The following is a 57,218-nucleotide window of genomic DNA, read 5'->3' on the forward strand; positions in this document are numbered from 1 at the left end:
CACGATGTGTTCTTCTCACCGCTCTTACACCCTGTAACAACCCATGAAGTGATTGGCGTAACCCGGTAGCCATCTGCACCCCTAAACTTACGGATGCATTACCGGTATCGTGCCGCTTCGCAGGTGCTACTGAATATGGAGTAGGTGAAACGATACGTTGATGCGGGGGTACTTTGTCTTTGATTAACTGATTGAGCTTATCTGAAGTGTTCTGTCCAGTACGGCCAAGGTCATTCGATGTGGTTCCTTCGAAAGGGTCTTTACCGCCCTGGGACATGTTAACGACAGAAGCTTCACCCGAAGCATTTGAGCCCGGTTGGGAAGCTCCGGCTTTGTTGTCACCAGAGTCGGAAGCAGGAGTATTACGATTAGCTGACGTTGACGATGAGTTATCGTTTTCATCATCGCTATCGTTTTGCCCATGTTCTTTATCTGGTGCGCCACCGGTATTACCATCAGGATCTGAAGAAGGCCCATTCTGACCGGCTGACGATGACGGCGAGCCGCCATTACCGCCTGAACTTACAGTCTGGCCATCCCCATTTTTGTCAGAACTGTCGGATGACTGGCCCGGCTCTGACGAACTGTCATCGCCTTTGCTGTCACCATAATCAGCGCCCTGATTATCATCCTGCGGAGGTTCTTCTTGCTCATTAGTTTCGTTAAATGCATCTACTGCGAGGTCATATAACCGACATGCAACTTCAAACACCTTTTTAATCGAGGTTGCTTGTACTGCTTCAGCCATAACCGTCATAGCTTTGTCGTACAGCTCCAGCCCGAAGATGCGTTCAAAGTCTTCACGCACTTGCTTTGTTGGGATAGTTAAACCGTTGAAGCGGTTCAAACCACAAGTAAGCAGGGTATCCAGAAATACCGATGAAGCTTTATCACAGGATTCCGCTTCTTCACTGAACAAAAAATGATTCAGTGAATTGAGATACTTCAATGTACCTGGATAGCGACAACTCATCGCACGTTCAATGCGCAAATCTTCGCAAAGATTGACCAGGTGTCTAAGTACCTCAACGTTGTATTTATCCGACTCCATATGCTCTTGAATGAATATCTTAAGATCACCAAAATCAGTGAAACGGATATGTGCTGCTTCATGTACGGCATACCCTAATAACGGATTTGCCAACATTTCAGCGTCCTTGAAGAATGGAAGGTTAATAAGAAAACCAGCACCAGTCTCCGTAGCATATGCTTCATTGCCGCCAACAGAAACATTAAGACCAATCTGAGAGCTTAATGCACGTGCGACAATAGGAAGGGAATTATAAATACCCATATATACCTCACAATAAATTTAAATAGATTAATTAGAAAAAAGGCCCGGAGTGGGCCTTTTATTTTTAAAACACCATTATTGTTTCGTCATCATCGAGTGAAGACGAAATTACAATTTCAGGCTCTTTTCCATCAATGACTTTTTCAGAATCCAAACCCGAAATAAGAGCTGAGTCTGGCAGAGAGCGGGGTACAATCGAATCACCGCCCAAAAATGAATCATCATCGACCATAACCGCACTAAACGCCGGTATTACAGCGTCATTAACAATTCCATGCTCCTGGGTATCGGACAAGTCGTTAACGTCAGTATCAGCCGACGTATTAACCGGTTCGATTGCCAAAGACGTATCAGCTGAACCATTGATTTCTACCAGAACAGATGGGGCTTCAGCGAGTGAATCAACGCTTTGCAATCCGATCGGATCTTCTACTACCACAGCAGATGCAAACGCATCTGTATGCGGAGGAGGAAGCGTTTCTACCTGAACCTGAGTTGCCGAAATGGCCGCTAAAGTCATGGCATCATCATCTCCAATAAGGTTCATTGAAAGTGATGGGTCAATCGCATCGTTACCATCTGTAGTACTGGCTGATGACAGCAGTTCTACAAACTGTTTTGCATGAATTGGGTCGCGTAGGTTATTGAGGAGAGAGAGAATGTCGTTATAAGGTTTGCCCGTCACTTTGCCGGTTAGCGGAATGTCTTTCATTACCTGATTAACATAGTCGCTAAGAGACTGGACGCTTGGTGCGATGAAAGCTAGGGAAGCGAGTTTATCGTCGCAGCGGCGTAAAGGATTTAGTGTGTGCTGAGAAAACGCATCGGGGTTCCTGTTTTTAAGGAAACCTTCAACAACATCAGCCACATCCTCATAAACTTCATCCGCTAAACTTTTAACTTGCCCAGTTAAACCATCCTGAATGACACTGTTACCATAAGGTGTGATATGAATCGCAGTAAAGCCAAATTGTATCTGGCTATCCATATAAGACAAATCGATCGCAGCATCACGCAAAAGTATAGAGCGATACTTTTCTTCAAAAGAATTAATCCAGCTATTAAAATCAGCTTTCATAAATTCCTTTTTGTAATCGTAAAACTCGCCCTTAAGTACATTCAGTTTACCAATTAAATCATTAACCTTGTCGGCTGGAATTGCATAGCCTCCCATAAATTTAATACCCGCTTCAAGACATAAAGCGTGAGCTGAATTCTTCTTGCGGGTAAATGGATTGATGAGTTGTGGGTCAATGATTTTCTTGCTACCTAATGAAACAAGTACATCAGGTGGCAAATCAGCACTGTTACCAAGATCTTCTCTTTTCAGCTTACGACGACCACTAATACTGGTGATATCAGAAAGAGAAACGAGAATAAGTTGTTCCAGAACCTGAGTGGCATTGGATTTGATAGTCATGACATACCTCATTAATTTAAAATTGATTTAAAAAGAATTAAAAAACCCCAAGCGGGGTTTTATTTAAGTGCTTCAGAACCGAATACAGCTTCAACGATGAGATGCAAAGATTTTTTATCATCTGCTGATGCACGATTACCAATCTGATAATCGAAAGCTGTTAATAATGCACGTGGCATCTTTGCAGCTTTCATCATTGAGTAGCGGTCAAGCCAGGCCACCAGCGAACGAGTTGAACACGTTACTGATAAACGAGTGTCGGGAAGAACACCGTCCGGGAGTTTTGCACTGTTAGTATTGACACTAGTGTCAATTTCACCGGTGATATTCTTGCCTACAAAAAGACCGCGAATCATATTCGCAACGTCAACAAATTTCTCCGCGACTTTGGTGTCGGGGATATATTTGGTAATCAATTTAGTCTCGGTTTCTTTTGGCATATAGTCAGCAGTGATAAACATATAGCGGTCAAGGTTGGCCACATTTAATGTTTTCACACCGCCATAAACGCCAGTAAAATCGCCCTGACCAATTGAGTTAGCCGTTGCAACAAATCTGAAGTTCGGGTGCTGTTTAATTACCTCGTTGGTTTCAGGAATAACTAAATTCCCTCCTTCGAGGATGGCGTTAAAGGCATTGGCACAGGATGGGTCTAATTGATCGTACTCATCGAGTAGGAAAATCAGTCCATACTTGTACGCCAGCGTCAGTGGGCCATGAACAAAAACAGTCTTGGTATCACCGGTCAGTTCATTACACTGAAGCCGGAGACCGCCAATGAGATTGTTAATATCCAGGTCTTGTGAAGCTGTAGTTTTCATGACAGGCCAGTTAAGTCTTGCTGCTACTTGTTCGACAACACTGGTTTTGCCACAACCTGTTGGGCCAGAGATCCACAGAGACTGATTTTGTGGATAGTTAATCCACATCAGTACAGATGAACGCAAATACGCTTCAAAAACATAGTCGTCATTCTGTTTAGGCACGAATGCACTAAATGGATTGGCTGAGTCAAATCCCTGGAACGGTTTAACTTTATCCATCTGATGATCTGGAACAACAATACCAAATACAGAAGGGTGGACAGGTGTAGAGCGCGCCATGATTTCAACAGACAGGTTTGCGAAATTAGTAGTCATGATATACCTCATTAAATTAGATAGATTTAAAAATTAAAAATTAATTAAGAAGAATGATGTTATGCAGCAATATCAGCACGTACTAAATCGACATGCTTATAATTGCGGCTAACACTGCCACTGTTATCAACACTGGTAACCTTTGGTGCATACGTTACATAAGAAACGATGCCTCTGGCTCTCAATGCAGAGACCAGAACAGGCATAAAATAGGTTTTGGCATAAACAAGTACACCATCAGCCTTATATTTATTACAGAGTGATGTAGCGATTTCAGCAAATTCTTTAGCTTTATCGGTCATAACATCTTCTGAAGGACAGGTATTAAAGGTCAACAGTTCACGTAATGCGTGTGATACTTGCTGATCGACATCAATAACGCCCATTTCCCGTTGTTCTGGGGATGCAAGATATGCAGTCATATTTACAAGAAACATGATCAGACTCCTCATTTAAAAAGATTAGTGAATTAGATGAATTAGGCCTTGCATGAAGGCTGAAGTTAGGTACTAGTTTCAGTTTGGGAGTGACTGAGGCACTTGTTGTTGTCTACGTGACAACAAAACACCTTTTTCGACGGACAAAAAAGCCTGCCGCTTATGAGAGCCGCAGGCTATCGAATTTGTTTAGGCGAAAGAAATCCTTGTGAATACCAGGAGGTATTCAGGAGTGGCTTGAGCGCCGAATTTAGAAGGTGTTTAAAGGCAGTTGCCTGAAGTTAAGCGGACTAAGCCGCTATTTAAAGATAATAAAGGATGTGTAATTGGTCAAGCAAAAAAAAAGCCCAGTTTTAAACTGGGCTCAATAATTAAAAAACAACGTATTGTTGGGCTGAGTCTGTCTCTTCTGCACCAGGAGATACCAGTACGGAAGTGTCATCCAAAGGAATGTAGACAGTATCAGTCAGAGTTGATTTATATTCATAGGTACTTAACGAATTTCGTACCGATGACTGACCGTAACATTCTGGATGATGTTTGGGGTCAATAGATAATTTATCGCAGATTCGTTTGTAGCTCGGTTTTTCCGGTACGCGAGACTGAAGAAAACGAAAGCCAAAGCCATCGATTCTAACCAGCTCGTTATAGGAAAAGCCAATAGAAGCACCTAGACCCTGGATCAATAAATTGACCGCGTTCTGGTATTCTTCGAACTGCTTTTTCTTTAAAGCCAACTCTTTCTCCATCTGCTGCAATGTTCCAACTTGTCTGGCTATGTCTACCACACGAGCTTCGAGGTCGTCTGGAAGCTTAAAGCCTTGTGTCTGAGACATGATTTCAGGGTCAGAGATAAGCAAAATATCTTTTTCCTTATCAAACGGTAGAGCTGTTTTTGTCTGAACCTTATTCCAGAAGTATTCGCAGGCAACCTGGACTCGATAAAACGCTTTCTTCGAAGGCATAATTTTAAAGACCTTGGTCTGGTCAGTGGCCGACCAAAACACAAGATACGCCTGGGGTGCGCCTGTTGTCAGCAGCTGGTGCTGAACTTGCCAGTAGTAATAACGGAATTCTGGCGATTTGGTTTCAAGCTGAAGAATAGAAAGATGTTTGCTCTCGCAAAGATTCTTTATCTCAAGGATTGAACCATCGTCGAACTGCCCATCCAGCGAAGCAATCATGTAAGGATACTTTTTGTTCCTTACACAGAAAGGCAGGGCGATTTGTCCAATCTCTTTTTCGCAGTAACTTCTGGCAAGTGCTTCAAGCTTTTTACCAGCATCAACCTGTTTAATGACAGAAAGGTCTTCTGCCTTAATCAGGCCAGCGTATTGCAAATAGAGTTCGTAGGGCGTTTTAGTTGCACCAGCCTCCTCTAACAGAATAGGGGAGCATGTTGCTGTCACACCAGTTTTACGCCATTCGAGCCATTCCTTTGAGCCCTGCACAACATCAACGACTTCATAAATGTCAGACATAATGATCACCTTAAGATAAATTTAGAAAGTTAAACCGGCAGTTTCCTGCCGGATAAGTTAAGCGGCCAGAAGATCTTCAATAAGACCTTCTACCATTTCTTTTAGAGGGGGAAATGTCACATTGTTGAGAGCGGCATTGAGCCTCACAAAATCAGATGTATTAACAGCCTCAAGATATAACTTGTGTATTTCCATTGATTCGGCTTGGACTTCACCGACCCATTTGGCCGCGTCGGTTTTAAACTCACCCTTACCCATTTTTTCGATGAAGTTAAGTACTTGAGTAAAATCGAAGCTACCTACTGCGTTAGTTAAATGATTTTTGAGAAGTGACCGACGGGATTTTTCTAAAGATAAGCGAGCGAATGCCAGCTCACTTTCATTCAGATCGAAACTGCTTTTTGCATCGTTTAAAATAGTTTCGTATCCAAGCGTCTTTTCTGCCCGGCTTACTAACTTTTTAATTCTGCGTTCAGCCCATTTTCTGACCCCGGGATGCTCAGACATTTCTTCATTGGACTGCCCATTGGTTTCTCCGGGTGGAGGGAGAATATCATCAGCCGAACCATTTACGTCAGCTGGAGGTGTATTTCCCTCAGCCGTATCGTAAACATCGGTTGGTGTATTGCTCTTGATGTCCTGCTGCTCGGTTGAATCAGGTTCTTCAGGGAGCTTATTAAACTCACCTTCAATAACTTTATCATCAGACTTTGCAGTTCGGATTGTAGTATCCGTATTACCAGCCGTCCTGGCTTCTTGTCTAACCTCCATTTCAGCTTCAGCAGCTGCGACGGGTATTGTTGCTGTACGGAAACCTTCACCACCAGCAGTGTTCAGATATTCAATCATTGAACTCAGGCGAGTACGGTTACCAGGAATTAAGTGTATGGTCTGCTTAATAGCTGACTTGAGCACCATCTTCCAAGGGAACTGAGTCCACGGTGAATACTGCCGTTTCTCCACTTTTGCCCAAGATTCGGATTTCGCCCGAGATTGAGCTAAATCCTGAAGGTCAATGAAAAATACCAGATGACGTCCATCCTTCATTAAATAGTCGACATAAGCCCCCCTGAACATGCCTCGATCTCCTAAAGCACCCTGATCGGTGTTTGTGAGAACGAGTCCCCCTTTATAAGCAAAGGGGTCAAATTCGTGGTCTGGGCTGGAACGACGACCATTGGTTTTAAATGAGTCCTTTTCAAAAACTAATTCAGCCACAATGTCTTCGCATAAACCTTCATCGGTGGCCATCCTGCTGAGCCCAATATAGGACACGTCAAGAATGACACGACCATCGCGTGGAACCAGGTAAGCCTGCTTCTGCGCCGGGTCAAGAGTAAGGCCGCTACTTGCAAGCTGAAGGAATGCTGTTTCGAAGGACTTTGGATTATTAACTGCTATGTCAGCCAAGTAGTTATTATTGTTGACAATATGTTTTGCAAAAACGCATTCACGTTCGAATGAGATGTGAGGTGAACTGGAACCTGCGGATGCAAACATCTTTTCGAGCGACAACATATGTCGAGCAATGCTGTCTATCTTAACGACAATATCGGTGTTCCCTTTATTGTTGTTTGAGAATGAACCAGAACTACGTGATTTATTTGAGTACATATATACCTCATTAAATTAAATAAATTATAAGATTAAAAAAGAAGAAGGTTGCTGAGGAATCAGCAACCAGTCATATCAACCGCGAACTGATGAATATGCGTTAGTTAAAGTTACTTGCCCGGAGGAGCTTAATTTTTCATTAAGTTTCATACGAGCTACAATAACGGCTGCTGTCGAATTATCGGCTGGCAGATTTGTCCAGGCTTGCATGTTGACAGGGTGCTTAGAGGTTGCGGCTTGCGGACGTGATGTCTGCACGGCTCTATTCTTAGCATCCAGCTTCGGCGAAGCTTCTGGTATCTTCTCTACTGAATTTTTATTGTTGTCTGGTGATACAGACTCTTTTCCAGGGTGCAGCTGCTTTTGCTCGGCATATACTGTTCTCCATTTTTCAGAAGCAGTTCTTACCTCTTCATCAGACATTTTCTGCCACTTCATATCGTCCTTAAGTTTTTGCGCTACTTGAGGGGATAGCGAAGTGACGGTTGATGTAGATGGTGGCTTTACAGTTTCATTTGCACGGGTATCTATTGATTGACCAGTCTGAATGATTCGAGCCATGAAAACATGAAACTCAGTCCTCATTTGGTCAATACCATGTTTTGTATAACGGAATGATCGAGCTAATGCTTCGATATACAGTTCGGTATTCATTTGAATATTATCGCGTAGAAAATCCGCGACTTTACCAAATGCTTTTATCGAATAGAACTCGGTCTGAGACTTGCCGCTAATGGACATGTCACAGCGCAAACGGAAATAAATATATGAATCTGCATTGTTAGATGCAGGCACATATTTAGGTTCTATCGCAACAATACCCTTTGCTCTGGATTGCATAGTTTATACCTCATAAATTTTTAAATTAAAAAAGTTAAAATGATTTAGTGCTATAGGCACAAAAATTAGAAAGATTTGTGAAGCATCCAGTTAGAGTGCTGGACTCACTGTATCCTCAACAAGAGGAAAAACACCTTTTTCGACGGCGCAGAAAACACGATGCATGATGCACCGTGTGTCGAATTCTATGGGCGTAGGGAAGCCGTGCGAATGAACTTATTCATTCAGGGATGGCGCGTTGCCGAAATAAAGAGTGTTAAAAGAAGTTAAGCGGGATGCCCGCGATATAAGATTATGATACGACGTTTGGTTGGTCAATCCAGAAAAGAAAAAAACCCAGCTTTCGCTGGGTTTTTATAGGGAGGTTTAGCATAACAAGCGTTCCAGACGCTTCCATGTTTGGATTGCCATGTCGGTTGAAGCATCTGATATCTCTTTATAGAGATCAGTATTTCGCCGTTCATAGTAACCTGGAAAGGTGAGCCTATGCAGGCAATCATCTAACTTTGAAAGATCTCCAAAGTCGTGAGCGCCTACATTGATTTTTGCTCTGATTGCCAGTATATCTCCCTCTATTTTCATGAGCTCAATGAGCTCATGCATTTCGAAGAAAATATTAGACTGATAACGACCAGCATGTTCTTCGCATTCGATGCTATCGCATACGTCACATACTTCAGCGTTACAGGAATGATAACCGCAGTGATTACACGTATAAGAGAATCTCTGGTTTATTGCCCCTGCAACACAGTCTTCATAAATCCGATGTCGGCAGTCTTTCCCACAATTTTCACACTCTGCAATCATTGTGTAATCATCCAGTTCCATACCACCCGGCTCAATGCTACTACCATAGACAATTGTCATAATATACCTCATATATTTAAAAGATTAAAAAGTTAAGGCTTATAGCCTGAATTAAGAATATTTTAGCTTTCGGCGAGTACTTGCATAACCCAAATGCCGCGACGTTTTTCGTTAAGGAGAGTACGATACCCTGTAACCTTACCGCTTTCGTCAAACACTTGTGCTTTGTCGGTTCTTACTTCAGACTCTTTCCAGACTGAAACAATATCACCAACTTGTGCTCCACAAGTCTCAACAGCATTTTTGAGCCCAACAGCCCAAATTTCATGGTCTTTCCCACCACTACGTATTGTGACTAAATACGATTTATCGTTATTAGGATCGTGTTTCCAGTTTTCGAGACCGTGGTAAACAAGCTTTCCTTCAAAACGATGGTTTGCATATTTGGCTTTGTCATTATTTGACCCAGCCCGAGAAACACCTTCAACCATGTTTCCATTAGTTGCTTCATTAGATTTTTTCCCAGACTTGGTAAAGAATGAATTATAAATAACGAGTAAAGCAACAACTACACATACAGTCGCGGTAACAAAACCGAGACCAGTGAACAGTAAACCGCGTTCCGTTATAAAAATTGCCAGCCAGATTGGGCCAAGGAATCTGATATATTCGGCACGGTAATACACAGCACCAAAAAATACGATACCTGCCATTAATGAGATTGGGTCAGACATAGATCACCTATAAATTTAGAATGCGAAAATTTAGCTACCTAAAAGGTAAACTAAACGGATGTACACAAAACTGCACATCTGTTGATTCGCTGGAGTTAAAAGGATTAACAATTTTTTTTGTTTGGGATTGAGAACCAAAATACCCGTTTGGGTAAGCAAAGAGACATGTCAGGTTTAACCTAAACACATCAGAGATGCTCGGGCCTGTAGAAGGCGTAGTTAACCCGGGAGGAGGTCATCCGGTGGGCGCTGGTTGAGCGCGAAATTAACTAGGAAGTTGTGCTGATGTCCGTCAGCTCGGTTCTTATTCATTTAAGCATATTGGTTTAATTTTTCAAGTCGGTTTTTCATGGTCATATTGCAGCCATTTTTCAATGACAACTATCCTGAGTTTTGGCCTAATCAATTGGCATACAAATTAACTCCGAGGTTCTGTTATGGCTAAAGCACCGGTACAAACCGTAAAACAAGCTAAAAAGAGTGGGGCTCAGGATAACCGAACCCCTAACTCTCGTGTCGAATATTCCAATCCTGAAGCTGTCGTGAAATTTACTCTTCACACCCAGGAAGGTATTCGGGTACAGTCCCGTAATTTTAACATTATCTCCCAGGCTCTCTTCAATCTGACCAATAACAGCCGAGCCCTTGAACGGCTTGGCACTAAATACAGTGGTGCGATTGAACGTACACTGAAGGCGGTTAACGAAGTAATCGACATGCCTGAGAAAGAACTGGAAAATAACATTGCTATTCTGAACCGTGCGGTAAAAGAAGAAGAAGAACGCAGCAGCCTCAATGAAGTCGGGTATACCCATCCAAAAGAACATGAGGTTCGCATCAGAACGCCGCAAGCGCTGCGGGTTATCCGCATTATTCAGAACTTTGATAAATTGCACCAGATCATCGATACCCTCTGGTTAAATAACTGTTTTAATCAGGATGAGGTCGAGGAGTTTAAGTCTCGTCTTCATAATCTCATTCGTGATCTGGCAGCATCACTCAAACGTCACGCGCAGGCATCTGCTGATGAGCTTAATCAGGCCAATGGCCGGGCCGCTGAAAAAGAATTGGCTGGAAGCACTGAGACAGAACCTACCCAGGTAGACCAGGAAACAAAGGTGTTGCAGGATGCCAGTAATGAAGCGAATGATGATCAGAATGAGGCCATTAAACGGCAGGCTTAATTCAACGAAAAACAGAAATTAAAAACCCTGCATTGCAGGGTTTTTTTATTACATTGTGCGGCAACAATCTACCCACTGGAAAATCATGTAGGTGCTGTCCTGGCCTTTACCGGTTGGATAACGGAAAGGCCCACCTTGCCATTGGTATGGGGACTCACCGACCTCATGACTGTTTTTTGTCTCCGGGGTAGGGTAGAACATATTCAATTTGTACTGTTGCTTTGGCAACGTTGGGTAAATCTTGGAGCGACAAACAGTATCGTTTCCCATCGAACGGTAGGCCAGTCCACGACGATGTTCTGCGGCCAGCATACGGATCCCGACCAGGCTGGTTGTTCTGGGGGCATCCATACTCCGTACCGATCCAGTTAAAGGATACTGCCCACCCCAGGAACCGGCACACCACCAAAGTGAGTCTATTGGCTGTTTACCTGCAAATTGTGCCGCTGCTTCACCGGCGCAAGCCTGCATTGCTATCACGTTAGCCACAGCTGCTGATTCCGGGTTCTGGAAGAATGCCAGCATCGTATTATTCCAGGTCGGGTCAATCTCCGTGAAATTAATGATATCAAAATCGCTGTATGGGTCGGCATTACATTGACCGGGTAGATACATATCCAACATTCTTAATAACGGCATAGCATACATATGTGCGTTGTAGAAACTTATTGAGAAACGCTCCCGCTGTTCCTCGGCTGCTCCATCGGTCTGCGGGCCAAACTGCAAATCATTACCAAGGTCGAGTGTTACCCCTCCTAGGGATGACATGCACCCGGGTGTTCTCGTTAACTCGATGAGCTTTCTCGGTTCCCACATCGCGGTCAATACACCCGGGTGATAGACGTTCAATCCATCCTTACAGGCACATACTGTCCCTGATGCTGCATTGTCAGGTGCAGTACCTGTCATCGACAGATTAATACCGGCAAGCTTTATCGGGAAAATACAGTTCCAGCAAACATCCGTAATGAGTTTCGCTGATAAGACTTGGTTATCATGACAGACCTTGTTCTGTACGGGTGATGAAACGTCAGCCGCAAAAACCGGCATAGTAAAAGCCAGACATGCGAGCACCAGGGTCTTGGGTGATTTCAGAACTGAGAGAATTTTTTTCATTTCAGCTCCTCAAAATCTTTGCGTGAATATTCATCATTAATGAATCGCTTACTGTCGGCTGTCACAACGCTGGGCACGTTTATCAAACCATAATGTTCGGCCATGCCTGGCTGAATCATGTATAGCCTTGCGAAGTCACCGTATTCTTTCTTGGTGTCACGGAAGGTCTGCCAGCCATCACCATACACGTTTGTCGTGACCAGTATTGGCGTGAGGGAGGCTGGTGTATGTTCAAACTGATACCTGGCGAACTGGCGTTGCCATTCTTCACGTGCATCGAAAAAGATTAGCTTGATGGTAAATGGCATCACAGTTAGCGGGTTAAATCGCCCCCGTTTTGCAACGATATCGCCGTTAGGTGAAGTAATGTTTTGAGGGATAATGACCGTCGGATCGATGGTTCTGGTAGCTCGCTTTGTCGCTTCCGGGAATTCCTGGAAAACCTGGCGGGGCCAGTAGTTATCAATGGCCTTTTTCTTCATGCCATCAAAATCGAGTTTAGCGACACTCTCCTGTAGTTCATCAATAAGGTTCTTCTCTACGACCCCAACAGCGGGCCCGGCCACACCAAGGTCGCCGGTCTTGTCTTTCAGGTACGCGATGTCATAGATGCCTGTCACCCTGGCCACCAGCTCACCATCTTTTTCATGGATAATGGTCGGTACAGAACTAACGTTGTAGTTTTTGAATACAGTTGGATCGAGGTTTACGGCCAGAGAAGACTTGGAGTCGAAGGAAAGTTTCTGCCAGTGGGTAAGTTCATCAAGCAGGTTCTTTTTATCTTTTGCCCCCTGGACAACCAGAGCGATATCCGTGCGTCCATCGTATAACTTGAGAATGTCGGTGATTTCAGCATCGCTGAGAGACGCGGAGACGAGAATATAAATAAAATCACCGGCTGGCTTATTTTGTTTCTCGTTAGTCATATCAGACTTTGCTAACGCTCCTCTTACCGCATCATCGACTAGTTCATCTGTATTTTTATACTCGGGCATTTCACCCATCATTTTTCGATTATCTTTAACCGTGTCAGTAGCGCGGTCGGCAGTGGCATTTTGATTATCACGAGCCGCTTTTATGAGACTGTCAATATCTTTCATTTCAGTTGCAGATAATTGACGCTTAGCTTTTTGAATGTCAGTGACTGAGTAGTTATTAGCCGGTCTTGTCGGAATATTATCTAAGTTGGATACCGGTCTTGACGGCAGATCACTTAAATAGATACCAGTGTTTTCGGCCCAGACTGGAGTGAAAACAACAGCGGTTACAAATGCCAATATCGAAAGTCGAAAAGGTGTTTTTTTTACCATAATGGATACGCTCGGCCTATAATTTGTGACTCGTCTAATGATCCCCAGTACCTGGAATCAAAACTGTATCTGGTGCGCCCCATCATCCACAGGCGACCATTCGGTACGACACCACTACGCGTTAGCTCCTGTTCGGTATGGCCAGATTCTGCTGCTAATGCCAGTCCCTCACCGACCATAGAGCCGTTAATTGCAGTCTCTTCGGGATCAACGGAGACTGTGTCTCCCGCAATGCCATCAACAATTTTCAGCCCTTTGCCATATGGTTGCATTAGCTCAGAATGAAAGGCGTAAATTTTCCCTTTGACGATTGATTTGTCCATTTTATCGACGAGATATATTCGGTACGGAGGAAGACATTGGTTATTTTGTGGATCGATACCAATCTCATACCGGTTAAGCACGTATAGCGTCAGCGGTGCGGTTAAGAAAATAACAACGATGCTGAAAACAATATGTTGCCTCCAGCTTCGCTTTTTACGAAATATTAAGCTCCATACTGATTTGGGTGTATTCATTCGCCCACCGCTATTGCTGAGTGTTGATGGTCTGGGGGATCTTGAGCCCCGTAGGGTAGCTATAAAGGGCTGAGGCATTGAGCACAAGATACCCCGCCTCTGACAGTTTCTCAGCGCGGGCTAATACCAGCCTTGACTGGGCTTCACCTAACGGTTGACCTTTATCGTCCATAAAGTTGATGACTGCAACATAGTCATAGGGCGAGGCTGGTGGGAATAACCGCCCAAAAAGGGCGGCTCCGATGAAACCAAAAAGCAGCGCAATTGCAGCGGTTTTAATCATGCGGCTAACCCCCGCTCAACCAGAATTTCGTTGATAGCCTCTTCGGTATTGATCCCCCGGGACTTTCTGTCTTTGATCGCGGCAACGTCTTTCGGGTCAGTCGAATAGAGAAGTAAGCTGAATGGGTCAACCACAAGTCTGCAAATACCCTGGCCCGCTTTAGAAATGACAAAGATTTCTGAGTAGACACCTTTCGTGGAACGAACGGTTTTAAGGAACCGGTAACCAGCCTCGTCCAGCGCCAGACGTTTATTTGCTTCAGCTTCGTTCACTGCGGATTCACTTTGCCCCAGCAAGAGCATAAAGGCTGAGTTATCTGCGATCGATTTCCCGATACTATCTTTGTAAATATCGTTGATAGACTGGGTGATGGTAATTGCAGCTCCGTTATATTTACGGAACCGGCGATAACCTTTCTCGATGAACGCCCCGATATTTCCTGATAACAATGCCCAGGCCTCATCGATAATGACCAGCTTCATCTGGCTACGGTCGCCCATGAACATGTCCTGCTGGATTTGATAAATCAGCTGAAGGAGGACAACCTGTTTAAGGTGTTCTGAACTTTCCAGTCGGGAAAGTTCAAGTACAGTGAACGGATTTTTGAAGTCGATATTGTTCTTACCAACAAAGTACTTCCCGTACTGGCCCGCACTCGTGAACGGATAGAGCTGATGGCCAATACGTTTAATGTCTTTATCTTCATCTTTCAGCAGTGAATCAGCAACCATATCAACGGTGGTCAGCTTCTTGTGTACACGGACAAGATCAGCTACATGTTGTTTAAGTCGAGACTCTTCGAATGAATTCAGACCTTCTTTAGGAGCTGCCATCACCGATAACAATCCGATGATCAGATCTTCTTCACCGCCACTGGAGTCATCATCTTCAGACTCACCGAAATAGTCTTCGATCAGTTCGAAGAAGTTAAGACATGGCCTGGTTTTGGGATTGAAGTCGAGATAATCGCCCTGGTAGGTCTCACAGATATTTTTGTACGAGTCACCTACATCAATACACCAGACTTTAGCCCCGAGGCTTCTGTAGGCGGTGATAATGTAGTTTGTCAGGAATGACTTACCCGACCCCGACTCAGCTGCGATACAGGCGTTATAGTTAGTATCAGAATCAAACAAGTCCAGTGATTGGATCTGGCCAGAGCGCGATGTCAGCATTAAGGCGGGTTTGTCTGTACCTTGCCAATCTGCATAGAGAGGTGAAAGTACCATCGCTTCACTGAGTGCCATTGTTCGATATCGGCCAATGGACTTTTCTGCTGATGCTTCGTTAAACATTGGCAGAGCTGACAGGAAAATTGGCGCAACATAGTAGGTATCTGGGATCATCTTAAACTGATAGGTGTTCAGATAACTTGCAGCTTCCTGAGCAGCGCGTAACACGCCATCTTTTGAGTTAGAGAAGATTGATACCGTAAATTTGGCTTTGCAAATTGGGTCGTTGTTATCAACTTTTTCGCTAAGAAGATCGAAGCCCTCACGCAAGTTTATGAGTGATGGAACCCACTTAATTAATGGGCCACTGGTTTGCTGAACAACCCAGTTACGTTTCGAGGTGAATTTAGTTTTTTCACTTTGCTGATCAAAGAAAATCAGGCTCATTGAGATGATGCAGGATGATTTAATTCCAGTAACACCACTCATCATATCGCCGAGAAAGTATTGCGCTTGCCCGGGAAAGAATCTTTTCGGGAATTTTCGCGCACTCAATGTTTTCACAAACGTTGTCGGTGTAGGTGCTTCTCCACGAAGCTCGGAATCTGTCGGATCACCAAAACCGCAATAGTCTTTCTTAATGAAAAACATGCGATCGTGGTCGACTAACTGTTCTGAAATGTACTTGTCTTCTTGTGGCTGTACCGGCGTCCGGTCTCTCCAGGAGGCGCTTTCACCCTGGTTGCAAATGGAGCTCAGAACATCGATGTAACTTTCACGCGTCAATGCACCGGGACACAAACCAGTGATGCTCAGCGTCGTTTCGAACACATTCCGCAGCTCGTTAACGTGATTGAATTCTTCTTCACGCATTTCATAGTTATATTTGATCGGAATTTTTACTGTAATGAGAAGCACACAATTTCGGACGCGAGTCCCGGTTCGCTTCATCGGCGTTTCGGTGCTTTTCAAAAGGAATTTAGAGCGGTTATAAATTGCGTTACGCAGGATTGCGTCCCGGCAATCCATACGCAATACGTCCATCCGGTTAATTTTCTGTACGATGTTTGGGCTTGCAACCAGGTCAAACTGAACGATAGTTTTGGCGGGGAAGTTGGAAGACAGCAACGTTTGAAGGTTAGTCATCTCCTTGCCGGTTGTCCCGCTTAAGGGACGACAAACAAATCCGAAACCAACATATTTGTTGTCGCACATAAACAAATGATTGGATTCGTCATATGCACGTACAGGACACAAGTCAGAAAAACGCTTCAGGTTTTTGAGTCGCTGAAAAATTAAAGATTCACTCATAATGCCTCCAGGATTCCCAAGAAAGTGTTACTTGTTCTCGATAAAGTTTTTGAGGCCTTGTTTTGGTGAGCCGAGTACGTAGGAGCCGTCATCACGCACAATGAAAGGGATCATGCTGACACCTAGTATCTGAGCCGTAACTTCACGTCGAGCCAGAGCCTGCATATCGCAGTTCTTTACCTGGTCGAATTTCTGAGTGGAATTTCCGCTGATAATTGCGCGGTCTGCGCGGTAGCGGTCGGATGCACAATACAATTCAATATTTCGCTGCTGGCTTGCCGGGCCCAGAGCTCCGAGCGACAGAACGCTAACGGTGAATTCTTTCGGGTCGAGGTCAGCAAGTGCTGAAAGTGGGGCTGCACAGGCTTCACAACCAGGTGCGGTAAATATCATGACCTTTTTAGGCCCATCGCCCCATACGGCTGGGCGCAAGTCCGCGATATTTAGGTTCAGCTCTTTCATCGGAATGATGCTGGCGTTCTTGGTTATTTCGCTCATGGTGGTCAGAGGCTTTTTAGCCCATGTGTCATAGAGCGTTCCCTGTATAACGAAGCGGCCATTAGAAGACAGCAAATTAACTTTCCCATCAATCTCTAGTGCGATGATGCCGTTAGTAGGGACGACAAAACGTTTTACTTCCTGCGAATTCTGAGGAATGTTCTTGAACGCTTTTTCATTGAAAATCGTATCGATATTCCCGGTGTTTGTTTTTACTGTATCGGCGAATACAGAAGCTGATGCAGAAAGTGCCACCAAAAGTGCCGCAGTCGCGACATGTTTGATAAAGTTCATAGTAACCGCTCCAAATGAGAGAGGTTTCATTTTCACATATTGATTTATTTTGCCGCAGGGAAAAGGGCTGCAAACTGTCCCCAAAAAAAGGAAGTGATGAAATGTTAATATCGGTTTTAATTACTCAATTAGTCCAAATAAAAAGCCACAAAAAAGTGGCTTTTTATTTATGCTTTATTATTACTGGAAGCCAACCGCAAATCCTGCACCAGCTCCAACACCACCGGCTGTATCAGCCGACATGCTAAAGCGGACGTTTACTTTTTCATTGATAGCGTAATTCGCTCCTCCCGAAATTGCCCCCTGGTCTCGGTACGCGCCCATCGCCATGCCAAAACCCGACACGTTATTGAGGAAGGGAATTGAAGCGATAGCAATTGCGCTTGCTGAGCCTGCTTTTGCTCTTTTATCATTACGGTCAACCGTCTTTTTAAGGTCAGAGAACTTCTGGTTTGTGTAGCTATTAGCTGAAGCCAAGGTCTGTCGGTCACCATCAATCCGTGACTGGCGCTCAGTATCGACAAGGAAATCAGTCCTTGAGTTGATGACAGATTCACGGGCATCCGTATGACTGTTTGCACTTACAAGAGTTTGAGCATCGCCAGCAACTCGGGATGCGCTTTCAGTTGCAATTAGACTGTCGGTACGAGCGTTGATCGACACTTCACGCTCGTCGGTATAAGTATTAGTATCCGTGGCAGTCTGGCTATTGTCGTTACTGCTACCAGACCCTGTACCACTTCCTGTCCCGCTGCCGTCCGTACCGTTATTGTTATTTCCGCCTGTAGTAGGTGGCGTTGTGTTAGAGCCAGAGCCAATGGATGAAAGGTACGAACTGATGGCACTATCAGTGTACGCCTGAAGTGAACTAACGGAATTCATGAGCTGACCATAGTTCACCGCATCATACCGGCTGGAACCATCAGCAACATTAGTCAGTGTTCTTTGTACCGTAGCTGAACCAAACGATACGGTATCAGCACTATTGGAGAATGAACCGTTCCCAATGGAAATACCTCCATTTGAAGCAGAAGCATAATTACCAATAACAATTGCGTTATCATCGGATACAGTATTGTAGTTGCCAAGCACGATCGATTCGTCGGAATCAATGGTATTAATTGTGCCGATTGTGATGTTGCCAAATTTAAAAACAGCAGAGGGGTCATTAATCGGTGCAGCTGTAATATTGTTTAAGGAACCGATAGTCAAAGCGTAGGAACCACCACTCACCGTATTGAATGTACCCATTATAGAACCAGCGTAATTAGTAGCAGTGTTTCTGGAACCAAGAATTGCTCCCATACCTACCATATCCAGTTCGTTATAAGAGCCTATTACTTGCAATGCACTTCCTGAAACGTTATTGCTATAACCCATAACGGCAAGGTTTTGTCCTAGAACTTTATTGTCACTCCCAACCAGATTCAAATCAAAAAGACCAGTGCCAGTATTATTATTCCCGTAAACATTGAAACTATTGGCGTAGTCATTCCAGAATTGGCTTGGGTCGTAACTAAATGATAAGTCATTATTGCTTCCGGTAATAATATAGTTTGTTAACGAAGTAATTGTGTTGTTATTCCCTGAAACACTTGAGTTGCCGAGTGGTGATTTACAGTTTGATGGGGTTGCACAGGGTGTTAGCCCTGAAATGTTATTGCCATCACCATTTACAGTAACTTCGTCAATTTGGGTGCTATCGATTGAGTTATCTGCCACGGCTACAGCACAATGAAGTGCCAGAACAATAGCAATATATAATGACTTTTGTTTCATGTGCTTACCTTTTCAGTGATGGGTATTAAAAAGACGACCAAGGAATACAGCACATGAAAAAAGTAGTACCGGTATACCGGTACTACTGGACAATTATTTAATGTAACTCCCTTTCTGAGGAGGTTGTGATGTCTCACCCTGGGATTGTGCTGGAGCAGCGGCAACCGGTGCAGACATTGGTCTGATAACAGCAGTTGATGTGGCACTATTTCTTGCACCGACTTCCCAACGACGCGGCTCAATCTCGGTATAGACGTAGCCAGGGACGTTAAGGTCTCCATCTGCGGTCTCATAGGGGTCAACCAGCACCCGCATGACGATAGATTGCGTTCGGATGGGTTGAGGATCAGCAGCAGTAGCAGGCACAGGGACGTATCGACCACCATCGGCAGTATTCCGTCCACCGTTCCCGGCTGTAGTGCGCAGCCGCTTAACCTCCACAGGCTTTCCCGAAAGTTGGTTTTCAGATGCGGTGTCAATCTGCTCCTGGTAATCATCTCCATCGGTCAGGGCATACACATCTCGGACATTCATACATGTGACCGAATTGGGCATTCCCTTGCATCCATATTCATCGTTCTGGCCCAGTAGTGAGCAACCCGACATCGCAAAACCGGCACTAACTAAAAACAATGCCGATACAATTTTCTTCGTCATCATTTCTTGCCCCCAACGGTTTGAGTTTTTGAAGTAACACGTGTGAATTTCAGCATGACCCCTTTTTGCACAATAAAATCAACACTACGGCCTGGATCAATTTCAATTACAGGGAAAAGGTCACCGGCCATTTGCATATAGAAATCGGCAAGACGATTCAATGCGCCACCTACGCCAGAAACTGCTGCGCCCTGGAGTGCGTCAGAGCTCATAACCTGCTGGTAAGGAGTAGCGTCACTACTATCTCCATCGCGTTTAATACTGATTGTCGGAATACTCTGTACGTTAAAGAGCTGAGATGCAGCCTGTAGGAAGCCAGCGGTCAGGGCTCGTGCCAGGTATTGCCCTTGTTTGGTAACCAGTCGACCACGAACACCTGATTTACCATCTTCACCAACAGCGTAGGCTACGAGTGGGGCTTCAAAAACTGCACCGTCATCCCGAATGCACGTTATGACTTCCGATCTGAAATAAGCTCTTTCGGAGGACAAATCACCGAACCCAGCTGCAAGCATTCCGCATTCACGTATATCTGCACGGAAACGGTTTGGGAGAATTGCATCCTTTTTCACCCTGGCCAGCGCCGGATAAGGGTCTTTTCGTGCATCACGAGATGTTGGTGCATCCATCCCCGCAATCAAAACAGTACTTATGATCGACGTTGCAGGAAGGTAGGTCTGGTTCTCGGGGTTATCATCTTCGTCAGCAACGGGTGCGGCTTCAATATCTTCCTGTACAGTGATGATTTCAGGAGTTGCCTGGCTTGGTACTGCTTTGCCATCCTTCCCTTTCTGCTGACGCTGGTTTGCTGCGGGTTCCGGTACGACAGGGGGGGCCGCATCTTCGTATACGCGCTGTAATGTTTTCCCGTTATTGAAACTTCCTGAGTTTCTTGGCGCAACTGAAGGGGCAGATATCTCTTCAGGTTTATACAGAGTAGGGACGTTACGTTGGCCGTTTCCAGCCAGTGGTGTCGCTCCGCGAGACTGTTGTGAGTAAGGCACAGGGTTAGAGACGGTATCAACGCGTTTCTTAATAGCTGCAACCTCAGCGCCTGATTTTTTCTGGTTGTTCTCCAGATTGCTAAGACGCTGAGCTGTCTGATCAGCACCATATTTCTCGGTTAACGTTTTAATCAGTTGACCTTGCTCTTTAATGGTCTTGTCGAGTGCGCGAATTCGCGCCGCAATAGCATTCTGGCTAACTCCATTGGTATCACCATCGGTAAGGACGCTGGCAATCACTTTTTCTTGTGGCGCTCGATTTCGGGGGCCAGCTGAGTCGGGTATAACCAAGAGCAAAAAAAGAACGGCGAAAGTAAATACGCCAGCCCATAAAACCCATTTTTTATGCTTTGCTGAAATTGAGGCCCATTTCTCTTTTAAGGGGATAAGCATGATTTTACTCCGCGAGTTTAGGGCGCATGGAATCGTTAGCTTGTTCGTTTGGCTGGATGTTGCGGATAACGAAGTAAGCTTCAGTTCGCTGGCCAGGCTGGAGAGTGTTGCGACTCCATAGTGCTCTTGCTGCAAGCTGAGGATGGGTGCAGAGTGATTCATCAACCATTACTGTTGATGAACCAGTGTTTTGTGCAACGCCGATGATGACACTGAATTGACTACCCTGAAGATACTGGCCATTTGCAAAGGAGTAGCGAATCTGATCCTGGTCAGTACCCGTGCGGAAATTACAGTTCGGGATACCAACTCCTGAAGAGAGATTTCCCAGAGAGTATCCGGGTGGAATGTCCCCAAGCGCGATGGTTCGCATTATGTTGCGAATCGTCTCGATGTAATTATCTTTCTGTTCCCATCGCCTGGCTTTGACTTCGCTTCCACCATAGTTGTTATATGCCGCAGGCATAACACCAGAAGTACTCGTGTTGTTCAGCTTTCGTGAAAGCATGAGAGTGGCTTGCACCGGTGCAATTTTCTGAGGTACTAACGACACGGAGATCGCTACACTTTCGTCACCTTTCTCACTGATATAGAGACTTGCCGGGTTACTGTCTGAGGTGGAAACGTAGAGAGCGTTATCTTTTACATTTACAGTTACACCCTCCTGTTTAACTTTCTGCACTACAGGGTGTTCAAACGGTGTAACAAGCCGGTTGATCTGGTTAATCGAAATCGGTACGAGGGTGTTCACGCCAGGCGCAACGATATATTCCAGCCGAGAAGGAATGACTTCTTTTGTGAGTGGAACGGGACTGGCAATTGCAGCAGGTACTGGTTGAATATTACGGCCATCAATAGCTGGTTCACTCCCGCCATTGATAGAGTTACTTGCTGGTGGTGTATAGTTGTCAGGATATGGGCGTGTTTCTGTGCTGAGCATTGCCTGAGTTGAGGATGCTGGTCGAGAGGCGAGTTTTGCAGTGACTTTGGGTTGCGACTGCGCATCAGGCTGCTCAAATACCATGCCTTGATCAACAGACATTTCGCCCGCCGTTACGCTATGGGTCGCTAATGTGGACGACGCGGTAAGCAACAGGATAATTATGCGTTTACTATTCAACATTTAGCCCCCCGATAAGTGGCAACACTACGTTCATTTTTAAATTGGCTATTACCAATCAGAAAATTCATTTCGGCACATCCGTTTTGTTTACTGATTGCTGATTTATTAATCTCTCGCTTAAAGATTTATATCTCGGTTAAATCAACTAACGAAATTCTGTCAGGAAGTTCGAGCTGCCGAAGATTTCTGCCTTTGACCTTTGTGTTTATCTTCTTCACTTGGCAGCAACGGTTTGCCACTCTTTATCTCAATGAACGTAATAATGGGCCGGTAGCCTTTTACGTTAACAGTAATCTCGTAATAGACTGGCGTGGTCGATGGTTTGCCGGTGATACCTTCGAGAGTTTGGTTACCGGTGACATAAAAAGTACCAACTGCTAACGGGTCGGTGATAACCCCGACCGGATTAAAAGAAAGCGAGATTCGGTCGCGCTTAATTTGGTCAATCTGGTCGTCCATTGCTTTCATAACTTTTGTGTAAATTGAAGCGTCAAGAAACGGGCCGATAGAATTCTTGAGTAGATCTAAAGTGGCTGGGTTAGCATTTCCAAAACTGTCGGCTATATATAACGCCCATGCCTTCATATAAGAGCTGCTGGCGGCTTTTTCATCCAGCCAGGCTGTTTCTGTAAGGTTTGGCGGAATAATAGTGATGGGTTGTGTTTTGGCTAACAGAGCATAACCAAGTACAAGGTTTGCCAGAATCATTGAGGCAGAGATTAACTTGAAACTTTTGTTTTCTAACTGAAGTCCAACTAACCCTTTTTTGAAATTATGGATATTCATACAATAAACTCCCGGTCGAAGGATTCAGGTACAAAAGTGCCACCACCGAATGTGACTCCGAATTTCCAGTAACAGAGGTGCATAAAATATTTCTCAGAAGCTCGCGCCAGAAAACCGCCATAAACACGTGAAACTACAACACCCAGAATTATCATCGGTAATAATCGTCCAGTGATAATCCCAACCGCGAGAGCAACGAAAAATGGCATGGCTTCATCAATCGACCAAAAAAATAACTTTGGTGGTTCGTCAATCGAGTGAGAAATATAAACAGGTTCCATGATGACCTCTCATATGAATTTTTTCAGATTTATTGACGACAAAATGCGCCTATTTCTGACCAGAGCCTGCAAGCTGAGCCATCATTTGCATAAGGCCTGCTCCATCTACTGCGCCCTGAACAATGGCTGACTTATCACCGTAGACAACAATGTTTGTAGGGGTCTTTTGGATACCAAGCTGACCTGCTTCACGAACGTCGTCGGCTATCTTGCTGGACGGCCTGGCCGCATTGATACATTCAAGTAAGCGGTTCGGGTCTAAACCAGTTTCGCGGGCGATTTGGTCTAGCGGTGCGCTAAGACCGTGCCCGTCAGATTGGCTGTAGCGGAATAACGCTTTAGATAACTGGAAGAAAGATGGATTTCCTCCCTGCTCAACAGCACACTCCGCTGCTAAAGCTTCAGTACGGGAAGCCTGCCCGTGAACAGGAACATGTTTGAAAACCATCGCAATATTCCCTTGTGATGAATCCACGAGATCCATAACGATTGGGAAATGTTGTTTGCAGTACTGACATTCAAAATCGGAATACTCAATGATATAGAACTGAGCATCCGGGTTCCCATAAATACGTTCGTTGTCCGTAGAAGGCGCATAGGCGGTATCGGGTTTGTTTCCAGTCCGGTAACCGACATTGGATTGTTTCTGCGATTCAGGTTTTAGGCCCGCTGCATTAATGTATTTTGCAAATGCGTCCAGTAGTTCGCTTTTGTTGTTTACTACGGGCTTGTGAGTCTCAGCAACGATCGCTAGGTCATTAAGAAGTTGGGACTGTCTATCGATTTGGTAAGTAAAAAATGCAGCCGTGCTTACCATAACCATGAGCGGAATTCCAAATATAAGAGAGTTCAAAATGTTCTTTTTCATTTGTAGCCTCTTGATTGCTGCAATTGTTCCGGCGTATAGATTTCGTTTGGCTTTTGGACTTTGACCTGAGACGCCTCAGCAGCTTTTTGCTTTTTAAGATAGGGCAGTATGATTTCAGCCATGTCTTTGTTCAGGACATCCCGTGACTGAGGGTAAGTTGATGCCGTGATCTTCTGATTGAGGATACGGATTTTTTCTGGGACATCAGAAATTAGCAAATAGCTAATCATCCCTACGGTAAACGTCAGGCAGAGCAGGGCAGAAAGAATAAATGGTTTCGAATTAGTCATGCATCACCTCGCACAGCTAATTTAACAAACATGAAATATTGAGGAAAAAGAAAAGCACCGCAAATTGAGGTGCTTTTCTTAAGGTTAAATACGTTTTGGTAGGTTTGAAATAAGTAGAGATGAACCAATAGGAATCATTACTATCATTATGAGTGCCCCGATCATTGGAGGCACAGGTAACGGTATAAAAAGCGACAGGAGAACGCTATATACACCCCAGCCAATCAATACCATGCTACGACGGTTAAGAAACGGACTGGCATATCCAAAGTTATATCTTTTTGCCATCCACCGCATTACCCCTGCAAACAGAGACGGGATGATGACCACGGCCATGTACGGTAACCAATACATATCAAGTGTTAAACGATACATAATCATGTAGAGCCAATAATTCAGGTTCTCGGCAATGTTCTGGAAAAGCCCAACAAAGTATTTCAGTGGCCCGCCGTGGTTGGCCATGTCGCTGGGAGGAAGCTGGTAAAAATCCTTTAACGCCTTATCAATCCCCGTATTTACAAATGCTTCAGTATAATTGTCGCGAGCCTTTTGCAATACCATGACGAAATCTTTTTCGCCTATCATTTTATGACCCCATGCGATTTCTTTCAGAGCATTAGACTTAAAATACTCAACCGGAAAGAAGACAGAGATAAAAAGGAGAATCGTCGAACTCCAGATGATCAGTGTCTTTATCGTCTTAGGCCACTTTTCCTCATTCAACTTATCAGACATTCGATATCCCCAATCTTCGCCTTCCTCCCAGCCTGGATAATCAGTTCGTTGGTTAGCTTTCTCGGGAGATTTATCCGTGAAGTAATTTCACAGAAATTCAACGTGTGTTGAAGTTCCCGGCAAACGAACAAGCCAAGCTCAATGATATAGATCGCAAGCCGCTCCCAGTCATTCAGCTCCTGCTCGTTGTCCTGATGATAAGCTTTGATAGCGGAGCTCACTGCTGCACCAACGCGTTCATCAGGAGTAAGGGTTTTCAGTAGAGCTAACATTTGCCCAGTGATGCCATCAACACATGGCCAGATCATGGTCAAACCGTCATATGAGGCTTGATCATCTTTACGCTTTAATAGAGTTTTGGTTTTAATCATATTTACCCCTCGGCGCTGATACGTGATTTTTCACCACGAACCTTTTGTTGACGTTCGTAGATTGAAAGGTACTTTTTAGCGATAGTTCGGACATCGCTTAACTCGGACTCATTCCTCGGCATTAATATGACGGGGACTTTACCTTTTACTATTTTATTAGCCTGATTTATGGCCATGCATTCGAGGTTGGGTAACCAACCTAGCAGTTGAGATTGAAATAACTCGCCTTCTTCCTCCATCAATCGTTCCCCGACACTGCCGGTGATTTGTTCAGGATCTGCACCTGCGCTGGAGCCATGACCACGCATAATATATTTGAACTTTGTCGGTGGTACTCGTTTCATGACTGCTTCCTGGGCATCAGGATCTGGTGTGCGTAGCGCCGTAAAGTGGTTCGTATTGGTTATAACCTGCTTCATTTTGGCTTCTGAACCGAGACGGGCTTCGAAGTCGGAAGTCGATTGCGACGAAATAAATAAGCGGAACCCAGCACCACGGGTTTTATTCAACATTTTAATAACTTGGTCATTAATAACTTCAGCTGCTTCATCGATTAACACCATTACAGAAGCCAAGTCCTGACCACCAGGTTTTAAAAAATTGTACACAGTCGAGCTAACAGATGTTATATCAGACAGGAAAATAGAACCGACCGCAGATCCAGTCTCAGCATCTGCAAGGGAATTTAACCCCAAATACAACATTCCCCCGGTAGTGATGATATCCTGAATATTCGAAATTGGACGAGTATCATTCAGTTCATCTTCATCAGCACTGTCAGGGGATAACAACTCTGACATAAACCCTTGAGTTAGTTGACTAAGAATTGGCATCACGTTCAGAATCATTTTCTGGAAGTGTTCGCGCTGATGACCGAACATATCAATACCGGCTTCAATTGAAGTATCGCCTTTCCCTTTATTACCTTTAATGTCATTTCGGTAAATGTCTGCACATATTTCTGCTATTTCTTTTGGGCCTTTAATTTTAGACGAGTAACGGTCAATTTTCGCCTGTAAAATAATGTCGAAATCGGACTCTCCTAAAGTCTTGTGGCCGAATTTAGTGATGGCCATAATCAATAGAGATGCTAATGAAGAGATGTCAGCACTCAGTTGTGATTTAATATTGCGTAAAGTCGGTTTGATTTCACAGATTTTCATCAGCTCAACAACCGTAGTTAATGACATAATACCAAATGAAACAAACGGATCGCTCGTACTATCAGCACGTTGAATAACCGATGTAATTCTGTTAGCTACCTCGCCAGCCTGAGTGTAGTTAGTAATTGGAGATATTCGAGCTGATTTTTCAGGATGCGCCAATGAAACGTAATTATATTTCGTTGAGCGATCCACCAATTCCAGACAGAACTTCATCCATTCAGCCAGTTCTTCATCATTTTTGGGGTCAATGAGGATTAGTGGTTGTTTTTTTAGTGCGGCTTGAAGAATAAGTAGTTTAAAATATGTTGTTTTGCCTGAGCCGGTTGTGCCAGTTATAAGCGTATGCAACGATAAAAGTTCTTCAGAAATTCCGATCCATTCGTTTTTTTTACCTAGCGCATGAATCCAGCCGAGGCCCATAAAATTTTTGGATGGTTTGGCTACAAATTTCTTTATGTCACGCTTTATCAACTCAGATGCCAGTTGACCCTCATTCTGGCCCCACTCAAAGCCTCTGCAAATAAGATAGCTGTCAGGCTCACGAATCATCTGTTCGATAAATGATTTCATGTCCATTACGAGTGGTTTTGGTTTTCGCTTCAGGCGGCGTTTGTGCGTATAAATATCCCATGCTGCCGGGAGACTACGAATACCATAAGCAGCCTGGACTGCAACTGAGAGGTAACAGGGTAGAGATGGCATGTTAAACAGTGTATTAACCCCGATAGTTGCGGCTATACCTGCTGTCCAACCAAGAGTCTCAAGGCCTTCAAAATTTGTGCGCCAACGTAAGTTATATTTCCACTCACTCATCTTTATCCACCATTTGATTATGCATTCGTTCACTATTAGGAAGAATGTAGTCAACACCGGTCTTTGAATAGAAATCAAAGTGCATCAGCATAATCTTCTGCAATTGAGTAATATCAATGCCGAGTTCATCCGCAATACGTCGCTTTAAGGCAACGCTTACGGCAATGACAGGCTCTCCAGAATAGGTTCGCTTCAGCATACCTTTTGAAATCATTTCATTGCATAAATCTGTAATGTTGTAATCTTTATCAGAAACATCAGTTAAAGCAGAGTAAAGCAGATCGTTAAACTTCCCATCCATCAGCAAGTCGATATCATTATTAAGTTCTTTTCTGAGATATAAGCACTTCTGAGTACGATGGAAATAATACTGGGCTGGGGCTTCCATAAACCTTTGCCATAACCAGTTGGAGTCCTGAAGCAGAGCATAATTACGCTCATCAAAATCTTTATCAATAGCAATGATTAAGTGGCCTGATTCAATGAAAAGATCGTCTGAGTGGTCGGTAACATATTTAACGAGAAATTCTTTGGCCGCTTCAAGACCAGATACGTATAGCTGACTAAATTTATCGTAAAATTTTACGTTAGCCGGTATGTTGGCCGAAGTATCCGCATGAGCCGAGTAACCAAAATCGTTATCAGCTTTCACGTCATCCTGCCACATGGAATCATAATCTTCGTAAATTGAATAATCATCAATTACCTCACCAGACTGAATGCCGGTATCGACAGCATCCTGGTGCAGCTGAATTTCCTTTAATGCCTGACGGGTAGGTGAGGGCTGGGTCTGATCCAATGCATCGCTTGAAGTTGGTTCGTTGCTATTATACGAGTTGATGATTGAATGAAACTCAAGGGTTTCGTTCAGAGTTTTATGGTTTGGTTCTTTTATAAGTGAACTGGGTACAGAGAACTCAATCTCTGTTTGTGCCGATGCCAGGGTTTCTTTGAGGGAAAGACGGCGCTTGGGTTCATTATTCTCCGACACTGGCTTTGGTTGATTATCTTTGAGCCCTTTTGATTCCCCGCTGCCCGCCAGCTCAGTTGTTGGTGAATTAGTGTCATCCAGACAATCTTTTTGATTTTTGGTACTGGTATTTCTTTCCTTTACACGATTGTAGTCCTCATCAGAAAGCAGATTGAGCTTATGCAGCAGTTCGTGGGCGTTTTCCGGCGTAACCTGTCGGTTTCCAAAAATACTCTCCAGTGGAGATTCCTGTTCATCAGCAATGATTGTTCCGCCCTGTAAAACTGAGCGGTCGACCTCATTCGGTATTCCGGTTGACGGAACCGGCTTCTGACCAATGTAGGGTTCGCTTTCGACGAGTTTTGGCTGGTTTGGCCTCCCGGTCAGGTATTCCACCCATTTACCTTCAATACGGATGCGGCTGCTGCATGGTAGAGGGTCAACAGTATCGACAAATAGTACTTCTGGAGATATCAGAAGGATGCAGCTCAACGCAACTTTAGGGTCTTTGCTTTCTCTTGAACTTTTATCATTCAAGATATGAGGGGCAATACGCCAGTATGCAGTGTCATCGTCCTGGTGAACGTTTGGTCGACAGAGATGATAACTTAGCATCAGGTCAGCCAGACTATTCTGGGTTTGTGGAATAACAGCGCCGGAGTTCCTAACGGTCTCAATAATATCCTTGACCGCAACACCCCAGACGATGAATACGCCATAGGTAGTCACCCATACAGGGCTTCCTGGCTTGTTGGGAATCCAATCTCCTTTTTTCAATCTATGGCGCATGGCATCAACTACACGCTGAACCGCAGGTACACCTGACTGGCTTGCACGAATCGCATCACCGGCGTATTGCCGCATATCATAGTTAACGGATGCTGAGTCGGCGGCCTTAATGGTAGTGAGGATCTTGTTTTTAACGTCCTGACCACTGATTTTTTCTGCATTGAGCTGCGCACTGGCATTCAGTGCCCGGGTCAATTCATTGAAAATATCATTCCCGCCGTTAAGAAGGTAAACATGCATTTCTTTTGGCATGATCATCAACAACATATTGCTCGTGCTGGAGGTATGCTGGCGGTGACGGCCTGGTTTCCATACAAGATAGTATCTTTTTACATTGTTCTCTTTTGCCCAGACATGGATTGGTTCATGGCCTGGAGGCCAGTGAATTTTCCCGTCTTCGTTCCATACTTCAAAATCGGTAAATGGTTTCCCGAGGTCATGAAGTAGCCCACCAGCTGCGACTGCAAGTCGCCATGCTAATGCACGATTTGATTTATGTACGGGAACCGCCATTGAATCAAACTCGATGTTTTTAGAACGCCGGATACACTGGAAACACACTTCCAATGAATGACGCAACAATCCGGTTGCAGCACGGTGATGATGGTTTTCGGATGCCGGGAAGAGGTGAACAAAGTTAGCGAAATTTATCAGCATAGGAAGAATAAGCTGATTAAACTCAGAGTCCCTAATATCCAGTTCTCGTTTAATCGCCATCACAAGTGGTTTCTGGTAATGACGTAATACGTACTCACCCGGTACTTGAGCCGGGAATCCGATTTCGCTTGCCGGATAGCGCATATTATCTCGTGATGAAATGAGTTTCCCGATTTCTTCATCTACTGACATATCGATTTCGTCACCGAATAGATCAGTGGTAGCCTTTTTGTTATCAGGCAAAAAAGTATTCAGAATATTTTTAATGTGTCTCAGCATTAAAAGATTTCTCCGGTTAAGTACCTTGTAAGTTAACCGATTGAGAAAAAAATCGTGCTGGAAAATGACGACGTTTTGTCTTCATAAAACATAACGTCAAGGGTGAGAAATTAAGATAATGACGTTGCTATCCAATTGGAGACTAAGCAATGAAATTGGCGAATAAAATTGTTTTGCCCCTGCTGGTGGTTATTACCGGCGTAATCACCAGCGGTTGCAGTGGGACAGGTAAGCCACAACGTACTTACCTCGACGAAACGCGCAATCTCCCCGCCAGGGCCGAGTACCCCTACCAGTATCAGTACTCCGAATCCTGGCGTGGTACAGAACGCGGTGGCGCGGCTATACGTTACCCTGGGTATGAGCATACGCTCGTGAGTCCGTATGCCATCAATGATCCATCCGGGAAGCGATATGTGGCACATGACAATTACACCCAGGTCTTGCTCACTTCAGTGGCAAACACAAAGTATGCCAATGGGCCGCGTGGCACGTTCACACAGACCCCAGCATTTTGCGGGGAAAATACCTTTCTCCTTCCTAATAACACACAGAACGCCAGTAGGGCTGAATACCTCCGTATCAAAGATAAATACTGCTCAACACCTGGCTATCGGTTAAGTGCCCACGAATTAAATGTGCTTTCCAGTGGTGAACCGGAAGAGCTGCGGAAATATCGAATTCAGATGCAGATCGATAACCAACAACCTAAGTCCTAATCCATCAAAATGCGAGGGTACAATGGATAAGCAAAGAAATGAAAAGTGCAGTTCTGGAAATAAAACAATTTTTGCCTGGGCCGGGGGAATCGTTGTTGTAATCGGAATGGTTTGGTTGATGGTAATTAGTTTTATCTCGTACAAAACCCAGGTGATGACCAATCAACTGCTGGATAAAATTAGTACATCGCTGGCCAAGAACCCCGCAGTTCAACAGGGAGTGAACGGAAATATTCAGGACGAAGTAAAGGGTGCTCTTAAGTCTATCGCCGACCAAAAGCTCGCGGAAGAACGAAAGGCACTCTATAAAGGCTGGGACAAAGCAAATAAAAATACTGATGGCCGTTATATCTATGGCGAGCCTGGCGCTCGGTTTTCGTTGATCAACTATGAAGATCTGGAGTGTCCATTCTGCAAACGCTTCAAAGAAACGCCGAAGTATATCGTTGATACCGCGACAGCCGGGGCTGTTAACTGGGAATGGCGTCATTACCCTATGTCATTCCATGAGCCGGTCGCATCGAAGGGCGCAGCTGTTGCTGAGTGTATTGCGGAGCAGAAAGGGCCGAGTGCTTTCTGGGCCGTTACTGATTATTGGTTTAACCATACTGAAACAAACGGTAAAGGTTTTAAGGATGCGGACAGCATCCCAGCACTGTTTGAGGTAGACCAGGCGAAATTTGATACCTGTATGGGCAGTACTGAAGTGATTAAGCGCATTAAGCAGGATATGGAGGCCGGTTCAGCTGCCGGTGTTGATGGTACACCAACCACGATTGTGCGTGATAATGTCACCGGTAAAGAAGTCTCTGTTGTAGGCGCACAGCCCTTCTCAAAATTCGTTGAAGTGATCCAGTCTATGGTTGTCGATTCTCAGAGAGACACATCAGGCGAAGCCTCACCAGCTCAACAAGATAAATAGAAATAAAAAAGAGCCCTGAATTAACCAGGGCTTTTTTTGTCAGATTATCACTACTGAAACATTTCGCTCAATACGACTTCGGTATTCTTCTAATAGCTCCATTAACGAAGTATTGATGTTTACAGATTTCTTGGTTCTGGTAATAGTTACGTACAGCAGATTAAGTTCGTCAATAATTACTTCCCGTGGCTTCTTCATCACAACGGCTTCTATAATGGATGGGAAGTCGTCATTGATGATGACATGGTCAAATTCCTTTCCCTTCGAGGTATGGGCTGTGGTAACAATTAAATCAGCTTCCTTTTCTGTTCTGGCTTCATTCATCCTCATGGTCTCAACCATCCCGGGGATATCAGCATAGACTTCCATTAACTTAATCGCCCGCACCATGTCCACGTCCTTGGTGGTTTCTGCGATCTCTAAAAAATTTGCCCAGTTCCCGTATTCCGTAGTGATACGGTTATTTTTAATAGCAGCAATGTTACCTGTTTTTAGCGCATGTAAATCAAGGAGCTCGTCGAGACGGTATTTTGAAATACCTCCATTCCACATCACCCGTTTGCCCCACATAATCGACTCGTAGGCAGATTGTATGACTCCCATGTAGGTGCGGCTGATGATGGCGTAAAAGTTTTGATCCTGTATCGCCGATGGCTCAACGATAGCATCAAGACTACCCAGGCCTACCAAGGGGAACGTTTCACCCTTCATTGACAGCACAACGTTGGCCAGTGCTGCAACAAGAGGCCCAAACCGGAATGACTTAGTCAGGCGCATAACCTGAGCCCCGTGGTCTTCAACAATCTCAAGGGCGTTTTCCGCACCGCGCCAGCGGTTTATCACTTGGTGCTGGTCGCCGACAAAAACTTTGCAGCAGTTGTTTCTAAGAACGATATCGATCGTTACCGGATTTGCGTCCTGCGATTCGTCGAAGAGAATGACATTGTAGAACTGGTCTAGGGCTGGGTTCGATAACTGGAACAACTTGAGGATGGTATTCGGTGAGCAATAGGCATCGTTGAGTGGGTCAGATTGCATTTGCCATGTACGTTTTGCTGCACGTAGCGCTTGATCCAACCTGCTTTGAGATATTTTATCGGTTTTACTTAAGTCTTTAAGTACGTGTTCAGTAGTAATTTCGTGTTCATCTGAATTCATGAAATGGGTAAGCCCATTTATTGCAAGCTTAACCACTCTCCAGTCATCTTCACCCATCATTGCGCGGTATTCGCTCACGGATATAAACTGTCTGTATTTATGAGCAAAGTGTTTGTACCGGGTCACGGCCAAACCATGAGATGTTTTACACTCGACGTTTTTTGGGAATTTCTTTTTTGCATCATCTTTAATAGCTTTATTAAAAACGATATAGAGAATTTTGAGTGAGGGGTTTGCATCCGCGAATTCTTTTAGTGTAAAGGTCTTACCAGACCCCGCGTATGCCTGTACTGAAACAATACTGCCAGGTGTAGGTTTGAAACCTATGATCACGTTCTGTTCATCAGTTACCGGCATCAGAATTACCTTTATGTTAGATATCGTTTCATAGTACCTTTTGACACGGCGCGAATGATTTAAAAATGGGGGCAAATTGTACCCATTTTTAAGAATACAAATTTATCTGTTCATGAGTAATACAATAAGATAGTACCATCAAACTATTACTGCGGCCCTCAACAGGAGGTAATCTATGTTTTATTTATCGTCCTTTGTCTGGATGTCAATCTGGAGTCTGATTTCGATTTACATCTATTACAAAGATAAAAAGGCCGCGACTGCTGGCGAGTACCGTGTGGATGAACTGACGCTGGATGCGCTCATTGTGCTGGGCGGGTGGCCAGGTTGTTTCATTGCTCAACGAATGTTTAAACACAAAACACGCAGTGCTTACCAACGTCGGTTCCGGGTTATCGTTGCGGTCTGGATAGTTCTTTACATCGGATTATGGAATTTTCTATGGGCGGGAAATAAAATATGAAGATGTAAAAAAACCGGCCAGAGCCGGTTTTTTTTACATCCATGATGGTTACATGAATGCCGGTAAAGTGGTTTGCACTGCGTGGGATGCGGCCATCATGCCATTGATAATGTCCGGTGAGTAGTACAGGGAGATCGCACCACCAACAGCAACCGCCAGTGACATCAGACTCTGACGTACAACAGCAGCTGCGAGACCAACCAGAACGATAAGACCGATCAGCACCTTACCCAGAGAACCCTGCATGTAATCAGAGATTTTGAGCCATACATCGTCAAAACCTGCCTGGGTTGAACCAGAAGCGTGAGCGGTAACAATGGCAAGAATCAGAATGCCGGTGATCACCAGCGGGGTTTTAAACTTCTCAAATTTGATAGCGTTCATTTAAACATCCTTAATAACGAGTTTTAATAATTTCGATCTTTGGATGTTCTCCAGCTATTTAACGAGTTTGAGCCGGGAACTTTATTAATATAAAATTTGTTTTGTTTGATTTCATTGTTAAAGCAGGGCGTTATACAATAGCAATGTGTGATATAAGGTGACATTTATCCGTGTCTATTAACATATATGAAAATCTGGATGAAAACTTCTTTTTGAGTATGAAAGCCAACTTTACTAGTGTCACATTTAAACGAGGTGGATATGTTGAAATCAGAGGTGTTGGTCAGTACGTTGACATCGTTGGGATTATTATTTTTTTCTACTTTTGCACAGGCTGATAATCCAACAGAAGTAATGCTACCGGCTGGTGGCGTTAGAGTCGTTGTCGGATTTTCACCTGAAGGGTCTGCACAGAAAGCAATACTGGATCTGATCAATTCAGCTCAGCAGGAAATCCGTATGGCGGCATACTCTTTTACGTCACCCGTAATTGCGAAAGCATTAATTAATGCTCACCGAAGGGGAGTAGATGTCAGGATCGTAGTTGACAAAGGGCAAAATAATAACCGATATGCAGTCTCGACTATGAATACAGTAGTTAACGCGGGCATTCCGTTACGGACGAATGATCAATTTCTTCTGCACCATGATAAGTATTTGTGTGTTGATAGGATATCTGTTGAAACCGGTAGTTATAATTACTCAAGTTCGGCTTTCAATAAAAATAGTGAAAATAGCCTTGTACTTTATAACGCACCAGATGTTACAGCGCTGTATCTGGCCCACTGGGAATCTCGTTGGACTGGTGGTGTGGATTACATACCTAATTATTGAATTTTAATCAGGGTTCGGGATGAACCCTGATTTTATCATTTAAGAAACGCTTCAAGTTCGTCCATATCCAGGTCGTTATAAAATGAACGCCAACCTTTACGGGCTAAATTCGGATGCAGCATTTTGATGTTGCTTAATGGCATAATGCTGCTTAGTCCCATTTTAATAAAGTATTCATATACCAGGCGGCTGTACCGGTCAAAATCGGTAAGCGGTCTCGACAGAAGGTATGCTGCCTCTGACATAGTCAATCCCTGTATATGCAACCTGTAACCCAGCAGACGGCTGCATGTATCGCGCATAACACCGCGTGTTAGCGGGAATAACTCATCACTTACAAGATGTTCAGGTAAGTGAGTTCTCGGGCACTGAACAGGATTTATACCCCTGATATAGCACTCATCATTCTCAAGGATACAAAACTGGGGTTCCGGGCCGGAAAAAGAGTTACCAAGAAAGCCGCAGGGATCGATCACGCCACCACCCTTAAGTGCTATCCATCCGTACTGAGTTTCAGTGACTTGGTATAACCCACGATCTCCTGGATTGATGCGTTCTTTGACCTTTTTTCGACGTGTTCCTATAGTAGCAGTTCCGGCAATTACTCCCTGATCTACCAGTGCTCGGCATACGATGTAGGATCTCGCCTCTGACCATTCAATCCAGGGTAAACCAATGTGGTAACTGGTCGAAACCAGCCTTAAGCCGTCGATGCATGAATCTGTCATGTAACTTCTCCCGAAAAAAAAGCGCACCAAAGATGCGCTCGTATTTTCAATTCAACAGTCAGGCTTTGGATTTTTTGGCCAACTTGTCCGTTTGCTTAGAAAGTTCCTTTTTTGTGAATTTGAGGGAATCGGTTCGTTTATCAGGATCGCCAACAGCCTGAAGAATCAACGAGTAGGAGTTTTCGCCATTGAGTACAAAGAGGTCGGTTGCCTGCGACCATGCCCCCTTGTTTTCAGAACGCTGTACCCGCAGGATATTTCCTGGGAGGAGTGAGACTGACCAACCTTTTTCATCAGAAAGGTATACGTTGACCTTACCTTTCGATGGTAACAAGAATACTTTTGATGAAAAGGTTGAATAAACGAATACCGTATTTTGTCCCTGCGAATTGTATTCAACAGTTTTAAAGTGCCCACTATAGTCCAGGTCAGCGCCAGTAAGCGCATTCTTCTCCTGAACAACAAACTGTTGGGCTGTATAGCCTTCTGATGCTGCTTTATAGTCTGACGTAGCAGTAGTTTTAGTGGGTTCCGTATAACCGAACTCAGCTGGGTCAATTTGATGGCCAGAGGTATCTTTAGTGATGTTTTCAACACCTGCAATATCACGTGTGGTAGGTGATGGCGGTGTTTGAACCGGGTTGGTCTGCGCCGCAGCGTGTTGATTTGGTTCTGCTGTAACTGGAGCTGAAGCCGGGGCTTCACTAGTGGCCCCAGATAGTGCTTTTTTAGCGATTTCCTGTGCAGGAGTTATCTCAACCGTTCCAGGTTGCTCTGCGTTTTGTGAAACCTCGCTACCGTCAGTAAACCCAGGTTCAGCCTTAATTGAGTCAACCAATGACTGCGTAGCAGGATCTGACTTAGATACAACTGGTGAATTTGCATCCGGGTTAGCTGGTGGCGTGGTTGTGGCCATTTTTAGCATCTGATCGCCAAGATTATCAGACGATGCAGGGGAAACACCGGCGCTATCTTGCTTTGTGACAGTAGGTTCACTTTTATCATCATCAGGGGGCGCTGATGCGGGTTCCTGTTCATTATTTGTGATAGGAAGTGTCAGTGTTGGCTGAGGCCCAGCCTCATCGGTATCAAGGTCATCGTCATCCACATCGATACCATGTTGTTTTGCAATATCCGGGTTAACGCTGATCCCACTCTTTGCAACTTCGACGATAGATAGGTTCGGTTCTTTGTCTGGTTTACCATTCATTAAAATAAATGCGCCTAATGTGCTTACCGCAAAGATACCGGCAACCAGGATACTCAAGGTTTTTTTAGAAAATCGCGCCTTAACACTGGGGGTTTCATCTCCAGCATTCTGCGCTGCGCGTTCGCGTAATTTCTCCTGGCCGTATTCAGCACTTGTGCCACGTTTTTCACTCGTCATTGAAAACCTCGTTGATCACTATTCGTTCTGGCCGAAGCCCCAACTCACGGTGTATATGAAAGTGAGCATGATATGGAAAGCCCCATAATCGCGTGAGATGGTTGCCCCGGAATTGATTAGGAAAATATGCTCTCGCGATAATAAACGGATTATATCTTGAGGGAGGTAGCTCTCGAAATTTTGCGGCCTGAAAACGACCGCAAAATGAGATGGTTTTCTTGAAAATAGATTTCTAGAGGTTACGGGTTCCTTTACAAATTGGGTAAGCCGAGCAACCATAGAAATAATTTCCATTCGACATTCTTCTAACCATTTTGCTATGGCAACGGGGACAGCTAGGTATGACATTAAGATCGTATATTTGATTCTCACCTGGACCAACATTTATTATCTCAGTGGCAGGCGGGGGGATTTCTTTATCCTTGATTATTTTCAGAAGTCTGGAACCATCGATAAGCGATAATGTTCCTTTAACATTTGCGCTAAGAGCGAATTCCCATGCATCCTGAGTAAAGAACCCAGAGGTGATGATATAACCCCGCTCATATGCATTGGCTTGCACTACACCGTAAATTTCGCGGACTACCGAGACTCCTACTTTGCTGGTTTTCCATAATTTGCACTGTACCATTTCGCGGCGACCATCTTTTTGCAGCAGAATGTCGACTCCGCCGTCAGCTCCTGTATTAGTCAGAGTTGCTTTGTAGCCATTGAGTTCGAAATGCAGTCTTATAATCTTTTCGAATTGCTCCCATGTCATATTCGAGAGAATTTTCTGGGAATCATTTCCATCCTGAATGGAGGAGTAAATTCGACGTACTTCAGCAAGTTGTACATTTTTTAGCAATGTTGCGACAAACATCATCATCGAAAGGGTTAGAGATGCGCCTCGAAGGATTTCAGGGAGTATGTTACTCACGCCTACAGCAAAACGATTCATTACGAGTGCTAGGTCATCAGTACTGCTTGCAATAAACTGATAATACAAATCGCCTGGAACGTACACATAATTAGTAAGAGAAAGAATATATAGCAAGCAGGAAATCGGGAAGCCGATATACCACCGGAAAAAATAGGTTTGCTGGCTAGCACCACTGTTTCTCCATGACTGGATATTAAAAATAACGCCGAAGACTTCCTTTCCTGTACGGGTCATCGACATCTGGAGAGACAATTGTGTAATAAAGAGGCCCGCAATGACCAACGGGCCATCATGTAGAAAGAATAAAGCTAATGACGCTAGCAGGAAAAAGCACCACTGGAATTTGGCGCATCGGGACATTCCTTTTGCTGCCAATTTTCTAAAAACCATATGGTCACCATTCATTCAGAATTAATTCTAAGAAAGGTGCGCCTCAGTATCCCATTACAGTTATCAATGAATACATCGTAAAACATGACTGATAAACAAATCAGGGCAAATGTATAAACGATGATTTCTTCAACATATGGAAAATCAGGGTAAATCGCACCTAAATAAATTGCTGACAGTACAAGATACCCACCCCACAATTGGAACAACCGTGGTCTTACTAACAACCATGTGAGTAACGCCAGTACCACTAAGTTTGCAATGCCTATGGCGTTGATCGTCTTTATGGAAGTGAGCGGCACAAAGTACAGAACGCAATAAACGCTACATATCAGAATCACAATGGCGTAAATCACAACACGCTGGAGTAGAGAGTTCATGGTTTCCTCATACACTTTACAGGCCTGTATAACAGAATACCACCGTGTAGCGATTGACGAAGCATATCAGTGTATCTAGTTAATCATTCTCATCTCCCTCACAAGCAATTTGGCTCGGCATCCAATAAGGATGATTTGAAGTCTTGACGTAACTGAACACCATTCTGCATGGAACGCTCGTTAAGTTCGCAACTATCATACTTCTGTCACTGTTTTCAAGGAATTCAGCGCCAGAAAGTTCATTTTCATTCCAGAGACCAGCATTAGAAAGGGTTGCCATCGCATCTGGAAGCGCGTTTATTGCCTTGGTTGCGGGAATTGGTAATTTATCCCGACTTCCACAACCCAGGATAAGGAAGCATAAAAGAACAGTCGTGATAGATTTCATTCTCTCTTCCTCATTTTGGTGTTGTGGGTATTAAAGAGGTCGATGGCTTCAGTTCCCGTGATGGGTATCCAGTAAGGAGGGATGGCTGGAGCCTCATAAAATGGAATTCTCCCGCAGCCTGCTACGGGTAGAGAACAAACAAACAGGATTTCGTCGAACTGGTTTTCAAGTGCCCACAACTGGCTGTACCCAACTAATCCATTTAATTTTGCTTCATGGTGAATTTTCAGAATCGAAAATACAGCCTTCGCAAAACCAAATGGTGGGTTACCAAAGCGTATTGGATCGATACCCAGCGATGTCAGTGCAGACTTCGATATATCATTAAACCTATTGAATAGCGCAGAGCCATGTTCATGGTCTGTTCTTAGGGCAAAAGGAATAGTATTGTCGGGGCTAATTAAGCATTGCTCTTTGAATTGACGGAAACCAGACACACGTTGGATATGGCATTCGACTGATCGCAGAAACAAATCAGGCACACAAAAATCATGAGCAGTAAAACCTTCGAATCCTTCATCGTTACAGAGCTGGTTTGTTAACCTGAACCACAATTGGTAGGCAGATAGTACCTCCTCGTAAGTGCTTCTGACCTCCACATTATTGGTTTTGTAAAAGGTTTCGATCATCATGACTGATTACCTTTGATGCGGCTGCTGTCGTTGTTTAATGGAACGGTCACCTGAATCCCCACGCGCCAGAAAGCCTAAATTGACGATCCTGAAATTTACTCGCCCTACGAGACTATCATGGGGAATGAGACCTCTGAGGTTCCTAGGTGTGCCAGGGGGATTGTCCCAGTAACGGGAATCAAGCGAATGGTCTCGGTTATCACCGGCCATAAAGTAGTATCCTTCGGGAATGATCCATTTCTTACCCGTTTTCACGTAGCCGATACGGTTATCTGTCTGGAAGATATAACTTTGACCGGCAGTGTCGGTATCTGCCTGGTATTGAGTAGTAAAACCATCTTTTTTAATCTGGTTTCCGTTTTGTTTACCGTTTATCGAGAAGATTTTCTCTTCGTTGTATGTGACGGTATCGCCAGGAATACCTAATACGCGTTTGACATAGTAAACGCCGGGAACAGAAGGGGCGTTAAAAACGAGTACGTCCCCACGCCTAATAGCGCGATGATCGAATAAACCACCTACACGCTGAGCGATAACCAAGTCTCCAGGTTTTATAGTTGGGTACATGGATTCTGTCGGGATCAGGAATACACCGCCGAGAAACTGAAAGGACACAATAACCGCAAGCGACAATGAGGAGGAAACTATCAACCAATGTTTTGGACGACGAGACCTTATCAGCTGATAAGAGAGGTAAAGTGCAGAGATGATAAAAACAATAATTAACGGTTTCATGGAGTTATATACCACGCTTAATATTTTTTGCGTAATTAGAGAGCGATTTACCCAAAAACAGGTATACGAGACAGGTGAAAAGGTAAACAAAATGGATGCTGGTGGTTTTTTGGGCTAAAGTGAAAAATTGGTTCGCCTGCCCACCAGCTAATGTGTAATTGAGTTGAACTGTTGGTTTTTCAGCATCGACATAAAAACTTCTAGTTTTCATGAAGGTTAACGGCTTGAAAAATACTTTATAACCAACTCGTGCATAAATTGTGCATGTTGTAATGGTTATTACCAACGGCACATAGAATGGAATAATTGTATTGAGCCAGCACAATAATGACCACACCAGCACTGAATCCAGTAGAAACCTGGCAATAGAGTTGGCCTGCGTTCTGCCCGCTACCACCATAATGGGTATAAATTTAACCATGAAATCCACCATAGTTATACTTGTTTACACCATCTTATAGACAGACAAATTTTCTCCGACTTTTTTTGAACGCAAAACGACCCCGAAAAACGGACATTATATGGTCAGGAATTTCGATAGTTTAAGAGAACATGGTAAATTTTTTCTATCGAAATTTGTGGAGAATTGAAATGAGCAGTGATGCCACTAAGATGGTTGAAGCCTTTGTTAAAGACCCATTAAGTTACGATAGATTTGGGCCAGAGCTTATTTCAAATCAAAAATGTGTCCTCAACATCAATGGGCATGAAATGTCAATTGATGAAGCAGTTAAGATGAGTGATATTGAAAAGTCGCTCTTAGATGAAATTTACCATCTCATAGACGCAATGACAAAAGCGGAAGTCAATTTCTCAAAGGGAAAAAAGAATCTTTTTCGTCGGATGTTCGATCATTTAACAGGTTCCGAAATCTTACGGAAAGCCCAGCTAGATATTTATAACAAAGTAGTTATGAAACTATGCGAACGGATACCTGATCATTTCAAAATGCTAACCGCTCATGCTGAAATCACGAAGGGTTTGGAGGCAATCTATGCGCAAGATATTCATCAGCTAGAGGTTTTCATAGATGTTGTTGAGTCATATCTGAAAAATAAGAACGAGTGTGACTATAGTGTCACAAGCAATGAATATATGGCAATTAACAGGCTACGGATAAGAGTTAATAACTTTCAGGGAGTTCTTGTTGGTTTAAAACTAAGTCAGGTTCAAGCACAAATGAGCTATGAAACAGCTGTCGATGTAAAAGATAGCCTTCGAGATATTAAAGATAATTTATTACCTATGTGGGAAGGGCAGGCTAAGAACATCAACGCCAGTGGTGTTTGTAGTGGTATTGATGAAGTGGCTCATGAAAAATTCAAGAAGCTGGTCAATAAATTAAATAAGAACATAAGGTGAGATAACATGAAGATCATAAATAGTATTGATATATTAGATGTCAAAGTGGCTAAGGAATTTGATAAATATGCTGTTGATGTAAGTATGGAATCATCAATAAAAGATGCAGTCAGATCTTTCCAGATTGGTGATATTGATGCCGCGCATAACTTTGGACGATTGGAGGACACTACTGATATTAATTATCTTGATAACCTCCTTCTCAGCGTCAGCTCATCATCTCAGGGCAAGAAGGGAGAGACTCTGAATGAGATTGTTGCACTGGCTCGTGAAGTCAGTAATGCAGTCGAACCAAGTTATCTTCAAAAGAAACTGTCACGGATACCGTATGTTGGGCCTTTCATAATGAAAGCCATCGGTCTTCATTTTAGTGCAATGTCAAGATTTGATTCAGTTAAAGGACAAATCGATATTTTAACCTCGGATATCGAAAGCATATCGGAGGGGTTGTTTGAAATGAATAAAAATATTGATGGAATGTATGACCAAGCTTTAACTAGTGTAAAAAATACAGGGGTTAACATTGTAGCTGCCTATTACATTCTGGAGAAGTTACAAACAGTTCAGGCTTCTATTCGTAAGGAACTAAAAAATCAGCCTGATAATACCATGCTGAGCATGGAAGCAATGAATATTGAACATCAAATCGCCCTCATAACAAAACGTCGAAATGACATGATCACGGAACAACAAAAGGCATTTGAAGACCTAAAGATGATGAAAATGATGAAGTTCAATAACCTCTCGATGGTAGACCAGTTTGAAACTATTATTAAAGTAACGATACCATCTTCTAAACGCAGCCATCTTATTATTGACCAGGCCGAAAGGAGTGATAAAAGCTCATTACTGATTCAGGCAATTGGTGATTCTGTAAATCAACAAGCCAGACGTCAAGCTTTGTTAGTAAAAGAGAGCAGTATTCGTGTAGCCAAAACAGCTAATCGTACTGTATATGATGTTGAGACAATTGATTACATATCAAACCAGATCAATGAGGCCGGTCGAGAAATTAAAAAAATCCACGACCGAGCCAAGACGCAACATACCCAGCTTGAAGCTCGCGCAGCGCAATGGAAGGAGAAGCGTTTTATGGTAGCAAAAGAACTGTCTTCCAAATAATAGTTAAATTTAGAGGATGTGCTATGGCTAGAATCAGACAAAGTAATCCATATGATGATGTTGAGAATGCTATTAGACGGAAGCGTGATAGAGCTATATATTTTACCTTAGCTATATCTCTAATCTTCGCTATTATATTTCTAATATTATGGTTTTGTATTCCATCAGACATGCCAGTAGATGAGCAAGTCAAACAGGTTTCTGACGATATATTCAACATTCTACGCTCCAATGAGTTAGTTCCTGAAAATGCTTTTGATACGATAGGATCATTTATTTCCATATATGGAAGAGTTGGTGTGGGTGTATGTATATTGATTGTAATACTAGGGGCAATTATTAATGGGAATGGTTTACAACTTGAGATAATGACAAGTTGCATAGTATTGTTTGTAGGGTTTAATTTATTTATTGCTGCATTTGGTGATGAGCCTCATAATTATAAATACAATACCGACAAAATAAGTACTGCTATGAAAACTGGAGACTTGGACTCTTTGTATGAAATCTATGGAGACAGAGGGAGTTTACTAAGAAAGTCAGTTGAAAAAGCACTTGCAGATCCTAAACCAGCTACTGCAAAAAAACTGGGAGATATCGATGGCCTGTTACTCAGAGGTGTAATAATTACTGCTGAAAAAGTATCTGATAGCAATTATAAAAATCATCTTGGAAACTTGGTTTTGTTAATGCCTGAATATAAAGAGGATAGTGTCAAAGACAAAAACACACTGTTTGATTCACAACTTTATAAAGCTATTGATTACCATATTTATGACATTGGTTACAAGTCTGGTGCGCTTGCTTCAAATCCTCTTTCTGCTTGGAAGTCGGGAAATGATCTTAAATCCAATTATATTAAATATATTATAAAAAGTACTGCTCTAATATTTTTTATACTTGCCGTAATTTTTGTGGTGATTATACTGCTGACGGTTAGAAATGGCCGTAGGCTTACTTATTTGATAGAGTCTAATATTAAATATCTGTCGAAATAAAATAAAACGCCCTTAAGGGCGTTTTATTTTTGTGTGCTTATTTACCATCCGTTTCATCATCTACTTTCTGAGTCATGATTGGAGGCGGCGCTTCATTATCAATTTTCCTACGGCCTTCATCGCTGAAGAAGATTTTCCAGATAAAGTGCCCGACAAAAAGGATTCCGCATCCTATAATCAGCGCCCAGTCGAAAGTGTCAAATGGTCTGTTAAAATAATCAAACATATAGTTCTCCAGGGTAGAGTTCGTGACTAAGCCCGTTAAACGTTGTGTGGATAATTGCTCCACCAGACCGGGCAATGCAATTCATTGTTTTTTTCAGACCATCCGGCATCTATGAGTAATCTCTTCACAAAAAATGGCTGGTTTCTGAAGATATCTGTAGAAATTGATGTAGCTTTAATGACACTTCCTTTTTCACCAGGTTTTGTTGGTTTCTCGTAACGCGTTATACCGATATGCTGTAGACGTGACCTAATCGCGCCATCTGTCCTATTCATTTTCTTGGCAATCACTTCTATTGAACGATGCTCAGATAGAAGTGTAATTAAAAACTTATAGTTTCCACATACCCATTTGGCTGGTTTTTGTGGTTCTCTTTGGTTCCGTTCAGGCACTGATCTTTCCTTAATTTGTTGTGGTTTTTCACTATCACAATCAATGTCAGTTCTGGCCGGGTAATTTGAAATGGTTTTATCTGGTACGGTTTCATAGATAATTTCATTAAGCACTATATGCTTGCTCCACCAATCTGGGGCGGTAAGGTCGAATCCATCAATGTGCCAGCCGAATTCGATTAGTGGCAGGACATCAAGAAAACGTTTTTTTGATAATTTCGCAGAACTTATTTTTTTATTTAACCATATAACCGTACTAAATAGCTGCGCCTAATACCGCTACACTTTTGCCTGACCATGTTTTCCTCCGGGGAATGGGCTGGCGGTTTCCATAAAATGGCGGACCTTTTTCAGTAACTGCCACATTGAGCGGCACTGATGATTACGGGTTATCGTGTCATGAAGTGCCTGCCATAGCCGTTCCACATGATTCACCCACGGCGAGTAAACCGGCTGGTAAATTACCCTGAACTTGGGATTTGCTTTCAACCAGCGCTGTGTTTCGCGGCTTTTATGGATAATGTAGTTATCAACGATCAGCGTGATTGTTTTCGCCCGCCGGTAAGTGGCTTTCAGGTGCTTCAGCAGAGCGATAAACAGCGCTGAACTTTTGCTGTTGCCGCCCACGTAGCTGACTTTACCCGTGCCACTGTGCAGTGCGCCGGCCAGATAGTATTTTTCGTTCTGCCCCGGCGTCACTACCCGTTTCTGCTGTCCGCGCAACTGCCAGTCCGCACCGATTTTAGGATTAAGGTGGATATCCACTTCATCTTCATAAAATACCGGATGCTCTGCGCTGCATTCATCCAGCGCTTTGTGGATTACCGCCATCTTTTCATCTTTATGTGGGTCACGGATACGCAGAGTTGGCGCGGCCCTGCGCCATACAAGCCCCGCAGATGGCAACCAGCGGCGAACGGTTCCTGCATGTAACTGGCAACCGGTTATCTCATTGATTTTTATTGCCAGTAATTCGGTGCTCCAGCGTGAACGTTGATAACCAAAATCGCCGGGAGAATGCTTTATCAGCTCACGTAACAGGGTGCAGATATGTTCAAAAGGCCAGCGTCGGGAGCGCCCTGCGGGTAAGGATTTCAGGCCTTCAATACCTGAGTGCGTAAACCAGTTAATCCAGCGACCAACGGATGAACGGGCACAACAGAGAGTTCTGGCAACATCGCTGACCCGTTCACCCCGATGAAGCATTAGCATGGCCGTGAGTCTGCGGGCATGATTTTTATCACGCGTTTTATGAATAGCTTTCTGCATCAGGCGTCGTTCGCCACGGGGTATTGGTACTATGATCGGCATCGCTCAGTCCGGTTGGTGATTTTGGTTGGTTTGGCGATTGATCAGATCGCACAATCCGGGCTGAGTTCCCTTTCAGTGATCTACTATTCCGCGCAGCTATTTAGATGAATCGTCTTCAGCGCCCACGGTAATCATTCCAAGCTCTATAAGTTGCTGAAGAGTGGATTGATGGCTTCTTAAGGTAAGCTCGGCAAGTGCCGTTTTACTGATACCATGTTGTATCGCCTTAAGTAAGACCCGAGTATCGTCAGGAGTCCACGGTTTACCGGTAATGAGGTGTGAAGATGTTTTCTTATGTAGCTGATCAGTATCCTCATCTTCGGGTACTAACAGGCTTGTGTTTCTTGTTCGCCACCATTCTGGAGAGTACAGAACATTTTCACCATTTATGCAGTGTGCTACCCATCCATTATCTAGCAGGGTTTTAAGAGTTATACCTGAAGCTGGTTCAGCCGGTGGCACTCTGATTGAAGAGTTAGGCTTGAGGGTAATTTCGTTAGGCTCGGAGAGATTTTCTCTTATGAGAAGGTATAAATCCAACTCGATACATCTTAACTGGATTATCCTTTCATTGTATCCAAGAATGGACGTAAGCGCTGCAAATGAGTAACCATCCTTAAGCCCTTTTATAAGCTTCAGATCTTCAGCTGGTGACCATGACGGTAATTTCTTCTTCATTCACTTGCCTTAGAGTGAACTAAATATTTCTGATATTACTTGTAAATCAATAATTCTTGAATCGAGAATGGGGGCGTTTTGAGGTGTATAAATCGCACTTAGACTCGACCATTTAGTATCCGTGGTTGAAGAGCTCCTCAACTCCAGCATTTACGACATCCTGGTTTCCAGGGATGTAACGTGGCCAGCCTTCTACCTCTTTGATGTTCTTAACGATAACTCCTTCGAAGCCAAATTGATCTGCCGATATATCAACAATATGGAATTCATCGTTGTTGGAGATCTCACACCAGTAATGACCGAACCCGCCATACATAGTGAATAACCCGCCGTCAGATTTCCCATCGCCACCTCTAATCACAGCTGATAACCCTTTGCTATGTGCCAGACGAGCTAATAGCAGACTGGCAAATAGGCATGTGCCCGTTGTGTCATCGGTATCACAGTCAGCGAGGATACCGTTCAGTAATGCCCGTGCTTCAGTCGCAACATCATTAATGAGGTTTTTCATCAGGGTTACTTATCGCAAATCGGTTTCAGGGGATTCTGCCAGACAGGCCGTAGCGTGACAATTTTTTATGACCCCAATAGGGGGCGAAATTAACGGGTCTTAGAATTTCGTCACCGATGAATGTTGCGTTAATCTTTTTTTATATAAAGAGGAGCTAACCATGAATAAAATGAAGTACAGTGCAGTATTGAATGAATGGAATTTTAAGTATGATTCTGCTGAAAGATTCGGTGACTCACACTTTCTTTATATCCATAATTTCATGAACGATCAGAGCCAGTTACTTGGTATTATCATAGCTGATTTTTTGAAGGTTCCTCAGATAGAACTTCTTCCTATTCAGACCGCCATAGATAACCTTGTAAGGTTATTAAAGGTTCAGACATCCAGGTCGTTAACGTCTGATGAGGGTGTTGATCTTGCTCAATTCCTCACTCAGTACCTCAGACAGACACAATCTTATGCTGCGGTTTCAAGTATGTGTCCGGTTGGTCAAAAGTTGAATTTTTTCCTGAACATCTACCCAAGAAAAGGTAATAAAGAGTTTTCTTTTCGATTATTCGCAATCACCACACTCAATGAAATTACAAGCGTGTCTGAATTTGTTGAAATGGCACATAGTACTCAACAAAGTGATCTGATTAATAATCCTGGTTATTTTGTTTGATTACTAAATAATTCCATATTGAAATCATTAACCATCACTTAACAGTGATGGTTTTTTGTTTTATTTCAATTATCTTTTTGTTCGATATGACTATCTGCTTTTTATAATCTGATTTCACTTACTATCATGCTGATACTACTAGGTAAAATGGTCGTGATGACTTTAATTCATGCTATTCCATTGAGATTTGTGTTTACAATCAATAAAAATATTGTTAATAAAATGTAATCCTTAACATAAATCAACATGGATATGGAACCTACACTACAATGGCAAAGAAAAACATACATCAGGAAGAGATTGTATTCGCGAAGAAACAGCTTGTTCTCCTTGCAACATTAAAAGGGAAGGTAAGTGAATTGATTCTAAAGTGGGAAGGGAACATTGGAGCTGAGACTCCTGACTTGAATCGCCACGGGTTTAACAGACACCTCAGAGTCATTTAAGATGGCTTAAAGAGAGGTGCCCATGAGCAGTAAGCGTTATCCCGAAGAGTTTAAAATTGAAGCAGTCAAACAGGTTGTTGATCGCGGTTATTCTGTTGCCAGCGTTGCAACACGTCTCGATATCACCACCCACAGCCTTTACGCCTGGATAAAGAAGTACGGTCCGGATTCTTCCACTAATAAAGAACAGTCAGATGTTCAGGCCGAGATCCGCCGTCTCCAGAAAGAGCTGAAACGGGTTACCGACGAACGGGACATATTAAAAAAAGCCGCGGCGTACTTCGCAAAGCTGTCCGACTGAGGTACGCCTTTATCCGTGACAACACCTGTTGCTGGCCTGTTCGCCTGCTCTGTCGGGTGCTGGATGTTCATCCCAGTGGTTTTTACGCCTGGCTTCAGCAGCCGCATTCACAACGCCATCAGGCAGACCTGAGACTGACAGGACAGATTAAACAGTTCTGGCTGGAATCGGGATGCGTCTATGGTTATCGTAAAATCCATCTGGATCTGCGGGACAGCGGGCAACAGTGCGGAGTGAACAGAGTCTGGCGACTGATGAAACGTGTCGGGATAAAGGCTCAGGTCGGATACCGGAGCCCGCGGGCACGTAAAGGCGAGGCCAGTATCGTGTCGCCCAACAGGCTCCAGCGACAGTTCAATCCGGATGCTCCGAATGAGCGTTGGGTAACGGATATAACCTACATCAGAACCCACGAAGGCTGGCTGTATCTTGCCGTGGTTGTTGATCTGTTCTCACGCAAAATTATCGGCTGGTCCATGCAATCCCGGATGGCAAAGGACATTGTCCTGAACGCACTGCTGATGGCTGTATGGCGGCGTAATCCCCAAAAACAGGTGCTGGTTCATTCGGATCAGGGCAGTCAGTACACAAGCCATGAGTGGCAGTCGTTCCTGAAATCACACGGCCTGGAGGGCAGCATGAGCCGTCGCGGTAACTGCCATGATAATGCGGTTGCAGAAAGCTTTTTCCAATTGTTGAAACGCGAACGGATAAAGAAAAAGATCTACGGAACGCGGGAAGAAGCCCGCAGCGATATTTTTGATTACATCGAAATGTTTTATAACAGTAAGCGTCGGCATGGTTCTAGCGATCAGATTTCACCGACAGAATATGAAAACCAGTATTATCAACGGCTCGGAAGTGTCTAGATTATCCGTGGCGATTCAACTATCATCTTTTAATGAACCAACTTGAGTCAGTAGAAAAGCAAATATTTTCTAAGATTGGTGCTTGGAAAAAGACATCTTTGCTTTGAGTGTCAGTGAAGAAAAACTTTATGAACAAACTTAATCCTCCTGCTTTATGTAATTCTTTTTTTACCAGGGATTTCTAGGAGAATCTTAGTCCATAACCCATCTGTCATAAAATCAATTATCGAGTCTGATATCATGGCTTTATTTGCAATTCTTTGAGCAGTGTAAATTGCCTGACTTTTATCTTCGATAAAGATGCCATGAGGCACTAGACTAACATTATCTTCGGTTTTCCTTGCCCACATGCGGAGGCGGTAATCTATTATGTATTCGTCATACTCTATCCACAGATGAGGTCGAATTATCTGGCCAGTTCCAGCCAACGTTACTTCTCCAACGATGCGCTGGTGCGGTATACAGAATCTATCTAGCAGGCAACTTACAACCATAGTATGACCATCACATTCGAGTGGAAGTACATCATATTTATGTAACAGCTCGCAGACATAAGCAACTTCAGGGGTTATGAACATTTACGGCCTCATATTAGACGGGGAGGGTGCTTAATTGGTCATTAAGCCTAAGTGATGATGGAGCCCAGTAGCCGGAACCGCACATCCACCGTTCACCAGGAAATGAAAAACCCTCTCTGATAAGAAACTCCCTAAGTTCGGTGCTGATGACATTCTCAACCTTTAAGATGTAGTTATTTGTCTCAGCTGCTTCTTTTAATTTCGAGAGTAACTGTCTGAAAAATCCTTTGCCTGGGGTCTTCACTGAAATGGTTGCGACTACCAGTACCGACGAACCGAGGTATGACATTTTTCCCGTCCGGGCACGGATGTATAACTCATCTACTAACTGAAGACCTTGAACCTTCATTGATTTTGAATGAAAGATGCTTTTTTTTGCTTCAACCATTAAGTGAGTGAATGATTGAAGGATCTTATTGATGTCTCTGTCATGACAACTCATATAATCACCAAATTAAATCAGCATAATAAATTGCACAGTGTATAGCGTAACTTTTCAATAAAGTTGATGCTTTGAAATAAAAGCAACAATACATAATCTTTGTGTCTTATTGGCTAAGGTTGTTATGTAATTATCAGAGGTTTTTAATCCTTTCTAAAGATGCTAGATATGCTTCATAGTTATCTCCAAATTTTTTCTTTGCCCGTCTTACTCTCATCTTTTCTGCCAGTTCACTCTTATGCTCGGTCTGGTATTTTTTATTGTTTTGGAGTTTTACACCTGCACCGGAACCGGCAGCATAATTTCTGTTTTTATCGCTAATGCACAACTTGCATTTACTTTTAAGGCCAAACTTACCCTTAAGTTCCTTACCGAATTCTTCGAAGGGTTTAACCTGATTGCATCCTTTACAGCGTTTGCACCCAGAGGGGAGATCTTCATTAGCCATGTCTAGTTCCAGTGGTTAAAGGTAATGAACTGCATTTTACTGCAAACAGGCACTTCCAACCATAAAATCGACTACTTAACCATAATTCAACATAAGGTTCATTAAGCGCACCAAGGTAAGGTGTTGATTGTTAAGGGTTTATCAGGGGGTTCTCTTGACTTGTTGGTATCCTCGGACTCAGGCTGTTACGTATCCTGTGACTAACTGAGCCCCGTCCGTGGTGACCAGTTAACAGATTCTCCAAGGAACCTTGTTAACGCTGCTTTAGCATACTGAGGCTTTGAGTAGTATCTGGGAAACCAGCCATCATAAGTTTGTGTGCCATTGCGCCGGTATTCTGGCCTGACTGACAGCTTACATCCATTACCATCAGTAGAAATACAAAAAGTGTACCCATCAACAGAATCAGAAGTAAGCAGAATGGATGTCATTGGGGATACCTCATTATTGAACTAACCAGAAACTACAATGGTGATCCGACATGGTTTCCTCGATTTTACCGACTGAGCTGTCATATAGCGATACCTTTTATTCTTAGGTTCTCTTGCAGTATTGGCTATCGATTGTCACAATTTAGTCTGGTGGCACTGGTTCATTTTTCGGGTGGTTTGTTACTTTTTCCGTTGGTGTTCCAGGGCTACCGACCTCTGCATGTACGTATACATCCCTCTTTCTCGTTTACCCCGCCAGATTTCAATCCGATAGAATCGTTCCTGTTTTACTCACTCGTAATTCACTTTTCATAGTCATTTTGTGGACATTAAACGTGCGCTACAGGTGCGCATTCCTTGCTTCAGGATGGCTTACTATCTAAAATGGCAGAGATTTTTGATACTTTTGAACATTTTAATGAGGTATATACCATGATGAACATCGCTTGTGATGACGGCTCAACGAACGTAAAACTTGCCTGGATTGAGAATGGTGAAATCAAAACTCATGTTTCGCAGAACGCCTTCCGCGAAGGCTGGGCTACTCCACTCGCATTTGGTGGTAAAACTATCTACAACTATCTCATTGATGGGCGGAAATTTACTCACGACATTGGTTCAACATCTGCAATTACAACAACGCATACCTCTTTCCAGTTCGACGCTGTAAGTCGCGTAGCAATTCATCATGCCCTTTTGACTTCCGGTCTTGAGCCACAGGATGTTGAACTTACAGTGACACTGCCGGTGGCCATGTTCTTCACGAGCGATGCGCAGTTGAACGAAGCTAATATTGAAAAGAAAAAGGCCAACGTTATGGGCCCAATAACCCTGAATAATGGCGAAACTTTTCATGTTGTAAAAGTTAACGTAATGCCTGAATCAGTACCTGCGGCTGAATATCTGATTGATCCTAAAACAACCACGCAGCTTACACGAACCCTGGTTGTCGATCTGGGGGGAACAACCCTAGACCTGGCCATCATTCAGGGGGCAATGGAGGGCATATCTGATATCTTTGGCAACAGCGATGTTGGCGTTTCACGAGTGACAAAAGCTGTTATGGCTGCGCTCCAGGATGCCCAGTCTCCAAGTAGTTATGCCATTGCGGATATCATCATTAAAAACCGTCATGATAGAGCGTTGATTGCTTCTGCGGTCAATGATCACTCTAAAATTGATGCCATCATTGACGTTATCGATTCTGAGTCGAAAAATCTGGCCGAAGCTGTTGCAGCTGATATACGTCGTCAGAACAGCGTCCACAAAATCATACTGGCCGGGGGCGGTGCTGAGCTCATCCATTCTCATATTGTCGAACTATTCCCTAAGCTGGATGTCATCAAAGCGCCTGACGCGCAGCTCGCGCTCGTCAAAGCAATGGCAAGCGTCTAAACGAGGTTATGTGATGGAAGAAGATAAACGTTTACTCGTCTGGCTCCGCCCCGGCAATAATCCAGAAGACGGTAAAGCTCTTGATATTATGGAGCGCTTACCCCGCCGATCCCGGGGGGAATTTTACCGTAAGGCACTGGTAATTGCGTCTGCCTTGCATGAGCTCGACCCTCGGTTAATAAATTTGCTGGCCGCACAAACCACGACATCGTTTAATGCCGAAACGCTGAGCAACATTCTGTCGCAAACGCTGGGCATTGCCGTTGAACGGAATTCTTCACCAGTGGAAACCCAGGCCACAGGTATCCGAGCAACAACCATCATTGATTCGGATAAGCCTGCTGAGCAGAAAGAACCAATTCCTAAACCCTCCCTGATGATGCAAACCCTCAAACGTTGAATCCGAACCGGCTACTAGTAGCCGGTTTACTCACCTTGCTCGGTTAACAAGCTGAGATAGATCCGCAACCCCTTATCCAGTGACTCTCTAATGGCATCTGCTGCTGCCCCTGCATCCCTGTTTGAAAGAGCGAGTTCAAGCGACGAGAAAAATATTGGCCATTTATCCTCCGAGTCAGATTCGAACGTGTAACTCAGAGTTGGCCACAGGTTAATCCACAGTTGGGTTACAATTTTGAAAAACTCAGGCAGACCGGCGTATATGTAAAGCTTCAGCCGCAGAGTGAGGTTTAGCTGGTGCGCCAGATAAACATCCCTACGTTCATATGCGGAACGCAGCTTTTGGCACAAAGACAGGCATTCTTCAAAGCCATTGGCATCCATTTTCAGTACGGCCTTTTCTGCCAGTTCTGGCTCAATCAATCGCCTCATAATGAACCCTGTTCCATGGCTCCAGATGACAAACATGATCTCATATCAGGGACTTGTTCGCACCTTCCCTAAAGCACTCGTATTGACCGTGGCGGCTACCACATTCTGTCTGATGACCAGCCCGGCGTTCGCGGTTGAGGAAACCACGCCGCAGAATATGACCTGTCAGGAATTTATGGATATGAACCCAAAAAGCATGACCCCGGTGGCCTTCTGGGTAGTGAATCGCAACACCGACTTTAGCGGCGGCGACTATGTTGACTGGCATGAAGTCGAGACCGTTTCGGTACCGAAAATGCTGCAGGAGTGCCACAAGAACCCCGCCGCTAAACTTGGCGATCTCAGCGCGGTCATCAAAAAATAACCCCCCCGGCATCAGGCCGGGGAAACCCGCCGCGCTGCGGCGGGTCCCGCTTTACTCATCGATACCGCATTCGCACGGCAGAAAGCGGCCGATAAGCTTGCGATACAAAAACGCCCCGATAATCGCCCCCACCACCGGCGCCAGCAGCGGCACCAGAAAGTAAGGGATCGCCAGCACACCGGTAAAGGCGATCGAGCCCCACCCGGCCAGACTGGTAAACAGTTTTGGGCCGAAGTCGCGCGCCGGATTCAGCGCAAAGCCGGTTAGCGGCCCCATCGACGCGCCGATCACGGCGATCAGCAAGCCAATCAGCAACGGCGCCAGCGGCCCGCGCGGAATTCCGTTGCCGTCGTCGGTCAGGGCCATGATCATCGCCATCAGGATTGCCGTGATGGTGGTCTCAACGGCAAACGCTTGTATAAAAGTGATATGTGGATGCGGGTACGTGGAAAAGACCCCGGCCAGGTTAAGGCTGGCGGCAGTGCCGCGCACGATATGCTGACTCTGTTCAAGATCGAGAAACAGCTGGCGATAGAGCCCATACACCAGCGCGGCGGCGCAGAAGGCCCCGGCCGTCTGGGCAACAATAAACGGCAGCACCTTGCGGCGTTCAAAACAGGCGAACAGCCACAGGGCAATGGTCACCGCCGGATTAAGGTGCGCGCCGGAGACACCGGCCGTCAGGTAGATGGCCATGGCGACGCCAAGGCCCCAGATAATACTGATCTCCCACTGACCAAAGCTGGCCCCGGCGACCCGCAGCGCAGCGACGCAGCCCGCGCCGAAGAAAATGAGCAATCCGGTGCCAAGAAACTCGGCCACGCACTGCCCGGTTAAGGTAGAAGTCTGGTTCATTATCGGCATCCTGAAATAGCACGTTAAAGAGAGAGGCTGGCGCGAGCGCCCGTTTAATTCGCCTGACCGGCCAGTAGCAGCCCGGTGGCGACCGCATTGCGCGGCCCTTCTGTTCCCCGAATATTGCCCTGCCCGGCGACTACGCCATAGTGCGACAAGGCTTCCGTGATAAGCTGCGGGATCTCAAAGTCCAGCGATGAGCCGCCCACCAGCACCACAAAGGCGATATCGCGAATGGAACCGCCGGGTGAGACCTGGCGCAGCGCGCGCAGGCAGTTGGTGACAAACACTTTCTCTTTCGCCTGCCGGCGCACGAGACGAATTTTTTCCAGCGGGCTGGCGTTATCGATCGGCACCAGTTCGCCCTCCTTGATGTACACCACTTTGGCGAACACCGCCGGGCTGAGGGCTTCCCGAAAGAACTCCACCGCGCCATTCTCGTGACGAATACTGAACAGGCTTTCCACTTTGGCCAGCGGGTATTTTTTTATCGCTTCCGCCAGCGAAAGATCCTCGAGGCCCAGCTCGGTTTTAATCAACAGGCTGACCATATTCCCCGCCCCGGCGAGATGGACCGCCGTTATCTGCCCCTCCGCGTTGACGATCGCCGCATCCGTCGAGCCGGCGCCGAGATCGAGGATCGCCAGCGGCGCCGCACAGCCGGGAGTGGTTAACGCCCCGGCGATGGCCATGTTGGCCTCCACGCCGCCCACCACCACCTCGGTCTGCAGTCGGGCGCTCAGTTCGCGGGCGATAACCTGCATTTGCAGACGGTCCGCTTTCACCATCGCCGCCATCCCGACGGCATTTTCCATGGCGCACTCGCCGGCCATCCCGCCCTGCACCTTGCGCGGAATAAACGTATCCACCGCCAGCAGATCCTGGATGTATATCGCGCTCATCTCATGGCCGGTCAGGGACGCCATTACCTTTCGCACCCGCTCCAGCATGCCGCCTGCGTGCGTGCCTGCTTCACCACGAATATCACACACGGGCGCGCAGGCGCTCATCGCCTGCATAATGGCCTGCGCGCCTTGCGCTACGTCGGCTTCACCGCCACGCTTTTCACCACGGATAAAGATCTTACCCGCCGGGATCACTCTTGATCGCACATCTCCCTGCGGGGTTTTCAGCACCACAGCGGAACGGTTGCCAATCAGCGCTCTGGCGATGGGGACAATAGTTTGTGTTTCCTCAGGGGTCAGGGCAAAGAAGGTTGCGATACCGTAAGGATTCGACAGCACCCGCACCACCTGTCCCGGGGCCGCCACTTCCACCGCCGCCAGCACGCCTTCCGGCACCTTCTCCAGTAGAGTGACTTCATCAACCACCGGTATTGGCCGATGCAGGCGATTATTCACCAGCACGCCATCATCTTTTTTCAGGATGGCCGCCACCACGTTGACGCCGCGATCCAGCGCTTCATTGATAAACCAAACCGCCTCAAGGAAATCCATCTCCTCACCCACCAACGGTATCCAGCCCTGGGCAAATCGATCCTCGCTCAACGCCGCCAACTTCTCCACGGCGATGGTGGTTCCCATGCCCACGCCAACGCCGCCGGGCGTTTGCGGGTTATGACCAATCATCGTTGATTCGGTAATGATGGTTTCAGTGATGGTTTCCATCGCCACATCGCCAATCACCGGTGCGGCCTCGTTGATGCAGATTTTTGCCACGTCCTGCAGCGACCACGGCGTTTTATCCAGCGCCTGCTGCAGGGACGCGACCACCCCGGCGATATTCTCCCGCGTGCCTTTCATCCCGGTCGTGGCGACAATCCCGCTGCCGATAAACCGGCCATCCTGCGCCAACGCCACTTCAGTGGTGGCGTTGCCGATATCGATCCCTGCAATTAACGGCATGCTGCCTCCGTCACTGACTGCCTTTACGCAGCTTATTTCTCTGCTGGTATACCTCTGCCGACTCGCGGACAAACCCGGCGTTCACCGTGGCGTGCCAGGTGTGTTCCAGTTCATCGGCAATGGCCTGCAACTCGGCGAACGAAGAACGAAACGGCCTCAGTGCGTTGTAGATCTCCAGAATGCGGGCATCCGGGATCGCAATCAGTTCTGCCGCACGACGAAAATTGCGCGCCACGGCATGACGCTGCATCTGCTCGGCAATCTGCGCCTGGTACTCCAGCGTTTGCTGAGAAATACGCACATCCTGCGGCCCT

61 protein-coding genes (2 of these 61 cut by a window edge) are annotated in these 57,218 nt (G+C 44.7%); 13 read left to right on the forward strand and 48 right to left on the reverse strand.

The window, feature by feature from the left end:
- The 9 genes from Y71_RS28410 to Y71_RS28450 all read right to left on the reverse strand — a co-directional run.
- Positions 1-1,294: the 5' portion of a VWA domain-containing protein gene (locus Y71_RS28410; protein WP_007372243.1), read on the reverse strand. 620 nt of this gene lie to the left of the window's left edge; only the first 1,294 of its 1,914 coding nucleotides appear in the window; it begins with the start codon at positions 1,292-1,294; its stop codon lies beyond the left edge, outside the window.
- A gap of 64 nt (positions 1,295-1,358) precedes the next feature.
- The gene (locus tag Y71_RS28415; protein ID WP_007372242.1) at positions 1,359-2,714 is read right to left on the reverse strand and encodes a DUF3150 domain-containing protein; all 1,356 of its coding nucleotides are present in this window, start codon (positions 2,712-2,714) and stop codon (positions 1,359-1,361) included.
- 59 nt (positions 2,715-2,773) lie between these two features.
- Positions 2,774-3,853 carry an AAA family ATPase gene (locus Y71_RS28420; RefSeq protein ID WP_007372241.1) on the reverse strand — a complete coding sequence of 360 codons (1,080 nt, stop codon included), beginning with the start codon at positions 3,851-3,853 and terminating at the stop codon, positions 2,774-2,776.
- A 59-nt stretch (positions 3,854-3,912) separates the two neighbouring features.
- Positions 3,913-4,290 carry a hypothetical protein gene (locus tag Y71_RS28425; protein WP_007372240.1) on the reverse strand — a complete coding sequence of 126 codons (378 nt, stop codon included), beginning with the start codon at positions 4,288-4,290 and terminating at the stop codon, positions 3,913-3,915.
- Between the two features lie 371 nt (positions 4,291-4,661).
- Positions 4,662-5,771 carry a lambda-exonuclease family protein gene (locus Y71_RS28430; RefSeq protein WP_007372239.1) on the reverse strand — a complete coding sequence of 370 codons (1,110 nt, stop codon included), beginning with the start codon at positions 5,769-5,771 and terminating at the stop codon, positions 4,662-4,664.
- Positions 5,772-5,828: 57 nt separating this feature from the next.
- Positions 5,829-7,385, reverse strand: coding sequence for a recombinase RecT (locus Y71_RS28435; protein ID WP_007372238.1), 1,557 nt, complete (start codon positions 7,383-7,385; stop codon positions 5,829-5,831).
- Positions 7,386-7,460: 75 nt separating this feature from the next.
- Positions 7,461-8,225, reverse strand: coding sequence for a single stranded DNA-binding domain-containing protein (locus Y71_RS30280; protein WP_016241581.1), 765 nt, complete (start codon positions 8,223-8,225; stop codon positions 7,461-7,463).
- A 366-nt stretch (positions 8,226-8,591) separates the two neighbouring features.
- Positions 8,592-9,092, reverse strand: a complete 501-nt coding sequence (locus Y71_RS28445) for a hypothetical protein (RefSeq protein WP_016241582.1) — start codon at positions 9,090-9,092, stop codon at positions 8,592-8,594.
- A 62-nt stretch (positions 9,093-9,154) separates the two neighbouring features.
- Positions 9,155-9,766: a hypothetical protein gene (locus tag Y71_RS28450; protein ID WP_009653893.1), complete on the reverse strand. Its 612-nt coding sequence runs from the start codon at positions 9,764-9,766 to the stop codon at positions 9,155-9,157.
- Between the two features lie 437 nt (positions 9,767-10,203).
- Here Y71_RS28450 and Y71_RS28455 point away from each other — a divergent pair, with 437 nt between their 5' ends.
- A complete protein-coding gene (locus tag Y71_RS28455; RefSeq protein WP_009653890.1) occupies positions 10,204-10,950 on the forward strand; it encodes an AcaB family transcriptional regulator in 747 nt (248 codons plus the stop codon).
- Between the two features lie 48 nt (positions 10,951-10,998).
- Here the strand turns inward: Y71_RS28455 and Y71_RS28460 are convergent, their stop codons facing one another.
- The 18 genes from Y71_RS28460 to mobH form a co-directional block, all read right to left on the reverse strand.
- A complete protein-coding gene (locus tag Y71_RS28460; RefSeq protein ID WP_007372234.1) occupies positions 10,999-12,066 on the reverse strand; it encodes a TraU family protein in 1,068 nt (355 codons plus the stop codon).
- A complete protein-coding gene (locus Y71_RS28465) occupies positions 12,063-13,376 on the reverse strand; it encodes a TrbC family F-type conjugative pilus assembly protein (RefSeq protein ID WP_016241583.1) in 1,314 nt (437 codons plus the stop codon). The genes Y71_RS28460 and Y71_RS28465 overlap by 4 nt, the downstream gene beginning before the upstream one ends.
- A complete protein-coding gene (lepB, locus tag Y71_RS28470; protein ID WP_007372232.1) occupies positions 13,370-13,894 on the reverse strand; it encodes a signal peptidase I in 525 nt (174 codons plus the stop codon). Before lepB (Y71_RS28470) ends, Y71_RS28465 begins: the two co-directional genes overlap by 7 nt.
- 10 nt (positions 13,895-13,904) lie before the next feature.
- Positions 13,905-14,177, reverse strand: a complete 273-nt coding sequence (locus Y71_RS28475) for a hypothetical protein (RefSeq protein WP_007372231.1) — start codon at positions 14,175-14,177, stop codon at positions 13,905-13,907.
- A complete protein-coding gene (gene traC / locus Y71_RS28480) occupies positions 14,174-16,660 on the reverse strand; it encodes a type IV secretion system protein TraC (protein WP_007372230.1) in 2,487 nt (828 codons plus the stop codon). The genes Y71_RS28475 and traC overlap by 4 nt, the downstream gene beginning before the upstream one ends.
- Positions 16,661-16,687: 27 nt before the next feature.
- A complete protein-coding gene (locus Y71_RS28485; protein ID WP_007372229.1) occupies positions 16,688-17,452 on the reverse strand; it encodes a DsbC family protein in 765 nt (254 codons plus the stop codon).
- 180 nt (positions 17,453-17,632) lie between these two features.
- Entirely contained in the window at positions 17,633-19,231 is a 1,599-nt protein-coding gene (locus tag Y71_RS28490; protein WP_007372228.1) for a YadA-like family protein, read from the reverse strand.
- Positions 19,232-19,324: 93 nt separating this feature from the next.
- Positions 19,325-19,891, reverse strand: coding sequence for a type IV conjugative transfer system lipoprotein TraV (traV, locus tag Y71_RS28495; protein ID WP_016241587.1), 567 nt, complete (start codon positions 19,889-19,891; stop codon positions 19,325-19,327).
- Positions 19,888-21,285 carry a TraB/VirB10 family protein gene (locus Y71_RS28500; RefSeq protein WP_007372227.1) on the reverse strand — a complete coding sequence of 466 codons (1,398 nt, stop codon included), beginning with the start codon at positions 21,283-21,285 and terminating at the stop codon, positions 19,888-19,890. The genes traV and Y71_RS28500 overlap by 4 nt, the downstream gene beginning before the upstream one ends.
- 4 nt (positions 21,286-21,289) lie before the next feature.
- The gene (locus tag Y71_RS28505) at positions 21,290-22,408 is read right to left on the reverse strand and encodes a TraK domain-containing protein (protein WP_016241588.1); all 1,119 of its coding nucleotides are present in this window, start codon (positions 22,406-22,408) and stop codon (positions 21,290-21,292) included.
- 159 nt (positions 22,409-22,567) lie between these two features.
- Positions 22,568-23,194, reverse strand: a complete 627-nt coding sequence (locus Y71_RS28510) for a TraE/TraK family type IV conjugative transfer system protein (RefSeq protein WP_007372225.1) — start codon at positions 23,192-23,194, stop codon at positions 22,568-22,570.
- Entirely contained in the window at positions 23,191-23,475 is a 285-nt protein-coding gene (traL, locus tag Y71_RS28515) for a type IV conjugative transfer system protein TraL (RefSeq protein ID WP_007372224.1), read from the reverse strand. Before traL ends, Y71_RS28510 begins: the two co-directional genes overlap by 4 nt.
- Positions 23,476-23,524: 49 nt before the next feature.
- Positions 23,525-24,343: a DsbA family protein gene (locus Y71_RS28520; protein ID WP_007372223.1), complete on the reverse strand. Its 819-nt coding sequence runs from the start codon at positions 24,341-24,343 to the stop codon at positions 23,525-23,527.
- Entirely contained in the window at positions 24,340-24,633 is a 294-nt protein-coding gene (locus tag Y71_RS28525; protein WP_007372222.1) for a hypothetical protein, read from the reverse strand. The genes Y71_RS28520 and Y71_RS28525 overlap by 4 nt, the downstream gene beginning before the upstream one ends.
- Before the next feature lie 84 nt (positions 24,634-24,717).
- On the reverse strand, positions 24,718-25,368 hold the full coding sequence (locus tag Y71_RS28530) for an IncC plasmid conjugative DNA transfer DtrJ family protein (protein ID WP_007372221.1): 651 nt from the start codon (positions 25,366-25,368) through the stop codon (positions 24,718-24,720).
- A complete protein-coding gene (locus tag Y71_RS28535; RefSeq protein WP_009654243.1) occupies positions 25,353-25,739 on the reverse strand; it encodes a hypothetical protein in 387 nt (128 codons plus the stop codon). The genes Y71_RS28530 and Y71_RS28535 overlap by 16 nt, the downstream gene beginning before the upstream one ends.
- A gap of 2 nt (positions 25,740-25,741) precedes the next feature.
- Complete coding sequence (traD, locus tag Y71_RS28540) at positions 25,742-27,718, reverse strand: conjugative transfer system coupling protein TraD (protein ID WP_007372220.1); 1,977 nt, start codon at positions 27,716-27,718, stop codon at positions 25,742-25,744.
- Positions 27,711-30,413, reverse strand: coding sequence for a MobH family relaxase (gene mobH, locus Y71_RS28545; RefSeq protein WP_007372219.1), 2,703 nt, complete (start codon positions 30,411-30,413; stop codon positions 27,711-27,713). Before mobH ends, traD begins: the two co-directional genes overlap by 8 nt.
- Before the next feature lie 149 nt (positions 30,414-30,562).
- On the opposite strand from mobH, the gene Y71_RS28550 reads away from it, so the two are divergent.
- Both Y71_RS28550 and Y71_RS28555 read left to right on the forward strand, forming a co-directional pair.
- Positions 30,563-31,132, forward strand: coding sequence for a hypothetical protein (locus Y71_RS28550; protein WP_016241589.1), 570 nt, complete (start codon positions 30,563-30,565; stop codon positions 31,130-31,132).
- A gap of 22 nt (positions 31,133-31,154) precedes the next feature.
- A complete protein-coding gene (locus tag Y71_RS28555) occupies positions 31,155-32,054 on the forward strand; it encodes a DsbA family protein (RefSeq protein WP_016241590.1) in 900 nt (299 codons plus the stop codon).
- 39 nt (positions 32,055-32,093) lie between these two features.
- Here the strand turns inward: Y71_RS28555 and Y71_RS28560 are convergent, their stop codons facing one another.
- The gene (locus Y71_RS28560) at positions 32,094-33,569 is read right to left on the reverse strand and encodes a UvrD-helicase domain-containing protein (protein ID WP_007372217.1); all 1,476 of its coding nucleotides are present in this window, start codon (positions 33,567-33,569) and stop codon (positions 32,094-32,096) included.
- Positions 33,570-33,744: 175 nt separating this feature from the next.
- Here Y71_RS28560 and Y71_RS28565 point away from each other — a divergent pair, with 175 nt between their 5' ends.
- A complete protein-coding gene (locus Y71_RS28565; protein WP_007372216.1) occupies positions 33,745-34,032 on the forward strand; it encodes a DUF1294 domain-containing protein in 288 nt (95 codons plus the stop codon).
- A gap of 48 nt (positions 34,033-34,080) precedes the next feature.
- On the opposite strand, the gene traA is transcribed toward Y71_RS28565, so the two are convergent.
- Positions 34,081-34,416, reverse strand: coding sequence for a TraA family conjugative transfer protein (gene traA, locus Y71_RS28570; RefSeq protein ID WP_007372215.1), 336 nt, complete (start codon positions 34,414-34,416; stop codon positions 34,081-34,083).
- Between the two features lie 261 nt (positions 34,417-34,677).
- Between traA and Y71_RS28575 the strand changes: the two genes are divergently transcribed.
- Positions 34,678-35,250, forward strand: coding sequence for a phospholipase D family nuclease (locus Y71_RS28575; protein WP_016241591.1), 573 nt, complete (start codon positions 34,678-34,680; stop codon positions 35,248-35,250).
- 35 nt (positions 35,251-35,285) lie between these two features.
- On the opposite strand, the gene Y71_RS30865 is transcribed toward Y71_RS28575, so the two are convergent.
- The 7 genes from Y71_RS30865 to Y71_RS28615 all read right to left on the reverse strand — a co-directional run bounded on the left by Y71_RS30865 (position 35,286) and on the right by Y71_RS28615 (position 41,233).
- Positions 35,286-35,978 (reverse strand): hypothetical protein, encoded by a 693-nt coding sequence (locus Y71_RS30865; RefSeq protein WP_016241592.1) that lies wholly within the window; start codon positions 35,976-35,978, stop codon positions 35,286-35,288.
- A 58-nt stretch (positions 35,979-36,036) separates the two neighbouring features.
- Positions 36,037-37,365, reverse strand: coding sequence for a prolipoprotein diacylglyceryl transferase (locus Y71_RS28585; RefSeq protein WP_007372213.1), 1,329 nt, complete (start codon positions 37,363-37,365; stop codon positions 36,037-36,039).
- A gap of 232 nt (positions 37,366-37,597) precedes the next feature.
- The gene (locus Y71_RS28590; RefSeq protein ID WP_007372212.1) at positions 37,598-38,677 is read right to left on the reverse strand and encodes a restriction endonuclease; all 1,080 of its coding nucleotides are present in this window, start codon (positions 38,675-38,677) and stop codon (positions 37,598-37,600) included.
- 459 nt (positions 38,678-39,136) lie between these two features.
- Complete coding sequence (locus Y71_RS28600; RefSeq protein ID WP_016241595.1) at positions 39,137-39,445, reverse strand: hypothetical protein; 309 nt, start codon at positions 39,443-39,445, stop codon at positions 39,137-39,139.
- Positions 39,442-40,077: a hypothetical protein gene (locus tag Y71_RS28605; protein ID WP_016241596.1), complete on the reverse strand. Its 636-nt coding sequence runs from the start codon at positions 40,075-40,077 to the stop codon at positions 39,442-39,444. The genes Y71_RS28600 and Y71_RS28605 overlap by 4 nt, the downstream gene beginning before the upstream one ends.
- Before the next feature lie 6 nt (positions 40,078-40,083).
- Positions 40,084-40,812: a signal peptidase I gene (gene lepB / locus Y71_RS28610; RefSeq protein ID WP_007372211.1), complete on the reverse strand. Its 729-nt coding sequence runs from the start codon at positions 40,810-40,812 to the stop codon at positions 40,084-40,086.
- Between the two features lie 4 nt (positions 40,813-40,816).
- Positions 40,817-41,233, reverse strand: a complete 417-nt coding sequence (locus Y71_RS28615) for a hypothetical protein (RefSeq protein ID WP_016241597.1) — start codon at positions 41,231-41,233, stop codon at positions 40,817-40,819.
- A 170-nt stretch (positions 41,234-41,403) separates the two neighbouring features.
- On the opposite strand from Y71_RS28615, the gene Y71_RS28620 reads away from it, so the two are divergent.
- From Y71_RS28620 to Y71_RS28630, 3 genes are read left to right on the forward strand one after another with little or no spacing between them, the layout of a single operon-like run.
- Positions 41,404-42,174: a hypothetical protein gene (locus Y71_RS28620; RefSeq protein WP_016241598.1), complete on the forward strand. Its 771-nt coding sequence runs from the start codon at positions 41,404-41,406 to the stop codon at positions 42,172-42,174.
- Between the two features lie 6 nt (positions 42,175-42,180).
- Positions 42,181-43,296, forward strand: coding sequence for a toxic anion resistance protein (locus Y71_RS28625; RefSeq protein WP_007372209.1), 1,116 nt, complete (start codon positions 42,181-42,183; stop codon positions 43,294-43,296).
- A 23-nt stretch (positions 43,297-43,319) separates the two neighbouring features.
- Positions 43,320-44,294, forward strand: a complete 975-nt coding sequence (locus Y71_RS28630) for a hypothetical protein (protein ID WP_016241600.1) — start codon at positions 43,320-43,322, stop codon at positions 44,292-44,294.
- A 37-nt stretch (positions 44,295-44,331) separates the two neighbouring features.
- On the opposite strand, the gene Y71_RS28635 is transcribed toward Y71_RS28630, so the two are convergent.
- The 5 genes from Y71_RS28635 to Y71_RS28655 all read right to left on the reverse strand — a co-directional run bounded on the left by Y71_RS28635 (position 44,332) and on the right by Y71_RS28655 (position 47,412).
- The gene (locus tag Y71_RS28635) at positions 44,332-44,520 is read right to left on the reverse strand and encodes a hypothetical protein (protein ID WP_007372207.1); all 189 of its coding nucleotides are present in this window, start codon (positions 44,518-44,520) and stop codon (positions 44,332-44,334) included.
- 35 nt (positions 44,521-44,555) lie between these two features.
- Positions 44,556-45,026 (reverse strand): hypothetical protein, encoded by a 471-nt coding sequence (locus Y71_RS28640; protein WP_236946475.1) that lies wholly within the window; start codon positions 45,024-45,026, stop codon positions 44,556-44,558.
- A gap of 165 nt (positions 45,027-45,191) precedes the next feature.
- Positions 45,192-46,223 carry an IS630-like element ISEc33 family transposase gene (locus Y71_RS28645; protein WP_001395480.1) on the reverse strand — a complete coding sequence of 344 codons (1,032 nt, stop codon included), beginning with the start codon at positions 46,221-46,223 and terminating at the stop codon, positions 45,192-45,194.
- A gap of 96 nt (positions 46,224-46,319) precedes the next feature.
- Entirely contained in the window at positions 46,320-46,901 is a 582-nt protein-coding gene (locus tag Y71_RS28650) for a hypothetical protein (RefSeq protein WP_227674267.1), read from the reverse strand.
- Between the two features lie 112 nt (positions 46,902-47,013).
- Positions 47,014-47,412, reverse strand: a complete 399-nt coding sequence (locus tag Y71_RS28655) for a hypothetical protein (RefSeq protein WP_016241897.1) — start codon at positions 47,410-47,412, stop codon at positions 47,014-47,016.
- A 160-nt stretch (positions 47,413-47,572) separates the two neighbouring features.
- Between Y71_RS28655 and Y71_RS28660 the strand changes: the two genes are divergently transcribed.
- The gene (locus tag Y71_RS28660; protein WP_007372203.1) at positions 47,573-48,079 is read left to right on the forward strand and encodes a hypothetical protein; all 507 of its coding nucleotides are present in this window, start codon (positions 47,573-47,575) and stop codon (positions 48,077-48,079) included.
- Positions 48,080-48,547: 468 nt separating this feature from the next.
- Positions 48,548-49,695, forward strand: a protein-coding gene (locus Y71_RS28665) for an IS3 family transposase (RefSeq protein WP_087121881.1) whose coding sequence is annotated in 2 segments (ribosomal slippage) — positions 48,548-48,785 and positions 48,785-49,695 — 1,149 coding nt in all. Because the reading frame shifts where the segments join, the coding sequence is not laid out codon by codon here.
- 152 nt (positions 49,696-49,847) lie between these two features.
- Here Y71_RS28665 and Y71_RS28670 read toward each other — a convergent pair.
- The 3 genes from Y71_RS28670 to Y71_RS28680 form a co-directional block, all read right to left on the reverse strand.
- A complete protein-coding gene (locus Y71_RS28670; protein WP_016241518.1) occupies positions 49,848-50,273 on the reverse strand; it encodes a hypothetical protein in 426 nt (141 codons plus the stop codon).
- 13 nt (positions 50,274-50,286) lie between these two features.
- Positions 50,287-50,715 (reverse strand): hypothetical protein, encoded by a 429-nt coding sequence (locus tag Y71_RS30870; protein ID WP_032155219.1) that lies wholly within the window; start codon positions 50,713-50,715, stop codon positions 50,287-50,289.
- Between the two features lie 133 nt (positions 50,716-50,848).
- Positions 50,849-51,163, reverse strand: a complete 315-nt coding sequence (locus Y71_RS28680; protein ID WP_009652923.1) for a hypothetical protein — start codon at positions 51,161-51,163, stop codon at positions 50,849-50,851.
- Between the two features lie 863 nt (positions 51,164-52,026).
- Here Y71_RS28680 and parM point away from each other — a divergent pair.
- Together parM and Y71_RS28695 are read left to right on the forward strand one after the other, a co-directional pair.
- Positions 52,027-52,989, forward strand: coding sequence for a plasmid segregation protein ParM domain-containing protein (parM, locus tag Y71_RS28690; RefSeq protein WP_007372199.1), 963 nt, complete (start codon positions 52,027-52,029; stop codon positions 52,987-52,989).
- A 13-nt stretch (positions 52,990-53,002) separates the two neighbouring features.
- The gene (locus Y71_RS28695) at positions 53,003-53,389 is read left to right on the forward strand and encodes a plasmid partitioning/stability family protein (RefSeq protein ID WP_009652914.1); all 387 of its coding nucleotides are present in this window, start codon (positions 53,003-53,005) and stop codon (positions 53,387-53,389) included.
- 26 nt (positions 53,390-53,415) lie between these two features.
- Here the strand turns inward: Y71_RS28695 and Y71_RS28700 are convergent, their stop codons facing one another.
- Positions 53,416-53,820, reverse strand: a complete 405-nt coding sequence (locus Y71_RS28700; RefSeq protein WP_007372197.1) for an FCD domain-containing protein — start codon at positions 53,818-53,820, stop codon at positions 53,416-53,418.
- A gap of 112 nt (positions 53,821-53,932) precedes the next feature.
- Between Y71_RS28700 and hdeB the strand changes: the two genes are divergently transcribed.
- Complete coding sequence (gene hdeB / locus Y71_RS28705) at positions 53,933-54,184, forward strand: acid-activated periplasmic chaperone HdeB (protein WP_007372196.1); 252 nt, start codon at positions 53,933-53,935, stop codon at positions 54,182-54,184.
- Positions 54,185-54,235: 51 nt separating this feature from the next.
- Here hdeB and Y71_RS28710 read toward each other — a convergent pair whose 3' ends face one another.
- The 3 genes in view from Y71_RS28710 to Y71_RS28720 are tightly spaced (at most 53 nt apart) and all read right to left on the reverse strand, a layout consistent with a single transcriptional unit that may run on beyond the window.
- Positions 54,236-55,039, reverse strand: coding sequence for an MIP/aquaporin family protein (locus Y71_RS28710; protein ID WP_007372195.1), 804 nt, complete (start codon positions 55,037-55,039; stop codon positions 54,236-54,238).
- A gap of 53 nt (positions 55,040-55,092) precedes the next feature.
- Positions 55,093-56,904: a diol dehydratase reactivase subunit alpha gene (locus Y71_RS28715; protein WP_007372194.1), complete on the reverse strand. Its 1,812-nt coding sequence runs from the start codon at positions 56,902-56,904 to the stop codon at positions 55,093-55,095.
- Between the two features lie 10 nt (positions 56,905-56,914).
- Positions 56,915-57,218, reverse strand: partial view of a diol dehydratase small subunit gene (locus Y71_RS28720; RefSeq protein WP_007372193.1) — the 3' portion only. The gene runs 125 nt beyond the window's last position; only the last 304 of its 429 coding nucleotides appear in the window; the start codon falls outside the window, past its right edge; the stop codon is at positions 56,915-56,917.

The sequence above is a fragment of the Kosakonia radicincitans DSM 16656 genome (assembly GCF_000280495.2).
Taxonomy (GTDB): domain Bacteria; phylum Pseudomonadota; class Gammaproteobacteria; order Enterobacterales; family Enterobacteriaceae; genus Kosakonia; species Kosakonia radicincitans.

Excerpts from the sequence above, each read along its gene's own strand:
- Y71_RS28415 (WP_007372242.1), bottom strand. The coding sequence starts at position 2,714 with ATGACTATCAAATCCAATGCCACTCAGGTTCTGGAACAACTTATTCTC.
- Y71_RS28420 (WP_007372241.1), bottom strand. The coding sequence starts at position 3,853 with ATGACTACTAATTTCGCAAACCTGTCTGTTGAAATCATGGCGCGCTCT.
- Y71_RS28425 (WP_007372240.1), bottom strand. The coding sequence starts at position 4,290 with ATGTTTCTTGTAAATATGACTGCATATCTTGCATCCCCAGAACAACGG.
- Y71_RS28430 (WP_007372239.1), bottom strand. The coding sequence starts at position 5,771 with ATGTCTGACATTTATGAAGTCGTTGATGTTGTGCAGGGCTCAAAGGAA.
- Y71_RS28435 (WP_007372238.1), bottom strand. The coding sequence starts at position 7,385 with ATGTACTCAAATAAATCACGTAGTTCTGGTTCATTCTCAAACAACAAT.
- Y71_RS30280 (WP_016241581.1), bottom strand. The coding sequence starts at position 8,225 with ATGCAATCCAGAGCAAAGGGTATTGTTGCGATAGAACCTAAATATGTG.
- Y71_RS28445 (WP_016241582.1), bottom strand. The coding sequence starts at position 9,092 with ATGACAATTGTCTATGGTAGTAGCATTGAGCCGGGTGGTATGGAACTG.
- Y71_RS28450 (WP_009653893.1), bottom strand. The coding sequence starts at position 9,766 with ATGTCTGACCCAATCTCATTAATGGCAGGTATCGTATTTTTTGGTGCT.
- Y71_RS28455 (WP_009653890.1), top strand. The coding sequence starts at position 10,204 with ATGGCTAAAGCACCGGTACAAACCGTAAAACAAGCTAAAAAGAGTGGG.
- Y71_RS28460 (WP_007372234.1), bottom strand. The coding sequence starts at position 12,066 with ATGAAAAAAATTCTCTCAGTTCTGAAATCACCCAAGACCCTGGTGCTC.
- Y71_RS28465 (WP_016241583.1), bottom strand. The coding sequence starts at position 13,376 with ATGGTAAAAAAAACACCTTTTCGACTTTCGATATTGGCATTTGTAACC.
- lepB (WP_007372232.1), bottom strand. The coding sequence starts at position 13,894 with ATGAATACACCCAAATCAGTATGGAGCTTAATATTTCGTAAAAAGCGA.
- Y71_RS28475 (WP_007372231.1), bottom strand. The coding sequence starts at position 14,177 with ATGATTAAAACCGCTGCAATTGCGCTGCTTTTTGGTTTCATCGGAGCC.
- traC (WP_007372230.1), bottom strand. The coding sequence starts at position 16,660 with ATGAGTGAATCTTTAATTTTTCAGCGACTCAAAAACCTGAAGCGTTTT.
- Y71_RS28485 (WP_007372229.1), bottom strand. The coding sequence starts at position 17,452 with ATGAACTTTATCAAACATGTCGCGACTGCGGCACTTTTGGTGGCACTT.
- Y71_RS28490 (WP_007372228.1), bottom strand. The coding sequence starts at position 19,231 with ATGAAACAAAAGTCATTATATATTGCTATTGTTCTGGCACTTCATTGT.
- traV (WP_016241587.1), bottom strand. The coding sequence starts at position 19,891 with ATGATGACGAAGAAAATTGTATCGGCATTGTTTTTAGTTAGTGCCGGT.
- Y71_RS28500 (WP_007372227.1), bottom strand. The coding sequence starts at position 21,285 with ATGCTTATCCCCTTAAAAGAGAAATGGGCCTCAATTTCAGCAAAGCAT.
- Y71_RS28505 (WP_016241588.1), bottom strand. The coding sequence starts at position 22,408 with ATGTTGAATAGTAAACGCATAATTATCCTGTTGCTTACCGCGTCGTCC.
- Y71_RS28510 (WP_007372225.1), bottom strand. The coding sequence starts at position 23,194 with ATGAATATCCATAATTTCAAAAAAGGGTTAGTTGGACTTCAGTTAGAA.
- traL (WP_007372224.1), bottom strand. The coding sequence starts at position 23,475 with ATGGAACCTGTTTATATTTCTCACTCGATTGACGAACCACCAAAGTTA.
- Y71_RS28520 (WP_007372223.1), bottom strand. The coding sequence starts at position 24,343 with ATGAAAAAGAACATTTTGAACTCTCTTATATTTGGAATTCCGCTCATG.
- Y71_RS28525 (WP_007372222.1), bottom strand. The coding sequence starts at position 24,633 with ATGACTAATTCGAAACCATTTATTCTTTCTGCCCTGCTCTGCCTGACG.
- Y71_RS28530 (WP_007372221.1), bottom strand. The coding sequence starts at position 25,368 with ATGTCTGATAAGTTGAATGAGGAAAAGTGGCCTAAGACGATAAAGACA.
- Y71_RS28535 (WP_009654243.1), bottom strand. The coding sequence starts at position 25,739 with ATGATTAAAACCAAAACTCTATTAAAGCGTAAAGATGATCAAGCCTCA.
- traD (WP_007372220.1), bottom strand. The coding sequence starts at position 27,718 with ATGAGTGAGTGGAAATATAACTTACGTTGGCGCACAAATTTTGAAGGC.
- mobH (WP_007372219.1), bottom strand. The coding sequence starts at position 30,413 with ATGCTGAGACACATTAAAAATATTCTGAATACTTTTTTGCCTGATAAC.
- Y71_RS28550 (WP_016241589.1), top strand. The coding sequence starts at position 30,563 with ATGAAATTGGCGAATAAAATTGTTTTGCCCCTGCTGGTGGTTATTACC.
- Y71_RS28555 (WP_016241590.1), top strand. The coding sequence starts at position 31,155 with ATGGATAAGCAAAGAAATGAAAAGTGCAGTTCTGGAAATAAAACAATT.
- Y71_RS28560 (WP_007372217.1), bottom strand. The coding sequence starts at position 33,569 with ATGCCGGTAACTGATGAACAGAACGTGATCATAGGTTTCAAACCTACA.
- Y71_RS28565 (WP_007372216.1), top strand. The coding sequence starts at position 33,745 with ATGTTTTATTTATCGTCCTTTGTCTGGATGTCAATCTGGAGTCTGATT.
- traA (WP_007372215.1), bottom strand. The coding sequence starts at position 34,416 with ATGAACGCTATCAAATTTGAGAAGTTTAAAACCCCGCTGGTGATCACC.
- Y71_RS28575 (WP_016241591.1), top strand. The coding sequence starts at position 34,678 with ATGTTGAAATCAGAGGTGTTGGTCAGTACGTTGACATCGTTGGGATTA.
- Y71_RS30865 (WP_016241592.1), bottom strand. The coding sequence starts at position 35,978 with ATGACAGATTCATGCATCGACGGCTTAAGGCTGGTTTCGACCAGTTAC.
- Y71_RS28585 (WP_007372213.1), bottom strand. The coding sequence starts at position 37,365 with ATGACGAGTGAAAAACGTGGCACAAGTGCTGAATACGGCCAGGAGAAA.
- Y71_RS28590 (WP_007372212.1), bottom strand. The coding sequence starts at position 38,677 with ATGGTTTTTAGAAAATTGGCAGCAAAAGGAATGTCCCGATGCGCCAAA.
- Y71_RS28600 (WP_016241595.1), bottom strand. The coding sequence starts at position 39,445 with ATGAAATCTATCACGACTGTTCTTTTATGCTTCCTTATCCTGGGTTGT.
- Y71_RS28605 (WP_016241596.1), bottom strand. The coding sequence starts at position 40,077 with ATGATGATCGAAACCTTTTACAAAACCAATAATGTGGAGGTCAGAAGC.
- lepB (WP_007372211.1), bottom strand. The coding sequence starts at position 40,812 with ATGAAACCGTTAATTATTGTTTTTATCATCTCTGCACTTTACCTCTCT.
- Y71_RS28615 (WP_016241597.1), bottom strand. The coding sequence starts at position 41,233 with ATGGTTAAATTTATACCCATTATGGTGGTAGCGGGCAGAACGCAGGCC.
- Y71_RS28620 (WP_016241598.1), top strand. The coding sequence starts at position 41,404 with ATGAGCAGTGATGCCACTAAGATGGTTGAAGCCTTTGTTAAAGACCCA.
- Y71_RS28625 (WP_007372209.1), top strand. The coding sequence starts at position 42,181 with ATGAAGATCATAAATAGTATTGATATATTAGATGTCAAAGTGGCTAAG.
- Y71_RS28630 (WP_016241600.1), top strand. The coding sequence starts at position 43,320 with ATGGCTAGAATCAGACAAAGTAATCCATATGATGATGTTGAGAATGCT.
- Y71_RS28635 (WP_007372207.1), bottom strand. The coding sequence starts at position 44,520 with ATGTTTGATTATTTTAACAGACCATTTGACACTTTCGACTGGGCGCTG.
- Y71_RS28645 (WP_001395480.1), bottom strand. The coding sequence starts at position 46,223 with ATGCCGATCATAGTACCAATACCCCGTGGCGAACGACGCCTGATGCAG.
- Y71_RS28650 (WP_227674267.1), bottom strand. The coding sequence starts at position 46,901 with ATGAAGAAGAAATTACCGTCATGGTCACCAGCTGAAGATCTGAAGCTT.
- Y71_RS28655 (WP_016241897.1), bottom strand. The coding sequence starts at position 47,412 with ATGAAAAACCTCATTAATGATGTTGCGACTGAAGCACGGGCATTACTG.
- Y71_RS28660 (WP_007372203.1), top strand. The coding sequence starts at position 47,573 with ATGAATAAAATGAAGTACAGTGCAGTATTGAATGAATGGAATTTTAAG.
- Y71_RS28670 (WP_016241518.1), bottom strand. The coding sequence starts at position 50,273 with ATGTTCATAACCCCTGAAGTTGCTTATGTCTGCGAGCTGTTACATAAA.
- Y71_RS30870 (WP_032155219.1), bottom strand. The coding sequence starts at position 50,715 with ATGAGTTGTCATGACAGAGACATCAATAAGATCCTTCAATCATTCACT.
- Y71_RS28680 (WP_009652923.1), bottom strand. The coding sequence starts at position 51,163 with ATGGCTAATGAAGATCTCCCCTCTGGGTGCAAACGCTGTAAAGGATGC.
- parM (WP_007372199.1), top strand. The coding sequence starts at position 52,027 with ATGATGAACATCGCTTGTGATGACGGCTCAACGAACGTAAAACTTGCC.
- Y71_RS28695 (WP_009652914.1), top strand. The coding sequence starts at position 53,003 with ATGGAAGAAGATAAACGTTTACTCGTCTGGCTCCGCCCCGGCAATAAT.
- Y71_RS28700 (WP_007372197.1), bottom strand. The coding sequence starts at position 53,820 with ATGAGGCGATTGATTGAGCCAGAACTGGCAGAAAAGGCCGTACTGAAA.
- hdeB (WP_007372196.1), top strand. The coding sequence starts at position 53,933 with ATGACCAGCCCGGCGTTCGCGGTTGAGGAAACCACGCCGCAGAATATG.
- Y71_RS28710 (WP_007372195.1), bottom strand. The coding sequence starts at position 55,039 with ATGAACCAGACTTCTACCTTAACCGGGCAGTGCGTGGCCGAGTTTCTT.
- Y71_RS28715 (WP_007372194.1), bottom strand. The coding sequence starts at position 56,904 with ATGCCGTTAATTGCAGGGATCGATATCGGCAACGCCACCACTGAAGTG.